This is a genomic window from Nocardia sp. NPDC057227, assembly GCF_042669725.1.
GTDB lineage: Bacteria > Actinomycetota > Actinomycetes > Mycobacteriales > Mycobacteriaceae > Nocardia > Nocardia asteroides_A.
This window is the reverse complement of the sequence record NZ_JBHUXA010000004.1, coordinates 112,413-165,962: the sequence shown is the minus strand read 5'-3', so window position 1 is coordinate 165,962 and position 53,550 is coordinate 112,413. Positions and strand designations below refer to the sequence as shown.

Genomic DNA, 53,550 nt, shown 5'->3' with positions numbered 1-53,550 from the left:
CTGCGCGGACCGGCCCCGGCGCACGCCGCGCAGCACCGCGACCAGGGCAATGACAACGATCGGCACATTCACGAACATCACCGACCGCCAGCCCAGCGTCTCGGTGAGCACGCCGCTGAGCACGACCCCGACCGCGCCGCCGCCCGCACCCGCCGCGCTCCACAGCCCGAGCGCCCGCCCGCGCAGCGCCTCGGGCACCTCGGTATTGATCAGCGCGAGCGAGGCGGGGGCGACGAAGGCCGCGCCGAGCCCCTGCACCGCGCGGGCCGCGACCAGCAGCGCGGGAGAGCAGGCCAGCCCGCCCGCGACGCTCGCGACGCCGAACACCAGCAACCCGCCCACCAGCACCGCGCGCCTGCCGTAGAGGTCGCCCGCGCGGCCGCCGAGCAGCAGGAATCCGGCGAAGGTGAGCAGGTAGGCGGCGACCACCCACTGCAGGTCGGCGGCGCCGAAGCCGAGCTCGGCGGCGATATCGGGCAGGGCGATATTGACCAGGGAGACGTCGAGCGCCACCAGGAACTGCACCAGGAAGACCGTGGTCAACAGGGCGGCGATCCCGTAGGGGCCGACCCGGCCCAGCGTGCTCTCCCGTTCTATTTCGTACATGTACGGGAAGGGTAGCCTAACCGGCCGGGCGTGACCAGGGCTTCGGTCATGATGGGGAGATGGCACCGCCGAGCACCCTCGACCGCGCGACGATCGTCGACGCCGCCATCCGCATGCTCGAGCGGGACGGCATCGACGGGCTCAGCATGCGCGGCCTCGCGGCCGAGCTCGGCTCCAAGCCGATGACGCTCTACCACCACGTGCCGAGCAAGTCGGCGCTGCTGCAACTGGCGCTGACCGAGCTGGCCGCCCGGATCCCGTGGGCGGAGCCGACCGGCGCGCCGCGGGAGCGGATGATCGCGGTCGTCGCCGATATGTACGACCGGCTCGGCGAGATCCGCTGGGTCGTCCCGATCCTCGGTCTCGGCACGCACGTCGGTGCCCCCGCTCTCGTGGTCGCCGACCTCTTCATCGCGGCGGCGATGGAGCTCGGGCTCTCCGGTGCCGAGGCGCTCGCGCTGTGGCGCGCGGTCTGGTGGCTGGTCGCGGCCGAGTTGCTGTGGCAGTCGAACGCCGCCCGCCGCCCGCCAGGCGAACAGCTCTGGTACGAGCGCGTGGATCCCGCCGAGCTGGCCCACCTCCCCGCCATTGCCCGGCTACTGCCCGAATGGTCCGAGCTCAGCGGCGGTTTCGACCTGCGTCACGCGATCGCCGATCAGATCGACGGTGCGCTCGCCCGGATACTCGGCTGAGCCGCCGCGGCGAGCGCCGCGCCGACGTGCAGCGGGCCGATTCCGGCCCTCGTCACCAGCCCGCGTCGAAGTGGCTGGTGGACAGGGTGTTCCAGGCCGCGGCCCAGCCGTCGGCCGGTCGCTCGCAGCGCCAGATCGTGACCCCGGCGGAGAGCCCGGGGAAGCCGAGCGGGCGATCGGCCGTTGTCACCGCGGTCGCGTCGGGGAAGAGCGCGCGCCAGCCGGGCTCCGGCGCTCCGGCGAGCACGTAGAGGACGGTCCGCGCGCTCTCCGGCGGCGCTCCGAACGGCGCGTAGCCGCGGTTCGGACTGTAGATCGACGGCAGCTCGGTGAGCGCCTCCAACCCCGCTGCCTGCCAGTAGTTCTCGGTGACGATCGGGGTGCCCGCCGGGACCCGCTCATACCCCTTCTCGACGGCGGCGGTGAACTCCGCCCAGCCGGTGGTGCCGGTGAACCGCAGCCGGTCCGACATCTCCCGCTGGGTCCGGGCAGGCTCCCGCACGGCGGGTACCGGCAGCGCGAAGAGCAGCACCAGGGTGAGCGCCAGCGAGATCGCGCCGAGCGCGGCGGCGCCGAGCCGGAACAGCGCCCGGCTGTGCACCACCGCCACCGCGCCGACCCCGAACAGCACCGGGAAGAGCCCGGCCAGGTAGTAGGGGCGCCCGCCGGCCAGGCCGACGAAGGCGGCGAGCAACGCGGCCGCCGCCGTCAGGAACCGGTAGTCGCGCAGCTCCGGCGTGCGCACCAGCGCCCACAGCCCGGCCAGCCCGAGCGCCGTCCCGAGCGGCCCGGTGAGCGAGATGATGTGCACCGGCAGCTGAATGATCCCGCCTGCCACCGCCAGCTGCTCGCCCCGGATCACCGAACCCATACCGAACTGTGGCCAGCCGTGCGCGGCCTGCCAGGCCAGGGCGGGCACGGTCGTGAGCGCGGCGACCCCGCCCGCCACCCACAGCGCCCGCCTGCCGAACAGCGCGCGCGGCCCGAAGGCAAGCACGCCCGCCGCGACCGCCGCGAGCAGCACGGGCACCAGCGGCTTCACCTGGAAGGCGAGCGCCGCGGTGAGCGCGACGCCGACGAGCAGCCCGTCCGCCCTGGTGCGCACCCAGCGCACGAGGAGCCAGAGCAGCAGCGCCACCAGCAGCGAGTCGACGGCGAAGGTGGAGAGCGAGGCGGACTGGAAGATCAGGAACGGGGCCCCGGCCGCGCCCACCGCGGCGAACACCTGCGCCCGGCGGTCGCCGCCGAACTCCCTCGCGCACACCGCCGTCAGGATCACCGAGCCGACGGCACAGAGGATGGCGGGCAGCCGGAACACCGTGCGCGAGCCGGGCGCGACGGCGTCCATGGCGTAGGCGAGCAGCGGCAGCACCGGCCCCTGGTCGACGTAGCTCACCGCGGGCCGGTGCCCGGCGGCGAGGAAGTACAGCTCGTCGCCGTACCAGTCGTAGCGCCCGGCCCGCAGCAGCAGGAGGGCGAGCGTGCCGAGCGCGATCACCGTCACCCAGCCGGTCGCGAAGGCGGGCAGCGGGTCGGTGGCCCGGTACCCGGTGATCGGGACCGGGAGCGCGCGGGCGAGCCTGGTGCGCACGGCGGTGCGGTCGGTCATGCGGTGCTCCGCTCCGGCGCGCAGTGATCGCCGCATCCGGCCTGGATCACGGGCGTCTTCCTCTCGTACGCACAGAACTGCGGCACGCGGTCGAGTGAACCGCACGAACCGGTGGGGATCGATCGTTCGGGGCGAATTTGTGATCGCTACCAGCGCATCGGAAATCGATTTGCAGCGCATCCCAAGAACCGGGGAAACGGCCCTTCCCGGCGGTGCGCGGGCTCTAGCGTCGCGGTGATCCGCATCCAGTGCGCCCCGGAGGTTCCCGTGCTCGATCATGGCCGTGCCCTGCTGCGCTCCTGCTGCCTCGTGCTCCCGCTGCTGGCCGCCGCGGCGCTCGCCGCCCCGGTCCAGGCGGACCCGCCGACCACCGAGGCGGCGGCCAGGTTGCTGAGCGTGACCCCGGGGGAGGGCAGGGCGCAGCGGGTCACGGTGCACTCCGCCGCCATGCGCGCGGACATGGGGCTCACCGTCTTCCCCGCCCGCGACCCCGACGCCCCCGCCCCGGTGCTCTACCTGCTCAACGGCTCCGCGGGCGGTATCGACGGCAGCAGCTGGACCGACCACGCCGACCTGGCAGGCTTCTTCGCGGGCGAACAGGTGACGGTCGTGGTCCCCGACGGCGGCGAGGGCAGCTACTTCACCGACTGGCGGGTGGACGACCCCGCGCTCGGCAGGCAGCGCTGGGCCACCTTCCTCACCGCCGAGCTGCCCGCACTGATCGACGCCGAGTTCGACGGCACCGGCGCCGACGCCGTCGCCGGGATCTCCATGGCCGCCGCCTCGGTCTTCCAGCTCGCCGTCGCCGCGCCCGGCCGGTACCGGGCCGTCGGCTCCTACAGCGGCTGCGTGCGCACCTCCGACCCGGTCGGCCAGGCCATGGTCGCCGCCGTCGTCGCGCGCTGGCAGGGTAACCCGGTCAACATGTGGGGCCCGTTCACCGACCCAGCCTGGGCTGCCAACGACGCCTACCTGCAGGCCGAGAAGCTGCGCGGGGCCACGCTCTACGTCAGCTCGGGCAGCGGCGCCCCCGGCCGCTTCGACACCGTCGAGGAGCTCGACGGCAACCCGGGCAAACTCGCCGACCAGATCACGCTCGGCGGCGCGCTGGAGGCCATCACCGCGCGCTGCACGCACCAGCTCCAAGCTCGCCTTCGGCAGCTGGACATCCCCGCGACCTTCGACTTCCGCCCCACCGGTACGCACTCCTGGAAGTACTGGGAGCAGGACCTGCACAACTCGTGGCCGCTGTTCCGCGCGGCGCTGAACCGGTGAGCCACCGTTGTGACGGCTACCAGTGGGCAGCCCGATGTTTGAGCGTCCGTCCCAAATTCGCGCGAACCGACTTGCCGGAAACGGAGAGCGCGGCTTAGCGTTCGCCCTCACAACTGTTCGGTGATGCACGGGAGGTGCCTCGTGGCCGTTCCCGGTGCGCGGAGAGCGCGGCGTTCGCTGCTGCGTTGCGGCGGGTTCGCCGTGCCGCTGCTCGCCGCCGCCGTGCTCGCCACGCCGGTGTCCGCCGCCCCCGCGCCGGCGCTCACGCCGGACGGGCCCGGCATCGTCCAGGGCGGATCGCGGCTGGTGGCGACGAACCGGACGGCGAGCCGGGCGCTCGAGGTCAGCGTGTACTCGGCGGCCATGCGCCAGGACATCGCGCTCACCGTGCTCCCGGCGAAGGACGCGGCCGCGCCCGCGCCGGTGCTCTACCTGCTGAACGGCTCCAGCGGCGGCGACCTCGGCAGCAGCTGGCTCGAGCAGACCGACGTGCTCGACTTCCTCGCGAGCGAGCAGGTCACCGTCGTCATCCCGAACGGCGGCGCGGGCAGCTACTACGCCGACTGGCGGATCGACGACCCGCTGCTCGGCAGGCAGCGCTGGACCACCTTCCTCACCCGCGAGCTGCCGCCGATCGTGAACGCCGCCTTCCACGGCACCGGCGCCAACGCGGTGGCCGGGATCTCCATGGCCGCCACCTCGGCGCTGCAGCTCGCGGTGGCGGAGCCGGGGCTGTACCGGGCGGTGGGCTCCTACAGCGGCTGCGTCCGGATCTCCGACCCGCGCGGGCAGGCGGCGGTGGCCGCGGTGGTCGGGCGCTGGGGCGGCGACCCGGCGAACATGTGGGGGCCCTTCACCGACCCGGCGTGGTCGGCCAACGACGCCTACCTGCACGCCGACCAGCTGCGCGGCACCCTGCTCTACATCACCACCGGCACCGGCCTGCCCGGCCCGCTGGACACCGTCGACCCGGCCCGCGACACCCCGGGCGAGCTGCTCGACCGGATCACCGTCGGCGGCGTGCTGGAGGCGATCACCGACGAGTGCACGCACCAGCTCCGGGATCGCCTGACGGAGCTGGAGATCCCCGCGACCTTCGACTTCCGCCCCGCGGGCACCCACTCCTGGGCCTACTGGGAGCAGGACCTGCACAACTCCTGGCCGCTCTTCCGGGACGCGCTCGCCGGGCGGTAGCGGGCGTGCCTGCCGGTTGTCCCCGCCGGGCGTGGCGGTTGTTCGACTTCCCGTGCCGCCCTGGCTTCGATCTCCGTTCATGGGACGCGAATTCGAGTGGCTGTGGGTGGCGTACACGATCAGCGCCTGCGGCACCTGGCTGGCCTTCGACGCCTTCGCGGTGCTCGCGGTCCGTGCACTGGACGCCGGGCCGGGCGCGGTGTCGCTGCTGGCCGCCGCGGGCCCCGCGGCCGGTGCGCTGCTCGCGCTTCCGCTCGGCCCGGTGGTGGAGTTCCGGCGCAAGCGTCCGGTGCTGGTGGCGATGGACCTGCTGCGCGGGGCGGTGCTGCTCAGCGTCCCGGCCGGCTATGCGCTCGGGGTGCTCGGCTTCGCGCAGCTGCTGGTCGTGGCGATCGTGGTCGGCACCGCCGATCTCACCTTCACCGCGGCGAGCGGGGCCTATCTGAAGAGCCTGGTGCGCCCGGAGCTGCTGCTCCGGGCCAACGGCCGCTTCGAGGCGACCACCTGGACCGCCGCCCTGTTCGGGCCGCCGCTCGGCGGCGTCGCCGTCGGGCTCTGCGGTCCGGCGGTGACGGTGCTCGCGAATGCGGTGAGCTTCCTGCTCTCGGCCGCCGCGCTGCGCGGCGCGGGCACGGCGGAGCGACCGCCGGTGCGGGCCGGGGGAGCGCGGCTGCGCGCGGCCGACCTGCTCGCGGGCTGGTGGCAGCTGCTCACCGACCCGCTGCTGCGGCCGCTGCTCGGCAATGTCGTGCTGGTGAACGGGCTGATCATGGCGACGGCGCCGCTACTGGCGGTGCTCATGCTCGGCCCGCTCGGCTTCACCCCGTGGCAGTACGGCCTCGCCTTCGCCCTGCCCTGCGCGGGCGGACTGCTCGGCGCCCGGCTGGCCCGGCCGCTCGCCGCGCGGTTCGGGCAGCGCCGGGTGCTGCTCGGCGCGGGGGTGGCGCGGGTGTGCTGGCCGATCGGGCTGGTGTTCGTCGGGCCGGGGACCGGCGGGTTGCTGCTGGTGACGGCGGTGCAGTCCGGGCTGGTGCTGAGCAGCGCGGTGTTCACTCCGATCGTGGCAACCGTGCGGCTGAACGCGCTCCCCGCGGCGGTGGTCACCCCTTCGCTCGCGGCGTGGTCGGTCGGCACGAAGGGCGGGACGGCGGCGTTGATCGCGCTCGCCGGGCTGGTCGCGGCGGTGACCGATGCCCGCACCGCGCTCGGGGTCGCCGGGGTGCTGCTGCTCGGGACGCCGCTGCTGCTGCTCCCGGTCAGCCGAGCCGGTCGAGCAGCGCCCGCGGCCCTTCCGTCCGCGCCCCCAGTGCCTCGACCCGGCGCCGCAGTTCCCGATCCGCCGTCACCACGGTGACATCGGTGCCTGCCGCGGCCACCGCCACGATGGTGTCGTCGCCGGAGCCGGGCGCGGCGACCACCCGCACCCCGGCGTACTCGGTGCCGTCGAGCGCGGCCTTCGCGGCGCCCTCGAGTACCACGACCACCTCGTCCGGCAGCGCGGCGGCGGCCAGTTCGGCGAGCAGCCTGCGCGCGGCGCCCGCCCGGTCCCGCCACCAGCCGTCGGCCCTGGCACCGACCACGTTCGCGGCATCGACGACGATCATCCGCCCACCCTACGAGCCGGGTTTCCCCGGCACCGGCCCGGGCATCCGGCGCACATGACTGCCGACGAGGTGACCCCGGACCAGCTCCGCGCCCTGCTGACCGCCGACGAAACCGCCGCGCTCGTCCTGACCGGCGGCCAGGTCACCCAGGTAACCGGCTGGACCGACGACTCCCTGGACGGCCTCCTCGTGGTCGACCGCGCCGACCTGCACGCCCGGCTCGGCGCCGACTCGGACCCCACCGCGCTGCGGGACGCCGCCGCCGCGCTGACCGAGGAAGTGCGGTTGCGCGGCGCCTAGCGCCGCCGCGGGCCGAATCCCCGGTGCCGGTGGTGAAACGCCCGCGGGGTGCGCGGGCCATATTCCTCCGACAGCCACCCAAGCCGGAGGAAGCCCATGCCGCACTACCTGCTCGCCAGCGTCCCCATCCACGGCCACGTGACGCCGCTGCTCGCGATCGCCGCCGACCTCGCCGGGCGCGGCGACCGGGTGAGCTTCCTGACCGGGCAGCGCTTCGCCGACGCGGTCACCGCGACCGGCGCCGAGTTCCTCCCGCTGCCCGCCGCAGCCGACTACGACGACCGGCTGCTCAGCGCGCGGGAACCCGGCCCCGGCGGGATCGCCGGGCTGCGCCGGGACATCACCGACACCTTCCTGAAGCCGGCCCGCGCCCAGTACGACGCACTGCACGCCCGCACCGTGGCGAGCTCCGCCCCGCCGGACGTGGTGATCGCCGACCCGACCTTCATGGGCGCGGCGCTGCTGGCCGGGCACGACCGGGAGCTCCGGCCGCCGATCGTCTCGGCCGGGGTGGTGCCGCTGCCCCTCTCCTCCACCGCGGTGCCGCCCTTCGGGCTGGCCATGGCGCCGCTGCGCGGACCGCTGAACGGGCCGCGCAACGCCGTGCTGCACACCCTGGTGCGGCGGGTGCTGTTCGCGCCGGTGCAGCGGGATCTGGACGCGATGTTCCGCGAGTTGCACGGCCGCCCGGTCGGCGCCTTCCTCTTCGACCTGCAGCGCACGCTCGACGCGGTGGTGCAGCTCTCGGTCCCCGGCTTCGAGTACCCGCGCCCGGACGCCGGGGTGCCGATCCGCTTCGCCGGCCCGATCATCCCGGCCACCAGGGGCGGCGAGCTGCCGCCGTGGTGGGACGAGCTCGACGCGGGGCGCCCGGTCGTGCTGGTCACCCAGGGCACCATCGCCAACACCGATCACACCGAGTTGATCCGGCCGACCATCGACGCGCTGGCGGACGAGGACGCGCTGGTGGTCGTCACCACCGGGGGACGGCCGGTCGCCGAGCTCGGCGCGCTGCCGGGCAATGTCCGCGCCGCACAGTTCCTTCCGTACGATCTGCTCTTCCCCCGGCTCGCCGTCTTCGTCACCAACGGCGGCTACGGCGGCGTGCACTACGCGCTCGCGCACGGCGTCCCGCTCGTGGTGGCGGGCGCGACCGAGGACAAGCCCGAGGTGGCCGCCCGGGTCGCCTGGTCCGGTACCGGTATCGACCTGCGTACCGGCCGACCGACGCCCGCGGCGCTGCGGCGTGCGGTGCGGGCGGTGCTCGGCACTCCGCGCTACCGGCAGGCCGCGGCGCGGCTGGCGGGCGAAATCGAGGCCGCGGGCGGCGTCGACGAACTCGTGGCGGTGGTCGCCGCCCTCGGCCGCGGCGAGCGGTTGCCGATCGGCTGATCCGTCAGCCGGAGAGGCGGAGCACGGCGGCGGCGGTGAGCGTGGGCAGCGCCGCGTGCGGGCCGATCTCGGTGTCGCGCACGAAGGTCCGGACCAGGTTCACGTAGAGCAGGGTGCGGTCGAGCGGGGTGGCGGCGGTGGCCGCGCAGAGGTCGGCGAGGTTGCGTTCGGTCTGCGCGAGCAGGGTCGCGGCCGAGCGGGAGCGCTCGTCGCAGGCGGCGGACTCCGGGTGCGGGGGCGCGTCGCTGAGCCGGGTCAGTGCGGCGGCGGCGAAGACCGCGAGCTCTTCGGTCTCCGGTGTGCTGGCGAACCGCTCGGTGAGCTGCATGAACCGGGTGACCCGGTCGGCGCGCGGCATGGCGGCCGCCACCGCCGCCAGGCAGGAGTCGAGGCTCGCCTCGGCCTGCGCGCACTCCTGATCGGCGCGGGCCAGCGCCGCGGTCTCGATCCCTCCTCGCATCCGAGGAGAATATCATTCTCCTCGGTCGCCGGGCAGGTCCCGAGCACCCCTTCACCGCCGCGCGGCCCACGACGGCTGCCCGGGTGGTTGTATGGGGTGATGCGAACCCGCTTCCACCAGGACCTCGAACAGCTCGCCGTGATGCTCGAGCAGATGTGCCTGGGGGACCGGAACGCCATCGCGATGGCCACCGACGCCCTGCTGAACGCCGATATCGAACAGGCGGAGCGGGCGATCGACCTGTGCGCGCTGGTGGCCGCGATGGGCGAGGAGTGCGAGGAGTCCGCGGTCATGCTGCTCGCGCTGCAGGCGCCGGTCGCCTCCGAGCTGCGCCGGGTGGTGACCGCGCTGCAACTCTCCGGCAACCTCGCCAGGATGGGCGGGCTCTGCGCGCACCTCGCCGAACTGGTGCGCCGCCGGCACCCGGAGCCGGTGGTGCCTGACTCGCTGCGCGGCACCGTCGCCGAGATGGGCGCGGCCGCGGTACACATGGCCGACAGCGCGGCCAGGGTGCTCGCCACCGGCGACGCCGAGGGCGCGGCCGGGCTGGATGCCGAGGACGACGTCATGGACGGGCTGCACCGCGACCTGCTCAACGCCGTGCTCGGCCCGGAGTTCTACGACGGCGCGCCGACCGCGGTGGATCTGGCGCTGCTCGGCCGCTACTACGAGCGCTTCGCCGACCACACCGTCGAGGTCGGGCGCCGCACCGTCTTCATGGCAACCGGCGCCGTGCTGCCGGAGTGACCGCGCGGGTCAGCGCAGGTCGGCCACGTCCAGCCCGAGCATGTCCAGCAGCGCGCTGCACTCGGCGGCATCACGGGAGTGATCGGCCACCGTCTTGGCGGCCAGCGCGGCCCGCTGCTCGTCGGCCACCTTCTCGGCAGCGCGCACGTGCGCGAAGGTCATGACTGCGTCGTGGTCGGACTCGGTGGTGCGGGGCGCGGGCAATGCTGCTCCTCGTTTCGTCCCGGCGGGAACCCGGGTGCCGTCACCCGAAGCCGGAAACGGCGGGCGCCGCCCCGGGGACCGGGAGCGGCTTCGCCGATCGACCTGACGCTACCCCGTCCGCGTCGCCTTCCGCCCATCTACCGGGGAAAGCCCACGTCGACGGCTACCCCGCGACGGCGTGGTGCGCGTGCGCGATGAGCGCCGAGCGCAGCGTCCAGGCGCCGTCGACGGTGGTCAGGTCGTAGCCGGTGAGCCGGGTGATCCGCTTGATCCGCATGTCCAGGGTGTTCGGGTGGATGCGCAGCTCGCGGGCGGTGCGGCGGCGGCGCAGCTCGTTGCGCATGTGCGTGCGCAGGGTGGTCAGCAGGTCCGGCTGCTCCTCGAGCGGGCGGAGCACGGCGGCGAGCCGGTCGCGGGCCGGGCCGGGGAGCGTCAGCTGATACTCCAGCGCCATGTCCTCGAAGAGGTAGAGCCCGCTCGGGTAGTGCAGCGCGGTCAGCGTGCCGAGCAGCCGCCGCACCCGCTGCGCGGCGGCCGGGATGCGCGGCACCGCGGCCGATTCGACCGTGGCGAGCAGGGTGACCTCGGCGGCGTCGGTCAGCTCGGCAACGAGGGCGCGCAGCTCACCGGAGCCCTGACGGTCCGCGGGGAGCAGCACGATGCCGCCGGTGTCGTCCAGCAGCGCGAGCACGTCCTCGCCGCAGCGCCCGGTCAGCACCGCACTGACCCGGCGCAGCCGCCGGAGCGGCTCGTCGTCGTCGGCGAGGTCGGCGGCGAGCGCGAGCACCAGGTAGCGCGGGGCGATCCGGATGCCGCACGCGGCGGCGGGACCCGCGTCCAGGTTGCCCGCGAGCAGCGCCGAGGTCATGGCGCGCACGGTGTGCCGTCGCTCGTCGATCAGGATCCGCAGTTCACGCAGGTAGCAGGTGGCGACGGTGGTGATCATCAGGTCGAGCACCTCGACCACCCGGCGCAGCCTGCCCGCCAGGTCCGGCTCGCCGCACGCGGCCGCGAGATCGAGGGCGGTGCCGACCGCGTCATGGATGGCGTGCTGGATGGTGTCGAGCGGCACTTCGTCGCGGGCGCCGTGCACCGCCAGCTGCTCCAGCCGGGCGACGGCGCCGGGCCCGTCGTGGCCGTCGAGCAGCGTCCGAGCACACTCGGCGCAGGTGCGCGTAAGCGTGTCGTTACCGGCGATTCGAAGTGCGGTCATGTCCGTGGCTGCCGATCGGTCCTATCCGAGAGCCGGTCCGGCCCCGCTCGATGCGTATTAAGTTACTGAAGATTCTGCCATCTGCCTAGGGGGAGGCGCCGCGCGGATGATCTTCGCGGTCGCCGTCGGCTAGGCTCGCCGCACTGCTTTCCCACCGGGTGGAAGGAGTCCGGCCCGCATGTCGCCGCCGATCGTCCCGCTCCGCTCGCTGCTGCTGGTCGGCGCGGGCGGCCTGGCGGGCGCGGCGCTGCGCTACCGGCTCGGGGTCTGGTTCCCGCACCGGGCGGGGGGCTGGCCCGGCGCCACCTTCGCGATCAACGTCACCGGGGCGTTCCTGCTCGGGCTGCTGCTGGAGGCGCTGGTGCGGCTTGGACCCGACACCGGGTGGCGGCAGCGGGTGCGGCTCACCCTCGGCACCGGCTTTCTCGGCGCCTTCACCACCTACAGCACGCTCGCCGTCGACACCGACCTGCTGCTCCGCGACGGTCACCCGTCGACCGCCCTCGCGTACGGCCTCGGCACCGTGCTCGCCGGCGGGATCGCCACCACCGCCGGGATCGCGCTGGGCGCGCTGCTGCACCGCCCCGGTGCCGCGCCGTGACCACGCTCTGGATCGCCCTGGCGGGCAGCGCCGGAGCCCTGGCCCGGTTCACCATCGACTCCACGATCAAACACCGCTGGACGCCGAACTTCCCGGTGGCGACGCTCGTCATCAACGCCACCGGCTCACTCCTGCTCGGCATCCTCACCGGCCTGGTGCTGCACCACGACGCCACCCCGCAGCTCCAGCTCGTGCTCGGCGTCGGCTTCTGCGGGGGCTACACCACCTTCAGCACGGCGAGCGTCGAGACCGTCCGGCTCATCCAGGACCGCCGCTACCGCGCAGCCATCGGCTACGCCTTCGGCGGCCTCGCGGTGACCCTGGCCGCCGCCTCCGCCGGGCTCGCACTCACCGCCCTGTAGTCCCGGCGTGATTGATCGGCAACGATCCGGGTAACGCAGAAATCGAACACACGTTCTGTCGAGTGGGAGGAGCAGTCATGGTGCAGCCGACGCCGGAGAAGGATCCCGAGGAGTGGACCACCGGGGACGAGCCGATGACCGGACCGCAGGAATCGTATGTCCACACCCTCGCCCAGGAGGCCGGGGAGGAGGTCCCGGACGACCTGACGAAGGCGCAGGCCTCGCAGCTCATCGACGAGTTGCAGCAGCGCACCGGCCGCGGCGCCTGAGCCGCCCGGGAGCGCGGCTAACCCGGCGCAACCCGGGGGGATGCCGCAGACTGCTCCCATGACGACGCCCGAACCGCGCACCGGCCCGATGTTCCGGTGGACCCAGGTCGACACCGGCGGCGTCATCGCCCCCGGAGAGCGGCTCACCTGGCCGCGCACCGTCGGGATCGGGCTGCAGCACGTGGTGGCGATGTTCGGCGCCACCTTCCTGGTGCCGGTGCTCACCGGCTTCCCGCCCTCCACCACGCTGCTGTTCTCCGGGATCGGCACGCTGCTGTTCCTGGTGCTCACCCGCAACCGGCTGCCCAGCTACCTCGGCTCCAGCTTCGCGATCATCGCGCCGGTGCTCGCGGCCACCGCCTCGGGCGGGATGGGGGCCGCGCTCGGCGGGATCGTGGTGGTGGGCGCGCTGCTCATCGTGGTCGGGATCGTGGTGCAGGTCGCCGGGACCGGCTGGATCGAGGCGCTGATGCCGCCGGTGGTCACCGGCACCATCGTGGCGCTGATCGGGCTGAACCTGGCGCCGACCGCCAAGGCCAACTACGAGCAGGACGCGATCACCGCGACGGTGGTGCTGGTCCTGCTGATCCTCTGCCTCGTACTGTTCCGCGGGCTGCTCGGCAGGCTGGCGATCGTGGTCAGCGTGCTGCTCGGCTACCTGTTCGCGCTGGTCCGGGGTGAGGTCGACACCGCCGCGGTCGCGGACGCCGCCTGGGTGGGGCTGCCGGAGTTCCACGCCCCGAGCTTCCAGCTCGCGGTGCTGCCGATGTTCCTGCCCGTCGTGCTGGTGCTGGTGGTGGAGAACATCGGCCACGTCAAGTCGATCACCACCATGACCGGCATCGACTACGACAAACGGATGGGCCGCGCGCTCGCCGCCGACGGCATCGCCACCGTGCTGGCGGGCAGCGGCGGCGGCTCCGCGACCACCACCTACGCCGAGAACATCGGCGTGATGGCGGCGACCAAGGTCTACTCGACCGCCGCCTACTGGGTCGCGGGCGCGGCCGCCGTCGTGCTCAGCCTCTCACCCAAGGTGGGCGCGGTGATCGCCGCGATTCCGGCCGGGGTGCTCGGCGGCGTGACGACCGCGCTGTACGGCCTGGTCGGCATCCTCGGCGTGCACATCTGGGTGAGTAACCGGGTCGACTTCGGCAAGCCGATCAACCAGTTCACCGCCGCCATCCCGCTGGTGGTCGGGATCGCCGACTTCACCTGGCGGATCGGCGATCTGGACTTCGGCGGCATCGCGCTCGGCGCGCTGGCCGCGCTGGCGATCTACCACGCCATGCGGGTGATCGGCGGCCTGCGCGGAACCGTCGCCCCCGATCACCCCGGCGGAACTCAGAGCTGAGCCCAGACCGACTTCGTCTTCAGGTAGCCCTCGATGCCCTCGCGGCCGAACTCGTGGCCCCAGCCGGACTGCTTGTACCCGCCGAAGGGCACGTTGTGGTCGAAGTTCAGCTGGCTGTTCAGCGTCACCGTGCCCGCCTGCAGCTTCTTGGCGATCCGGTGCGCCCGGCTGAGGTTCGTGGTCCAGGCGGTGGCGGCCAGGCCGTAGCTGGTGTCGTTGGCCAGCGCCGCGCCCTCCTCCTCGGTGTCGAAGGGGAGCACGGTGACGACCGGGCCGAAGATCTCCTCCTGGTAGAGCCTGCTGGTGGCCGGGTCGACGCCGGCCAGCACGGTCGGGTGCACGAAGTAGCCGGGGCGGTCGAGCCGGTACCCGCCCGCCACCACCTCGACGCCGTCCGACTTGCCCTCGTCGATGTAGCCCATGACCCGCTTCAGCTGCTTGGCGCTGATCAGCGGGCCGCTCATGCAGTTCTCCTCCTTGGGGCTGCCGAGCTTGAAGTTGTTCGCGACGGTCGCGAGCCCCTCGACCACCCGGTCGTAGACCCCGCGCTGCACGAAGATCCGGGAGCCGCAGACGCAGCCCTGGCCGGAGTGCACGAAGATGCCGACCGCGGCCATGAAGATCGCCGTGTCCAGGTCCGCGTCGTCGAAGATCAGCACCGGCGACTTACCGCCGAGCTCGAGCATGACCTTCTTCAGGTTGCCCGTCGATGCCTCGATGATCTTCTTGCCGACCTCGGTGGAGCCGGTGAAGGCGATCTTCTCGACATCCGGGTGCGTGGAGAGCGCGGCGCCCGCGGTGTGGCCGTAGCCGGTCACCAGGTTCACCACGCCGTCCGGCACGCCTGCCTCGCGGATCAGCCGGTCCAGCAGCAGCGCCGAGAGCGGCGTCTCCTCGGCCGGTTTGACCACGCTGCTGCACCCGGCGGCGAGCGCGGGCGCGATCTTCGCACAGGCGTTGAAGATCGGCCCGTTCCACGGGAAGATCAGCCCGACCACGCTGTGCGGCTCCTTGAGCGTGTACGCGTGCATGTTCGCGTAGGCGCCGGAGACGCCGCCGGTCATCTGCACCTCGTAGGCGTTGCCGTTCACCTTGGTGCACCAGCCGGCGTAGTAGCGGAAGAACTCGGCGCTCGTCGGCAGGATCATCTTGGCCTGGGCCAGCGGCATGCCGGTGTTCAGCGAGTCCAGCTCGGCGAACTCGTCGGCGTGCTCGTCCATCAGGTCGGCGATCTTCCACAGCACCTTGGCCCGCTCGCGGGCGGGCTGCTCGTGCCACACCCCGGACTCGAACGCGGCCTTGGCCCGCGCCACCGCCTCGTTCACCGCCTCGGCGCCGCCGTCGGTGAACTCGGTGATCTGCTCCTCGGTCGACGGATCGATGACCGGAATGACATCGCCCGTGCCGGGGCGCTCACGAATTTCGTCCAGTACCGACTGCAGTGTCATGGCGAGTCCCTTCCGGTGCCGAGCCCCGATGCCCTCGAGCGCTGTGCACATGCTTAGCACCGCCCCGAAGCGTGGGTCAATATCTTGCTCTCGAAAAATGAGAGTGGTATTCTCACTCGATGATTCCAGCCGGACGGAGTCAATGCCAGTCCCGGTCAGCGAGACAGAAGCGGACTGGGCGGCCCGAACTCAGTAGTTTGTGGCGATGTTCACAGTGCGACTCGGTGTCCGAACCAGGGTGTTGGCCATCGCCCTCGTCCCGAGTCTGTCCCTGCTCGCGGTGGGCGTCGGGACCACGGCCTACCTGGTGTCCGAGAGCGACCGGACGCACGCGTGGGCGGTGGAGACCGGCAGTGTGATCGACTCCAGCCGCCTGCTGGTGGAGTCCATGCAGGCGGAGCGGCTCGGTACGATGGCGCGGCTGTCCGGCGACGACGCGGCGGCAGGCGGGCTCGCCAAGGCGCGGACCGACTTCCAGGCCGCGGTGGATGCCCTGAACGCCGCCAAGGGCGAGCTGGGCGCGGTCGACACCTCGCTCACCGATGACGTCGGCGGCATCGACACCATGCTGCAATACCTCTCCGGCGTGCGCGCCGCGACCGACGCCGGGCAGCTGCCGCCCGCCGACGCCTACAACTTCTTCAACCAGGTGCTGGACAGCGTCGTGGTCGGCTCGCAGCTCTCCCAGCAGCTCGCCCCGGACGCCGAGATCGGCGTCGAGCTCACCGAGGCCATGCAGATCCTCAAGTCGGCGGAGTCGATGGCGCGCAGCTTCGCGCTCGCCATCGCGCTGGAGTCCGGGCAGGGCGCGCTGACCGTCCCCGTGGAGGAGTTCGCCCGCCAGGTCGGCTACTACCGCATCGAGATCGGCAACCTCAGCCGCGACGTCGACCCGGAGCAGAAGGCCGCGGCCGCCGCGCTGATCAACAGCGAATCCTGGCGCAAGCTGGACGTGGTCGAGAACGTCATCGGCTGGCGCGCGGTGACCAGGGCGGCCGCCGCCGCACAGCAGGGCGGTGCGGGCACCGGCCGCGAGGCGACGCTGCCGCCGCTGCCGATCCCGGCCGCCGAGTGGCGGGCGGCCGCCGCCGACGTCAACCGGCAGCTGATGAACATGTGGGTCGCGCAGAGCACGCGGACGCAGAAGCTGGCCGCGGACAAGGCCGCCGACGACTCGCGCAACGCCATGCTGGCAGGCGCGGGCGTCGGTGCGATCAGCCTGCTCGCCATCGGCATCTCGGTGGTGCTGGCGAACCGGATCATCCGCCGCCTCAAGCGGCTCCGGTCCGAGACGCTCACCCTGGCCGACGTCACGCTGCCGGAGATGATGCGCAAGCTGGAGAACAGCGAGCCGGTCGACCCGGCCACCGCGACCCCGAGGCTCGACTTCGGCTCCGACGAGATCGGCCAGGTGGCCGAGGCGTTCGGGCACGCGGCCGGCACCGCGGTGAACGCCGCCGTCGCCGAGGCGCGCACCAGGGACGGCGTGAAGTCGGTCTTCCTGAACATCGCGCACCGCAGCCAGGTCGTCGTGCACCGGCAGCTGGAGATCCTGGACGAAGCCGAGCGAGGGCAGGAGGATCCGGCGCTGCTGGAGACGCTCTTCCGCCTCGACCACCTGGCCACCCGCGAGCGCCGCAACGCCGAGAACCTGATCATCCTGGGCGGCGGCCAGGTCGGGCGGCAGTGGCGCAACCCGGTCGCCATGATCGACCTGGTGCGCTCGGCGGTCGGTGAGACGCTGGACTACTCGCGCGTCCGCGTCGCGCGGATGCCGCAGGTGCACGTGCACGGCGGCATGGTGGCCGACCTCGTGCACCTGCTCGCCGAGCTGGTGGACAACGCGACCAGCTTCTCCCCGCCGCAGTCGCGGGTGGAGGTGACCGGCGCCGTGGTCGGGCGCGGTGTCGTGGTCGAGATCGAAGACCAGGGCATGGGCATGCCGACCGGCGACATCGCGCGCGCCAACCAGATGCTCGTCGCGCCACCGGACTTCGGCGTCGCCGCGCTCTCCGGCGACTCCCGGCTCGGGCTCTTCGTCGTCGCCAGGCTGGCGGCGCGGCACGAGATCTCGGTCAAGCTCGCCGAGTCCGACTACGGCGGGATCAGGGCCATCGTGCTCATCCCGGCGACGCTGCTCGCCAGCGTGCTGCCGGGCGAGGCGGTCACCGACAGCGCGTCGGTGGGCCGCGCGCCGCAGCCCGCCGCGCTGGAATCGCCGGTCGCGCGGCCGTCCCGGCGGGCCGCGGTGCTGGTCTCCGACCCGCTGGCCGAGACCCAGACCTTCCGCCCGGTCTCCGCCCGGCAGGCCCGGCCGTACCCGGGCGCAGCGCCGGAGCAGCCGATCTCGCAGCCGCTGCGGCTGCCCGAGGAGGGCCGCCCCGAGCTGCCCAAGCGCAACCGGCAGGCCAACCTCAACCCGCACCTGCAGGGCGCCGCGGCGCTGCCGCCCCGGACCGCGGAGCGGCCGCGGCTCACCGCCGAGCAGGCCAGGGACATGATCACGACCATCGAGAACGGGACGCGGCAGGGGCGGCGCGCGAGCACCGCCGAGCAGGCCGACGGCAAGGAGAGCTGAGATGACCGCATCCGATCCCGGTGACTTGAACTGGATCCTGGACGACCTGGTCGAGCGGCTCGCCGGGGTGCGGCACGTGGTGGTGCTCTCCACCGACGGCCTGCTGCTCGGCCGCTCGAACCAGCTCACCCAGGAGGACGCCGAGCACTTCGCCGCCATGTCGTCCACGCTCTACGGTCTCGCGCGCAGCGCGGGCGCCCGCTTCGAGGGCGGCGGCGTGCGCCAGGCCATGATCGAACTGGATCGCGCGGTGCTCTTCGTGACCGCCGCGGGCCCGAACGCCTGCCTCGCGCTGCAGACCACCGACGCCGCGAACCTCGGCACCGTCGCCTACGAGATGAACCTGACCGTGCAGCGGGTCGGCAGCTACCTCTCCACCACCCCGCGGCGCGGGCTCGCCGGGCGGTAGCGCTCAGCGCCCGCCGAGCGGGGTGCAGCCGGTGGCGGCGGGCAGCGCGCCCCGCGCGAACGCGCTCGGCGAGACGCCCATGAGCCTCCGGAACTCGGCCGTCAGGTGCGAGTGGTCGTAGTAGCCGGTGTCGGCGGCGAGGTGCGCCCACGGCGCCTTCCCGGCGTGCGCCAGTACCAGGCGCAGCCGCGCGATGCGCGCGTAGTGCTTGGGCGACAACCCGATTCCGGCGGCGAACAGGGTGCGCAGCTGTCGTTCGGTCCAGTTCCGGGGCGAGCGCCGCCAGCGGGCCGGGCAGCTCGGAGAGCGGGACGGCCCGGTCGGTGAGCTCGTGGGCGCCGACCCCGAGCAGCGGCCCGGCCGCACCCGGCGCGAGCCGCAGCCGCAGGCAGCCCCGCGGTTTGTCCGGGGCCGGGTAGAGCGCGCGCGACGCGGGACCGAGCGCCGCGGCGGGCTGCCCGGTGCCGAACACCACCAGGGTGGTGCCGTGTGGCACCCGAACCAACGGCGCGGCGACCTCGTGCAGCGGCGGCACCGAGGTGACGCCGGTGAGCCAGGGCCGCAGCGCCTCCGGAACCTGCGCCCGAAGCTCGAGCAGGTCGGTTCGCAACGTGGTCACCGGCTCGACTGTAGGCGCGCGCGGGCTACGCGGGTGTGCCGGAATCTCCTAGCCGCGGCGGCGCCGGACCCGGCAGCGTGGCGTCCATGATCGTGATCACCGGTGCCACCGGCACCATCGGCAGTGAACTCGTCCGGGTGCTGGCCGGGCGCGGCGCCCCGGTCCGGGCCGTCTCCCGGCGCCCGGAGACCGTGCGGGCCCCGGCCGGCGTGCGGGTGGTCCCCGGCGACTACGCGGACCCGGCGGCGATGGCCGCGGCGATGGCGGGCGCGGCGGCGGTGTTCGTGCTCGGTGTGCTCGGGCCCGACGGCGCCGACGCCGACCGCGCCCTCGTCGCCACCGCCGTCGCGGCGGGCGCGCGGCGCATCGTGAAACTCTCCGCCATCGGCACCGGCGACCCCACCCTCGGCCGGGTCGGCACCTGGCACCTGCCCGGCGAGCGGGCGGTGCGGGAGAGCGGCGTCGACTGGGCGATCCTGCGGCCCAGTTCGTTCGCCTCCAACACCCTGAGCTGGGCCGCCGACCTGCGCGCCGGGCGCCCGATCGCCAACCTCACCGGCTCCGGCAGCCAGGGCGTCGTCGACCCGCGTGACGTCGCCGAGGTCGCGGCGGCGGCCCTGCTCTCGGCCGAGCTCGACGGTGTGCTCACCCTCACCGGCCCCGACCTGTTGACCACCGGCGACCAGGCCGCCGTACTCGCCGCCGCGCTCGGCCGCCCGGTCGAGGTCGCCGAGATCGACCCGCTCGAGGCCCGTGCGCACCTGCTCGCCGCGGGTGCGACCCCCGAATTCGCCGACGGTGCCCTCGCCGGCCAGGCCTTCGTCCGGGACGGCGGCAACGCGGTGCTCACCGGCGATGTCGCGCGGGTACTCGGCAGGCCGCCCCGCAGCTACGCGGATTGGGTCGCCGACCACCGGGCGGCTTTCACGGGGTGAGGCTCAGCCCTGCGTGGCGCGGGCCGCCGCGACGACGACCCCGGTCACCTCGGCGGGCCGGGAGACCAGCGAGGCGTGCGCGGCGTCCACCTCGGTGGTGGTGCCGGGCGCGGCCCGCGACGCCATGAAGCGCTGCAGTGCGGGCGGGATCACCCGATCCTGCCGCGACACCAGGTACCAGCTGGGGACGGTGCTCCAGGAGGGGGCGCCGGACGGCTCCAGGTTGGCGGTGAGCGCGGCCGACTTCTGGTGGTCGAACATGTCCGCCGCGGTGGCGGCGTCGACGTCCTGGGCGAAGATCTCGTGGAAGTACGGCTCGCCGATGTAGCCGTCCAGGTTGCTGCCGCCGGGCCCGGTGGCGTCGGCGACGACGCCGAGCTGCAGCGCGGGCGGGAGCAGCCTGCTGCCCGGGTAGGTGATCGGATTCAGCAGCCCCTGCACGAACTCGCCCTGCGCCGGGGCGAAGGCGGCGATGTAGACGTTCGCGACCACGTCCGGATCGTGCGTGTTGGTGATCACCGCGCCGCCGTAGGAGTGCCCGACCAGCACGATCGGCCCGGTGATCCCGGTCAGCGCGCGCTCCAGCGCGGCGGAGTCGTTGGCGGGGCCGCGCAGCGGGTTGTCGAAGGTCCGCACCGGGTAGCCCTGCGCGGCGAGCTGCGCGGCGACGTCGCGCCAGCCGGAGGAGTCGGCGAACGCGCCGTGCACGAGGACGACGGTCGGCTTCGCACCCGGCTGGGCGGCCGCGGGCGCCGCGGCGAGGCCGAGGACGGCCGCGGAGACGGCGACGGCGGCGGCGAGGCGCCGGAGGCGGATCGAGCTGGAATCGGACATGGCTTCGTCCCTTTCGTGCGGTTGGGTCGCGCTCAACGTAGGGCCGGGCCCGGCCGCCGAGCTGGCTGTGCGTGCACACCGCTGTTCCTCGGGCGCAATTGCTCCCTGGGGACAGAACCGTGCGCGCAGGCACAGCTCGCGGGCCCGGCCCCGCCCTACCTTCGGCCGGGTCAGAACCCGAACCACCACCCGACCGCGAGGGCGCACATGCCGATCCACACCGCCGCCGACGGCACCGAGATCTACTACAAGGACTGGGGGAGCGGCCGCCCGGTCGTGCTGAGCCACGGCTGGCCGCTGAACTCCGACAGCTGGGAGGGCCAGCAGCTCTTCCTCGCCGAGCACGGCTACCGCGTCATCGCGCACGACCGCCGCGGGCACGGCCGCTCGACGCAGAGCTGGGACGGCAACGAGATGGACACCTACGCCGACGACCTGGCCGGGCTGATCGAGCACCTCGACCTGACCGAGCTGACCCTGATCGGCTTCTCCACCGGCGGCGGCGAGGTGGTGCGCTACCTCGGCAGGCACGGCAGCGCGCGGGTCGCGCAGCTGGTGCTGGTCTCCGCGGTGCCGCCGTTCATGCTGCGTACCGCCGACAACCCGGGCGGGGTGCCGGTCGAGGTCTTCGACGGCATCCGCGCCGGCTCGCTCGCCGACCGCTCGCAGACCTACCGCGACCTCGCCGACGGTCCCTTCTTCGGCAACAACCGCGAGGGTCAGCACCCCTCGCAGGGCATGCGCGACGCCTTCTGGCGGCAGGGGCTGCAGGCGGGCGCGCGCAACGCCTACGAGTCGATCGCCGCCTTCTCCGCCACCGACTTCCGCCCCGACCTCGACGCCGTCGACGTCCCGACGCTGGTGATCCACGGCGACGACGACCAGGTGGTGCCCTTCGAGGTCGGCGGAGCGGCATCGGCCGCCCGCATCCGCGGCGCCGCGCTGACCGTGTACCCCGGTGCGCCGCACGGCATCACCGACACCCACCGGGACGAGCTGAACAAAGACCTGCTCGCCTTCCTCCGCACCGCCTGAAACAGGAGAACCACCATGGCACCCGATACCGTCGTCCTGGTCCACGGCCTGTGGGTCACCCCCCGCAGCTGGGAGAACTGGATCGCCTACTACGAGGCCAAGGGGTATCGCGTCATCGCCCCCGGCTACCCCGGCTTCGAGATCGAGGTCGAGGCGCTGCGGCAGCAGCCCGAGGTGATCGCCCGGCTCACCGTGCCGGAGACCGTCGACCACCTGGCCGGGATCATCGAGGCGCTGCCGGAGCCGCCGATCATCATGGGCCACTCCTTCGGCGGCACCCTGACCCAGCTGCTCGTCGCGCGCGGGCTCGGCGCTGCGGCGGTGGTGATCGACTCCGCGCCCACCGAGGGCGTGCGGGTCAACCCGATCTCGCAGGCCAGATCGCTGCTGCCGATCCTGAAGCGCTGGTCCAACCGGCACGCGGCCGCCGGTTTCACCGAGCAGGAATTCCACTACGCCTTCACCAACACGCTGCCCGCGGCCGAGGCGCGGGCGGCCTACGACCGCTACGCCATCGCGGCGCCGGGGTCGTGGGTGTTCAAGTACGGCCTCTTCGCCAACTTCACCCCCGGCCACCAGGAGACCTGGGTCGACTACCGGCGCGCCGACCGCGCCCCGCTGCTCTTCGTCGCAGGCGGCGCAGACCACATCATGCCGCCCTCGGTGAACAGGGGAAATCAGCGCAAGTACCGGAAATCCGCGGCGGTGACCGACTACCACGAGTTCCCCGGCCGCTCGCATTGGACCTGCGCCGAGCCCGGCTGGGAGGAGGTCGCCGACTACGCCCTGAACTGGGCAGTCGAGCACGCCCGCACCCCCGCGGATCGATGAGGCGGCGGCCGGACCGCCGATGTCCCCCGGCGACCGGGTCACGCTGCCCCGGCTGCGCGGCTATATCCGCGCGCACCTGGGCGACCCGGCGCTGTCGGCCGAGCGGATCGCCGACGCCAACGGCCTGCCGGTGGCCGCGCTGCGCCGCTGGGCCGCCGCCGGCGGGGTGGACCTGGAGCGCTGGATCGCGGCCGAACGGCTGCGGGCCGCGCGCGAGGCGATCCGCTCGGCCGCGGCCCCGCCGGACGAGGCGAGCGCGCTGCGCGCCGGGTTCACCGGGTACGACGCGCTGAATCGTGCTTTCCTCGACAGCTACGGCATCGGTGTGCGGCAATGGTGGGAGATCCGGCATGAACAATGAGAACGGCCGGTAGGCGCGCATGGCCGTCGTCTTCCACTCCGCCGAGCTACCCCGCGGCGACCGCGCGGACGCCACGCACTCGGCGTTCCTCGACCAGAGCTGGCCGACCACGGTCCGGCTCGCCGATGCCGCGGCGGGCGATTCCGTGCTGGAGGCGTGGGATTTCGGCCGCACCAGCATCTTCCAGTCCCACCTCACCGGGCTGCACCTGCGCCGGAGCGGCAGGCAGGTACGCGACGGCCCGGCCGAGGTGCTCACCATCGCGCGCCAGCACCGCGCGACCGGCCGCCACGAGCAGTTCGGCGTCCGGCGGACGGTGGCGCCGGGCGAGCTCATGGTGGTCGACATGAACGAGCCGTACGAGTTCCACTGGTCCGGTCGCGGCAGTTCACAGGCGCTCTACCTGCCCATCGCCGAGGTCGGGTTGCCGCGCGAGGTGCTGGTCGCCGCGGCGTCCCGGCTGCCTGCCAGCCCGCTCTACGCGCTGATGAGCGCGCACATCCGGGATCTGGTCGCCGCCGGTGACCGGATCTCCGGCACCGCCGCCGCCGACGCGCTCAGCGCGGCCGCCATCGACCTGACCCGCGCGCTGCTCGCCTCGGCCTACGGCCCGGAGTACGGCAGGGCCGCCCTGCACGATGCCCTGCTGCCGCGGATCCGCGGGTACGTGCGCAGGCACCTCGCCGACCCGGAGCTGAGCCCCGCGCGCATCGCCCGCGCGCACGACATCTCGGTGCGGACGCTGTTCCGGCTCTGCGCCGCCGCCGAGTTCGGCCTGGAGCAGTGGATCACGACGACCCGCCTGGACGGCGCGCGGGCCGAGCTGGCCCGGCCGGAGCTGCGCGGGCTGCCGGTGGCGGTGATCGCGCGGCGCTGGGGCTTCGTGAACCCCTCGCACTTCGGCCGCCGCTTCCGCGAGCTCTACGGGATGACGCCGGGCACCTGGCGCGCACTGGCCGCCGCGGAGCCCTGACGGGCACCTGCGTGCACGGTTCTGTGCCCAGGGTGCCGACGGCGGGTGCGGGCGCACACCGGGACATACGGTAGGCGAAATCCCGTCTACCAGGAGAAACCCCATGGCCGTCAGTGTCGGCAGCACCCGCTGCGACCGCTCGGCCGAGCCCGCGACCGCCCGCGGCGTCTACCGCCGCAACGGCCCCGTCTCGGCGGTCGACTTCGACACCTCCGGCGCCACTCCGGTCTGTGTCGAAACGTGGAGCTTCGGCAGCGTCAGCATGATCCGCACCGCGGTGTCCGAGATCCGGCTCACCCGCTCGCCGCGCGACATCGCGCACGGCCCGACCGGCGTACTCGGCCTCGCCGTGCAGGAGCGCGGGATCGGCCGCTTCGAACAGTTCGGGCTGGCGCACGTGGTGCACCCCGGCGAGCTGCTGCTCGCCGACCTGGACGCCCCCTACACGTTCCGCTGGGCGGGCGGCGGCAGCTCGCGGTGCGTCCGGATCCCGCTCGCCCGGCTGGCGATCCCGCGCGCCGAGCTGCCGAGGGCGGCGGGCGGGCTGCACACCAGCCCGCTCTACGACCTCGCACGCGGGCACATCGGGCGGCTGAACATCGGCAGGGCCGGTGAGGTCTCGCGGGCCGCGGGGGAGGCGCTGAGCACCGCGACCATCGCGCTCGCGGACGCACTGCTCGCCACCACCCGCCGCCGGGGACGGGGGTGAGCGGGCGTGGCGACCATCCACCACTCCGTCTCGCGCAACGCGAAGCAGATCCGCACCGGCCTCGCCGAGACGCTCGGGATCCGCGTCCACGAGCGCGGCATGACCCCGCGCACCTGGCGCGAGCCGGCCCGGATGGAAGCGGCCGATCGTGGCTGAGCCCGGCCGCGGCTGCCCGGGGCTTGCCCCGCACGTCACCGTCTCCGGCACGCACCGCGGCCGCGGCGAGAGCAGCGCCGAGCACCACCCGCTCGGCGACGGCGCCTGGCTGACCCGGCTGCGCTACACCGGCCTGGCCGCCGGCTCGGCCCGCGAGCACCGCAGTAACCCCGCGGCCAGGATCATCTCGGTCGCGGTGCTCACGCCGGGGGAGTGGGCGCTGACCAGCCGCGGCGCCGCGATCCCCGCCGACCCCGAGCAGCCGACCCTGATCGCGCTCGACCAGTCCGCGCCGTTCGACTTCCGCGGCCACGGCAGCGGCTCGGTGGTCGCCGCGCACATCGGCCACGCCCGGCTCACCCTCTCCATCGAGACGGTGCACCGCGGCCTCGACCACCTGCACCCCGGCCTCGCGCTCTACCCGCTCCTGCGCAACCACCTGCAGCAGCTGGGCGCGGTCGCGGCGGACGCGCCGGGGCTGCTGCCCACGCTCGCCACCTCCACCATCGCCCTGTTCCGCGCACTGCTGATCAGCGCCGCCGACGAAGCGCGCGGCGAGCTGCCCGGCCGCACCCCGATCGCGACGATCGAGCGCTACATCGCCGAGCACCTCGATGAGCCGGGGCTCACCGCGGAGCGGATCGCCGCCGCGCACAGCATCTCCGCGCGCCGGCTCTACAAGATCTGGCCCGCCGCCAACGGCCCGCTGGCCGGCTACATCACCGCCCGCAGGCTGGAGCGCGCCCGGATCACCCTGCTCACCCAGCCGCACCTGACCATCGCCGAGATCGCCCGCAGACACGGTTTCGCCCACCCCACCCACTTCACCCACCGCTTCCGCGCCGCCTTCGGCTGCTCGCCGTCGGCGTGGCGCCGGGGCAACCGGCACCCGGCCGACGCCTAGGTCCACGCTCGGACCGGAACAGCGGCCGGGCCGCTTCGGCGCTCTCAGCAGCCACGTTTCCGCAGCGGAGCATTACTCTGTCGCCATGGGCGTGCGGGAGCGGGTGTTGGCGGCGGCGCTGGAGTGTTTCGCCGAGGAGGGTTACGAGCGCGCCACGATCGCGCGTATCCGCGAGCTCAGCGGGGTGTCGAACGGAGCGTTGTTCCATCATTTTCCGACGAAGGAGGCGATCGCAGGCGCTCTCTACGTGGACTCGATCGCCTCGATCCTGCAGCGGTATCGGGAGATTCTCGCCGCCGAACCCCTGACTCTCGACGAGGCAGTCTCCGGGGTGATCCGGGCGCAGCTGAGCTGGGTCGAGACGAATCCGACGCGGGCGCGCTTTCTCTACGCGCAGGGCAGGCTGAACCCGGCCTCCGATGCCGGCACGCGGTTGCGGGAGATGAACGCCGAGGTCGGCGCGGCCTACAGGGAGTGGCTGGCACCGTTCATCGGTAGCGGGGCGGCCCGCGAGCTGTCGATGCCGGTCCTGGTGGCGGTCGTCACCGGCCCCGCCCACGCCATCGCCCAGCAGTGGCTGGCCGGACAACTCGCCGGCTCTGCGCTGTCGTTCGCCGAGGAACTCGCGGCCGCGGCGATCGCGAGCCTTTCGACCGAGCCCGCCCCGCCGAAGCAGGCACTGCGGCCGGTCACCGCTCGGATCCGGATAGAGCTGCGGGACGCCGATGGTTCGGTGACCGGCACGGCGACCACGACCACCGTGCTCGACGGCACCACCACCTGAGGCATGCCGAGCAGCACTCCAGAGTGTTACTCTGTCGTCGGGATCCGCCGTCCGAACGACCTCTCAGGAGTGCTCATGTCCCTCACCTCGACCGCGCCCTCGTGCTTGGATCTTCCGGCGGCGCACCGCGCGATCCGCGAGGAGGCACGCTCCCGTGCCGCCGAGTTCGCTCCGCGTGCCCGCGAGATCCGCGACCATCTCCTCGAGCACCGCGCGATGCACCCGCAGCTGTGGCAGGTGTTTCGCGAGCAGGGCTGGTGCGCCCGGACTCCCGGTCCGGCCGAGCGGGGTGGGCTGCTCGCCACAGCCATCGTGCTCGAAGCCTTCGCCGAGCAGGGCATCGTGCTGTGGATGCCGGTGCTGACGGCGGCCATCGCCCACGCCATCGCCCTCGTCGGTCCTGATTCCGCACGCGAGACCTGGCTGCCGCTGGTCGCCGACGGACGGGTCCATCTCGCGATGGCGGCCACCGAACCCGAAACCGGGCACAACGTCTTCGCCTCGCGTACCGAGATCCGGCGCACCGACGAGGGTTTCGTGGTGCGCGGCAGCAAACGGGTCACGTCCGGGCTCGACGTCGCCGAGCGGGTCCTCGTCCTCGGCCGGGCCTACGACGGCGAGCAGGCCACCGGCTACACCACCCTGCTCATCGACCCGCGCAGCCGGGGCGCGACGATCACCGAGGTGCCCATGCGTTTCCGGGAAGGCGTGCGCCAATTCGAGCTCGAACTCGACGATGTCACCGTCCCGGCGGACGCACTGGTCGGCAGGCACGGCGCCGGGCTGTTCACGCTGTGGCCGTTCACCAGTGTCGAGCGCGTCCTCACCGCCGCCCTGTGTGTCGGATCGGCCGCCTACGCGGTCGACCGGTCCGTCGCCCGCGCCAAGGAGCGGGTCATCGCCGGTGGCACACCGATCGGCGCGCACCAGGCCGTTTCCCATCCGCTCGCCCGGCTGAGTGCCCGGCTCACCGCCACCCGGCTGCTCGTGCACCGCACCGCCGCCCGCTCCGACGCGGGTGCCGACATCGCAGGCGATGCCAACGCCGCCAAGGTCCTCGCCGCCGACCTGGCCTTCGACGCCGCCGACCACGCCGTGCAGGTCTTCGGCGCCGACGCCTGGGACGAACGCAACGGCTGGCTCGACCACTACCTCGACGCCCGGCTGGCCCGCTCCGGCCCGGTCAGCAATGAATTCGCTCTCAACCACCTTGCCGAGCACACCCTCGGCCTGCCCGCACACCGGTGACCCCTCGGCTCGTCCGAGCTGCAGGTCGTCGAGCCGCCGGACGCCGCTTCCGCGTCGGAATCGCGACCCGTCGCCGCCACCTCCACGCCGTCTCCGAGCAAGCTATCGAGCCGGAACGACCTCGTCGGCGGTCGCCGCCGGGACGTCGGGTTCGGCGGGCTTGCGCCGCGGGATGAACAGCACCACCGCGGCACCAATGGCCGCCGCCACCGCGCCGACCACGAAGCACAGCCGGAAGGCATCGACGGTGGGGATCTCCGGCGCGCCGGGCGCGAGCGCGGTGGTCTGACTGGTCAGGACGACCGCCATGACCGCGCCCGCGACGGTGGTGCCGATCGAGCGCATGAGCGCGTTGAAGGCGACACCCGCGGCGGCCTCGCTCGGGGGCACGTTCTCCAGCACCAGGGTCGGCATGGCGGCGTACCCGATGCCGACGCCCGCCGAGGCGATGCAGGTGGCGAGGAGGAGTTGCCAGGGGGCGTCCATCAGCACCGCGCCGCTCAGGTAGCCGAGCGCGAGCACCGCGGCGCCGAGGCTCAGCGCGGTGCGCCCGCCGAAGCGGGTGATCAGGAAGCTGGAGACCGGTGCGAAGAGCAGCATCATCAGCCCCGACGGCGCCATCCAGAGCCCGGCCGCGAGCAGGCTCTGCCCCAGCCCGTACCCGGTGGCGGCGGGCATCTGCAGCAGCTGCGGCACCACGATGGCCTGCGCCATCAGCCCGAACCCGATCAGCGCGGCGGCGATATTGGTGAGCAGCACCGGGCGCCGCGCGGTGGTGCGCAGGTCGACCAGCGGCGCGTCGTGGCGCAGCTCGAACAGCCCCCACGCCAGCAGGACCACGATGCCGCCGCCGATCAGCCCGAGCGTGCTGCCCGCGGTCCAGCCCCAGTCGTTGCCCTTGGTGACGCCGACCAGGATGCCGACCAGCCCGATCGCGAGCCCGATCGCGCCGAGCACGTCGAGCTTCGCCTCGTGCGCGTCGTGCACGTGCGGCAGGACGAGCACGGTGAGCAGCGCGACCGCGACGGCCAGCGCGGTCGCCACCCAGAAGAGCCAGTGCCAGTCGTTGTCCTGGGCGATCCAGGCCGCCAGCGGCAGGCCGAGCGCGCCGCCGACGCCGAGCGTCGCGCTGATCGCGGCGGTCGCGGTGTTGACCAGGTGCTTCGGGACGGCTTCGCGCACGAAGCTGATCGCCACCGGGATGTACCCCATCGCCAGCCCCTGCAGCACCCGCCCCGCCAGCACCGGGAGCAGCGAGCCGGAGAGCGCGCAGATCAGCGAGCCGGCCAGCAGGATCAGCGCGCTGACGGCGAGCACCGGTTTCTTGCCGACGATGTCGGCGAGCCGCCCCGCCACCGGCATCGCGACCGCGCCGCCGAGCAGCGTCGCGGTGACCACCCAGGAGGCATTGCTCGCGGTGGTGCCGAGCAGCCGCGGCAGCTCGCTCTGGATCGGGATGACCAGCGACTGCATGAGCGAGACGCTCAGGCTGGAGAAGCCGAGCGCCACCAGGATCACCACGGGATTCTTCGCCGGCGCACCGGAACCGACTTGCATGCCTACTCCTCGCAGCGCCGATGTGTAACGTACACATGATTCGTGTGTATGTTACACAGCCGCCGCGCGATCCGGCTAACCGGCGAGCGCCGCCGCCAGGTCGTCGTAGACGTCGAGCACCCGGTCCAGGCCGGTGACGCCGAGCGGGCGGCGCACCGCCGCCGAGGCGACGACCCGCAGCCGGGCGCGGTGGTGCACGTCGACCAGCACCTCCAGGCCGGAGGAGTCGAAGAAGTCGACGCGCGAGAGGTCGAGCACCGTCGGGATTCCCGGTGTGCGCTGCGCCGCGTCCAGGGCCTCCCGGAGCCGCGCCGCCGTCACCATGTCCACCTCGCCCGCGGCCGTGACCACAACGGCGGTGTCGCGCGCCTCGGTCGCTATCTCGAATCCGGACCACTGCTGCCCCATGTCGTCCATGCCTTCCGCCGTGGTCCCCCGCACCGATTTGTCGCAGGGTTACCCAGTACCCGGCGGCTCTATCGGCGCTGGTAGCGGCGTCACACCGGCGGCTCCGGCGGGTAGGTGTGAGCCCGGCGCGGACGGGTACGCCCTGGAACGACGAGGAGGAAGCATGATCGGAACCGAGGGAGACCAGGCCGCGCTGCGGATCGAGTTCCCGGCCGCCGCCGACGAGCTGCCGGCGGTGCGCGGCAGGCTGCGCGGCTGGCTGGCCGGCGCGGTGGCCGACCAGGGCCGTGCCTACGACCTGCTCCTCGCCGCGGGGGAGGCGTGCACCAACTCCGTCGAGCACGGCCACCGCGGCGACCGCGGCCCGGTCCGCCTGGTCGCGGAGCTGCGTCGGGGCGAGGTCCGGATCACCGTCACCGACAGCGGGCGCTGGATTCCGCGCGCGAAAATTCGTGAATCGAAGGCGACCCAGCTTCGCGGTCGCGGCCTGGCGCTCATGCGCGAGCTGACCACGTACACCCGCCTCACCATCCTGGACTCCGGCACCACCGTCGAGCTCTGCGCTCCGGCCGCCTGAAATATTCTTTCCGACACCGTAAATCGACCTTTCGATTGCGCTCCATCACATCTCCGTAGTAACTTCTGGACAAGTGTCTGGTCTGTAGTTCAGATCAGTGTCCCGGTGCGACGGAGGGTCGATGGCGTCCAATGCGACGGTGCTGCGCCGCAACTTCTCCGGAACCGTGCTGTCCAGCCTGGCCACGCTCGGGCGGGGGTTGCGGATCGGCACCTCGGCGGTGCGGATCGGCACCGCCGACGCCGCCCGGCTGCGCTTCCAGGTGCGCGAGAGCCTGGCCCAGGCCTGGTTCCTGATCAGCGTCACCGCGGTGCCCGCCGTGCTGATGGCCATCCCGTTCGGGGTGATCCTCTCCGCGCAGGTCGGCAATATCGTCTCCCAGCTCGGCGCGGACACCATGATCGGCGCGGCGGGCGGGCTCGGGGTGATCAAGCAGGGCGCGCCGATGGCGGCGGCCATGCTGCTCGGCGGCGCAGGCGCGGCGGCCATCGCCGCGGATCTCGGCGCGCGTACCGTCCGCGAGGAGGTCGACGCGCTGCGCGTGATGGGCGTCGATCCGGTGCAGCGGCTGGTGGTTCCGCGGATCGCGGCCATGCTGGTGGTGGCGCCGCTGCTGAACATCCTGATCATCGTGGTCGGCATCGCCGCCGGTTTCGTGGTCGCGGTCGCCGCGCTGGACGTCACCCCGGGCAGCTACTGGGAGTCCTTCGGCTCCTTCACCACGACCGCCGACATCTGGGTGTCGCTGATGAAGTCCATGATCTTCGGGTTCCTGGTGGTGGTGATCGCGTGTCAGCGCGGGCTGGAGGCCAAGGGCGGGCCGCGCGGGGTCGCCGACGGGGTGAACGCGGCGGTGGTGATGTCGGTGGCGGCGGTGGCGGTGCTCAACATGGTGATCACCCAGGTGGTCACCATGTTCATGCCGGTCAGGATGGCGTGATGACGGCCGCCCCGTACGCCCCGGCCGGGCTGAAGCGGCTGAGCCGGATGGCGCACGGGGTGCGCCCGCTGCGGCCGATCGACGAGCTCGGCTTCGCGCTCGGCTTCGTCTGGCAGGTGCTCGCCTCGGTGCCGTACACGCTGGTGCACTACCGGCGCCAGACCGTCGCGGTGATCACCGACATGACCTGGGGGCGCGGCTCGGTCATCATCGGCGGCGGCGTGGTCCCGCTCATGCTGCTGCTCGGCGCCTCGATGGGCGCCTCCATCGGCATCGAGGCCTACAGCGCGCTGAACCTGCTCTCGCTGGGCCAGCTCTCCGGCCTCATCTCGGCCTTCGGCATCACCCGCGAGCTGGCGCCGATCGCCGCCGGGGTGGGGTTCGCCGCGCAGGCGGGCTGCCGGATGACCGCCGAGATCGGCTCCATGCGAATTTCCGAGGAGATCGACGCACTCGAATCGCTCGGCATCCGCTCGGTGCCGTTCGTGGTGACCACCCGGGTGATCGCCGGAATCGTCGCGGTGGCACCGGCGTTCGTCGTGGCGCTGATCCTGAGCTACCTCTCCTGCGAGCTCGTCGTCACCGTCGTGCACGGCACCCCATCGGGCACCTACGACCACTACTTCGACCAGTTCGTGCTGAGCTGGGACATCGTCGCGGCGACGATCAAGGTGACGATCTTCGCCGTCGCCGTCGTACTGATCCACAGCTACCAGGGCTACTTCGCCACCGGCGGGCCGGAGGGCGTCGGGATCGGCTCCGGCCGGGCCATCCGGGCCAGCCTGGTCTCGATCATCGCCCTGGACATGGTCGCCACCATTCTGCTCTGGGGCTTCCAGTCCCCGATCTCGTTCACCGGATGATGTGATGCCTGCTTATACGTTGTCCGGCACCGAGGTCGGACCCCGTCGTGCCCGCGCCATCGGGCTCGGCGCCGTCGCGCTCGCCGTCGTGCTGCTGCTCGCCTGGCAGCTGGTCCCGGAGAGCCGCGCCGCCGACGAGATCCGGGTCGGGCTGGTGACCGGCGCGGTCGGCGCGGGCGTCGAGCCGGGCACCGACGTCCGGCTGGACGGCGTGCGGATCGGCTCGGTGCTGGCCATCGACACCGCCGGACCCGGCCGCAAGACCGTCGAGCTGGCGCTCTCCGGGTCCCAGCTCTTCGGCCTCACCGATGCGCTGAGCCTGGAGTACGCGCCGGACAACCTGTTCGGGATCACCGCACTGCAACTGCGGTCGAACCCGGGCGGCTCCGCGCTCACCGACGGCGCCACCGTCGACCTGACCGGGCCGGAGTCGAGCCGGGTGCGCGACGCCACGCTCGCCGCGCTGCTGAAGTCGACCGGCATGCTGACCGACTCGGTGCTCACCCCGGAGCTGGCGCAGCTCATCGGCACGCTCTCCCGCGACGTCGGCGCCTTCACCCCGCTGCTGCAGGCCATCGGCGCCACCGTCCGCGCCTACGTGGAGACCCGCGAGCTGCCGCCGTCGGTCCTGCTCGCGCGGTACGGCTCCGCGTTGGCCGGGCTGCCGCCGATGCTCACCGGCGGGCTCGACGTGCTGGACGCCGCCTACAGCAACCAGTACTTCCGCACCCCGGAGAACCTCGCGCGGTTCAAGGAGATGTTCGGCGGCATCGACCACCAGCTGCTCCCGGTGGTCACCCAGACCTTCACCACCGCCCGCCCGCACTTCGAGGGGCTGCTCCCGATCGCCACCACCGTGCTGAACCAGATCCCGCGCACCGTCGGCGACCCGGACGCCACCGGCGCACGGCTCACCGAACTGCTGGACCGGCTGGCCCGCGCCTTCCGGGCGGGCCCGGACGGGCCGGTGCTGACCGCCGAGGTCGAGCTGGACGTGGTCCCCGGGCTGGCCGGGCCGCTGGCGGCGCTCGTGGCGGGCCGCTGATGAGCACGCGGGCGCTGCTGCTGCGTGTCGCCGCCGCCGTCGCGGTGATGGTGCTCGCCCTGGTCGGGGTGTTCCAGCTGGTGGAGCGGCCGGTCGAGGGCGAGACGGCCACCTTCACCGCGCTCTTCACCGATGCCAACGGCCTGCGCGTCGGCGACGACGTGCGGATCTACGGTGTGCAGGTCGGCAAGGTCGAGCGGCTCGAGCTGGACGGCACGCTGGCGCGGGCCGGGTTCACCGTGCAGCGCGCGCACCCGGTCTTCACCGACTCCACCGTCGCCATCCGCTACCAGAACCTGACCGGCTTCCGGTATCTGGAGATCGTGCAGCCGGAGCGCCCCACCGCCGAACGGGATCCGGGCACCGAGTTCAGCACCGCGCAGACTGTGCCCGCCTTCGACATCACCACGCTGTTCAACGGATTGCAGCCGGTCCTGGCCCAGCTCTCCCCGGGCGAGCTGAACCGGTTCACCGAGAGCCTGCTCGCGGTGCTGCAGGGCAACGGCTCCGGCCTCGGCCCCGCGCTGGACGCCGTCGACCGGCTCAGCCGCTACGCCACCGACCGCCAGGCGGTGCTCGCCATCCTGGTCGGCAACCTCTCCCGGATGGCCGAGACGCTCGGCGGCCGCTCCGGCAACGCCGTCCAGCTGCTCACCAACCTGACCAACCTGTTCACCGCCATCGGCCAGAAACTGCCGGGGCTGGTCGACTTCTCGCTGGCCATCCCGCCGGTCATCCAGCCCATCCGCGACATCCTCACGATCCTCGGCATCACCGGCGAACCCGGCCGCGACCTGGATGCCGCACTGCGCCAGGCCTTCCCGGACCCGGCGACCGCCACCGAGGTCTTCGACCGGCTGCCGGGGCTGATCCAGGCCATGGCCTCGGCCGTGCCCGCCGCGGGCCCGGAGTCCTGCTCCCGGGGCGCGGCCACCGCGCCCGCGCCGCTGCAGGTGCTGATCGCCGGGCAGGGGGTGCTGCTGTGCCAATCCTGAAACGCAGGCGCGATCCGGAGCGGCAACCCGACGAACAGGGCACCGACCTGCGCTGGGGCATCACCGGGCTCTGTCTCTCGGCGCTGCTGGTCACCGGGGTCGGCGCGGTGTACGTCCGCGGCACCGACGCCACCCGCACCTACAGCGCCGACATCGCGCAGGCCGGCTCGATCCGGGAGGGCGACGACGTGCGGCTGGCCGGCATCCCGGTGGGCGAGGTGCGCTCGCTGACCCTGCTGCCGGACCGGGTGCGGATGACCTTCACCGTGGACGACGAGGTCTTCGTCGGCGACGGCACCGCGCTCGGGGTCCGGATGCTCACCGTGGTCGGCGGCTACTACCTGGCGCTGGAGCCCGCGGGCAGCGAGCCGCTCGGCGACCGGGTGATCCCGCGCGAGCGAGTCCTGCTGCCCTACAACCTCACCGCGGTCTTCGAGGCCGCCATCGCCCCGGTCCGGGAGGTCGACGGCGGGCTGCTGCGGCAGAACCTGGCGACGCTGGCCGGGTCGATCAACGGCAGCCCCGACGCGGTGCGCTCCGCCGTCCGCGCCGTCGGCGACCTGGTCGGGATCATGGATCAGCAGAACGCCGACATCTCCCGCGCCCTCACCGTCGCCGACGAATACCTGACCGCCCTGAACGGGAGCTCCGATGTGCTGGTGCAGCTGGTGAACAACCTCGGCACGCTGGAATCCATCGTCACCACCTACAAGACCGAGATCGCGCAGGCGCTGAACGACCTCACCGCGGTGCTGCACGGCCTGTCCCCGCTGGGGCGGATGTGGGACGAGACCTGGGCCGCGCAGGCCCGCGCGCTCACCGAGGCGATGCCGAAGCTGGACCAGCTCGGCGGCCGGATGGGCGAGCTGCTCGACGCGCTGCACGCGCTGAGCGACCGGCTGCGCCCGCTGCTGCCACCCGGCGGCGGGGTCACGCTCGACCACTCGGGCGTCTGCGTGCCGGTGCGGGGAGCGGGATGCTGACCCGCGTCCTCGGCTCCCGCGGCTTCATGTCGGTCGCGGTGCTGCTCACCCTGGTCCTGGTCGCCGTCGCCGGGTTCGCGCTGCTGCGCCCGGAGCCGGAGACCCGCGGCTACTGCGCCGACATGCCGGACAGCATCGGGCTCTACGAGGGCAGCGCCGTCACCGTCTACGGCGTCCGGGTCGGCGAGGTCACCGGGATCGAACCGCTCGGCAACGCCGCCCGGGTGCGCTTCACCGTGCGTGCCGATCGCAAGCTGCCGCTGAACGTCGGCGCGGTGACCGTCAACGACACCGTGCTCGCCGACCGCAAGCTCGAGCTCGTCGGCCCCGAACCCGAAGGGCCCGGCCGCGACCCGGCCGCCTGCATCAGCAGGGCGCTCACCCCGCAGAGCCTCTCGCGCACCTTCGACGCGCTCGCCGGCCTCGCCGACCAGCTGAACGGCGCCGACGACCCCGCACAGCGCGGCGCGCTCGGTGCCGGGCTGGACGGCCTCGACGCCGCCACCGCCGGCACCGGCGCCGAGCTCAACACCCTGCTCGGCGAGCTGGCCCGCGCGCTGAACTCCCCGCAGGCCGCCATCGACCACATCGGCGCGCTCATCGACGCGCTCACCGCCCTGGTGCACCGGGCCCGCAACGGCTGGGCCACGGTCGAGAACGTTGTCACCGAGCTGCCGCCGACCTTCACCGACATCGTGACCATCGCCTTCCCGCCCATCATCCAGCTCGTCGACGACCTGGCCTCGGTGCTGCCGCAGCTCAACGACGTCGTCCGGCTCTTCGTCACGCCGGCGGTGCGCAATCTGAACGAGATCCCGGACCTGCCTGCGCTGCTCGCCGCCGGGGTCGGCTCACTGGCCGGGCTGATCGAGCGGACACCCGCCATCGCCACCGGCTTCGCGAGCGCGGCCGACCCGGCCACCGGCCGCACCGAGATCGGCTACGCGCCACCCGCGCTCGCCCTCCCCGCGGCGGAGACCGCGCAGATCTGCGCGGGGCTGCGGGCGCTCGGCCAGCCCTGCCCGGCCGCGGCCTCGGGGGCGATCCGGGTGCCGATCCCGGCGCTGCTGCTCGGGGCGGTGAGCGCCCGATGAAGCGGCTGCTGCTCGCGGCAGGCACCGTGCTGATGCTGGCCGGCTGCTCCTTCCGCCCCGCCGAGCTGCCGGTGCCCGGCGCCGGCGTGGACGGCCCCACCTACCCGCTGCGCATCGAGTTCGGCAATGTGCTCAACCTGCCGACCGGCGCCAAGGTGATCGCCGACGGCGTCCGGGTCGGTGAGCTCACCGGCGTCACCGTCGTCGACGCCGGAACCGGAAGCGCGCGGCCGGGTTTCGTGATCGCCGACATCGCGGTCCGCGACGCCGTGCGGTTGCCGCTCGGCACCAGGGCGGAGCTGCGCCAGGAGACCCCGCTCGGCGACGTGCACATCGCGCTCACCGAACCCGCCGCACCCGCCGCGGGCAGGCTGGAACCCGGCGGCACCATCCCGCTGGCCGACACCACCCAGCCCCCGCTCATCGAGGACATCCTGGCCGCGCTCTCGGTCTTCATCGGCAGCGGCGCCGTGACCGACATCCAGGATCTGGTGCGCACCATGAACGGGGTGCTCCCCGCCGACCCGCGCGACACCGCCCGGCTCGCCGAGACCGTCGGCGCCGACCTCACCGACCTCGCGGTGAACGCGGGCGCGCTCGACGACGTGCTGCACGGACTAGAGGCCGTCGTCCAGCAGGGCGTGCTCGACAACGCCCCCGTCATCTCCGAGCTGCTCACCCCCTACGGCGTGCAGCAGACCACCGACGCCATGAACGCCCAGATCGGGGTGATCTTCGTGCTCACCTCGCTCGGCCCGGTCGGCCCGAGCACCGCCTGGCTCGGCCCGCTGCTCGCCGCGCTGGAGGACACCGTGCGCGCGGTGGTCCCCGTGCTGTTCGGCGCCGCACCGCTCGACACCACCGCGCCATCGAACCTGAAGAAGCTCACCGACCTGTTGCGGACCAAGGTGATCCCCTACACCGAACACGGCCCGAAGCTGGACCTGACCACGGTGACGGTGGGCTCCTCCGGCCTGTCCCCGGAGGAGCAGACCGGCCGCATCGTCGACACCCTGCGCATGATCGGAGCGGTCCGGTGAACGTCCGCGGCATCACCTCGCTCGGCGCCATCGCCGCGGTGCTGGTCTTCGGCGTCGCCTACATGGGCATCGGCGTGCTGCACCTGGACCCGCGGCGCGACCACATCCGGGTCACGCTGCACCTGGAGAACTCCGGCGGGCTCGGTCCCGGCGCACCGGTGCTGCTGCACGGCATCCAGGTCGGGCGCACCGAGGAGGTGCGCACGGAGCCCTCCGGGGTGCTGGTCCGGCTCGCCATCGACGACCGCTACCGCATCCCGGTGGCGGGCGAGGTGCACATCGAGCAGCTCTCCGCGCTCGGCGAGCCCTACGTCGGCTTCGCCCCCGACTCCGACGCCGGGCCGTATCTCGCCGACGGGCAACAGGTTCCGGCCGACCGGGTGCACCTGCCGACCACCATCACCGCGCTCTCCACCCGCATGGTCGAGCTGCTGGACCAGATCCGGCCGGAGACCATGGCGAGCCTGGTCGGCACCTTCGACCAGGCCCTCGACGGCACCGACGCCGCCGTACAGACCCTGCAGCGCTCCACCTCGCTGCTGGCCGCCACCCTGCTCGGCCGCTCCGCGCAGCTGCGGCAGCTCTTCGCCGACCTGCAGGCGCTCGGCGGCGACATCGACTGGATGGGGCCCTCGCTCGCCGCGGCCGGGCCGCTCTTCGGCGAGTTCGGCGTGACCCTGAGCGCCATCGTGGAGAACGGCTCGAAGCTCGTGCAGGCCCGCCCGCCCGCCGAGTACTTCACCGGCGACGGCGTCCTGCCGTTCCTGGTCGAGGTCGAGGCGCTGCTCGCCCGGATCGGCCCGAGCCTGGCCCCGCTCGGCCCCATGCTGCAACCCGTCGTCACCGACGCGGTGCGCGGCGCCCCCGCGCTCGACATCGGCGCCCTGCTCGACCAGGCGCTCAACGGCGTCGACCCCGACGGCACCCTGCACTTCCGCATCGGCCTCCGATAGCCCCGGAAAGGACGGACCCATGAGCACGGAAACCGAGGAGAAGGCACGCACGGTGTCGATCCGGCTCTCCACCGCGGTCACCGCGCTCGCGCTGACCGCCCTGCTGGTGGCGACGGTGACGCTGGCGATCCTCTACGCGGGGGCGCGCGGCACCATCGCCGACAGCGAGGCCCGCGCCGCCGACGAACAGCACGCCGAGCAGGTCGCCGCCGACTACGCGCTCGGGGCATCCACCATCGACTACCGCGACGTCGACGCGTGGTTCACCCGGTTGAAGATCGGCACCGCCCCCGCGCTCTCGGCCAAGTTCGACGCCACCGCACCGCAGCTGAAGCAGATCCTGCTCCCGCTGCAGTGGAACTCGACCGCCACCCCGCTCTCGGCGGACGTCATCTCCGAATCCGGCGGCATCTACAAGGTCAACGCCTACCTGACCGTGAACTCCACCAGCGTGCAGAACCCGGACGGCGCGGCCACCACCGTCACCTACTCGCTCACCATGGACCGGAACTCCGGCTGGCAGATCACCGAGGTCGGTGGCCTGCAGAACGCCATCCCGGCGGAAGGAACCCGATGAAGATCGTGCTCGATCCCGATCAGTGCGAGGCCAACGGCATCTGCGTCGGACTCGCTCCCGAGGTCTTCGACCTCGACGACGACGATGTCCTGCACATCCGCGAGGCCGAGGTCAGCGCCGACGATCGCGCCGCGATCGAGGAGGCGGTGGCACAGTGCCCCAAGGCCGCCCTCCGACTGGAATGAATACTGTAAGGTCAACAATATGAGAACGGGCGACGAAGTCCGACGGTATTCGAGCCAGTGGAGGTAGACGTGTCCGACGAACTGCTGACCGAGCGGCGTGGCCGCGCGCTGCTGATCACCATCAACCGCCCCGACGCGCGCAATGCCATCAACCTCGCGGTGGCCAAGGGGCTGGCCGAGGCGATGGACGAGCTGGACGACAGCCCCGAGCTCTCGGTCGCCGTCCTCACCGGCAGCGGCGGCAACTTCAGCGCGGGCATGGACCTCAAGGCGTTCGCGGCGGGGGAGTTCCCCTACATCCCGGGTCGTGGCCTCGGCTTCACCGAGAAGCCGCCGGTCAAGCCGCTGATCGCCGCGGTCGAGGGGTTCGCGCTGGCCGGCGGCACCGAACTGGTCCTCGCCACCGACCTGATCGTCGCGTCGCGCACAGCGACCTTCGGAATTCCCGAGGTCAAGCGCGGGCTCGTCGCCGGTGGCGGCGGGCTGCTGCGGCTGCAGCACCGCATCCCGTACCAGAAGGCGCTCGAACTCGCGCTCACCGGCGACTCGTTCACCGCCGAGGAGGGCGCGGGCTTCGGCTTCGTCAACGCGCTCACCGAGCCCGGCGCGGCGCTGGCAGGCGCGCTCGCGCTGGCCGAGCGGATCACGGCGAACGGCCCGATCGCGGTGGCGGTGACCAAGCGGGTCATGGTCGAATCCGCCGAATGGACCGCGGCCGATCGGTGGCAGAAGCAGATGGAGCTCATCGGCCCGGTCTTCGGCACCAAGGACGCCGCCGAGGGCGCGAAGGCGTTCGCCGAGAAGCGGGCACCGGAGTGGACCGGGACCTAGCTCCGCGGATCAGGAGGCCGCGGTCCGGCCGGGCCAGATGCCGATGCCGCCGAGCTGATCGGTGCCGCGCTCGGTGATGGTCAGGGCGCGGTCGCGGGGGCGGCGGCTGAGCCAGCCGTCCTCCAGCATGGCCACCATCAGCGCGGAGCCGAGCCGACCGGCGAGGTGCGGAGTGCGCTCGGTCCAGTCCTGGCAGCCGCGGGCCGCCGGGGCCGAGCCGCGCGGCAGCGCGGTGATGTGCAGCGCGCGCAGCAGCGGATGGTCGAGCGACCCGATCGCGCTCTGCTCTCCGCACGCGACCGCCCGCACCACCCCCGCGCCGACGAGTTCCGTCGTGATCGCGACGGCCAGTTGCCCGCCCAGGTGGCTGTAGCACGCCCGCGCGATCTGCAGGCGGCTGCCGGTTCCGGCTTGGCGCAGGCTCTCGACCGGCAGCAGCGGCGACACCAGCGCCAGCGCTTCGATCGCGCTCGCCACCTCGGCCGAGGACAGGGTGTGCAGCCGCCGCCGCCCGGCCACCGTGACCGTCACCAGCCGGGAGTCCACGAGCCGGCGCAGGTGGGCGCTCGCGGCGGACGCCGACACCCCGGCGCACCGGGCCAGATCGGACGCGGTGTGCGCCTGTCCGTCCATCATCCGCAGCAGCATCGCGGCCCGCGCCGGGTCCGAGATCACCCGCCCGGTCGTCGCCAGATCATAGTCGGCATACACCCTCGCAAGGATATGCGGTGAATTGTTCACCGGGGGCTGAAGTATCCCGGTGGGACGATGTGGATCATGACCGACACCGAGTCCGCTGTCCGTTCCCTGCTCGATACCGACTTCGCCGTACCGATTACCGACCGGTGGTTCGAGGACTACGTTCCGGGGGCCACCTTCGAGTACGGCTATCGGACGGTTACCGAAAGGGAAATTCTGGATTTCGCGGCGGAGTTCGATCCGCAGCCCTTTCATGTCGACGTCGGATCCGCCGCCGCCGGCCCCTTCGGCGGACTGATCGCCAGCGGATGGCATTCCGGCAGCATATTGATGCGAATCTACGCGGATCACTACCTGTCGCGGGTGGCGAGCCTCGCCTCTCCCGGAATAGATGAAATGCGCTGGGCGAATCCGCTGCGACCGGGTGACTCGGTACGGCTGCGCGCCACGGTGCGCGAATCCCGGCGATCGCGCAGTAAACCCGACCGGGGGCTCGTGAGTACTCGCGCGGAGCTGCTGAAACAGGATGGAAGCAGCGTGGTCGACCTCGTCTTCCTGAATATTCTCCGCTGCCGTCCGCGCTACCCGAACGAGTAGCTACCGGAATGTGTGGCTTCTCGGTCGTCGCGGTCTCGACCATGAATCACTTCATGATGACGCCGGAGATCGTTGCGAGGAACCTAGTGCCTGGAAGCGACGAAACTGCTCCAGCGCAGCACCAACGGGCTCCGGGCTCCCCCTGTCCGCGTGGACCGGGACCTAGCCCGGTACCTCCATCCGCTGCGTCCCGATCACCCCGAGCAGCGCCAGCGCCTGCTCCGAGGGCGACCCGGGCTCGGCGGTGTAGATGATCACGCGCTGATCCCGGTCGGTGATGTCGAGGACGTCGCACACCACCGTGATCCGCCCGACCCGCGGGTGGTCGATCGTCTTGCACGGTGCGGGTGCGCCCCGCACCCGGTGCGCCGCCCACAGCCGGGCGAACTCCGCACTGCCGGTGAGCAACTCGTCGACGAGCCCGGTGATCTCCGGATCGCCGGGGTAGCGGGCGGCGGTGGCGCGCAGGTGCTCGGCGGCCGAGCGGGCGAAGGCGTCGGCATCGGAGAGGCTGTAGAGCAGCCGCTGCTTCGAGTCGGGGGCGAGGAAGGCGCGGCGCAGCAGGTTGCGGTCGCGACGGGGGAGTGCGGAGAAATCCTCCAGCAGCGCGGCGGCCAGCGCGTTCCAGGCCAGCACCTCGAACCCGGCCGAGAGCACGATCGCCGCCGCCCCCGGCAGCCTGTCGAGCAGCGCCAGGATGCTCGGCCGCACCTCCCGCGACGGCCCCGGTGGCGGGCCGGGCGGCACCCCCGCCAGGTGGTGCAGGTGCTCGCGCTCGGCGTCGTCCAGCCGTAGCGCGCGGGCCAGCCCGGCCAGCACCTCGCGCGAGGGCCGCGGCCCGCGCGCCTGCTCCAGCCGGGTGTAGTACTCCGTCGAGACGTACGCCAGCTGCGCCACCTCCTCGCGGCGCAGCCCCGGCGTACGCCTGCGCGTCCCCGCGGGCAGCCCGATATCGGCCGGGGTGATGCGCTCCCGCCTGCCGCGCAGGAATCCTGCCAGCTCCGCTCTGTCCACGCCGTCCAGTGTGCTCGGCGGCGCGGGCGCCCAGCCAGGTACCGCCGGTACCTGGCTGACGCGCGGCGCCGCGCGCAGGCTCGCTGCCATGGACAACGAACACGGATTGCTGGCGGGCAAGGTCGCCTTCATCAGCGGCGCCGGCCGCGGAATCGGCGCCGCGGCGGCCCGGCTCTTCGCCCGCGAGGGGGCGCGGGTGCTGCTCGCCGCCCGCACCGAAAGCCAGCTGCGCGCCGTCACCGAGGAGATCCGCGGCGCGGGCGGCACCGCTGACTACGTGCGCTGCGACCTGGGCTCGGAGCCGAGCGTGCGCGCCGCCGTCGACCGCGCCGTCGAGCTGCACGGCCGCCTGGACATCGCCTTCAACAACGGCGCCGCCGTGCAGCGCCCCGGCCCGCTGCACGAACTCACCGAACCCGAGCTCGACGACATCTACCGGGTCGACTTCCGCGGCGTCTGGCAGGCCATCGCCGCTCAGGCCGCCGCGATCAGGACCACTGCGGGCAGCGGTGCCATCGTCAACACCTCCTCGGTCGGCAGCCTCGGCGGCAACCCCGAGCTGCCCGCCTACGGCGCCATGAAGCGCGCGGTCAACAGCCTCACCGAATCCGCCGCGCTCACCTACGGCCCGGACGGCATCCGGGTCAACGCCATCGCCCCCGGCACCACGCGCACCGAGATGCTGCTGGCGTGGGAGGCCGAATCACCCGGCGTGATCGCGGGGCTCAACGTCCGCACCCCGCTCGGCCGCGCCGCCGACCCGGCCGAGATCGCCGAAGCCGCCGCCTGGCTACTCAGCGACCGCGCGTCCTACATCACCGGCACCGTGCTCCCGGTGGACGGCGGGCTGCGCGCGGGGTTGTGAACCGTCGGCCGCCCGCGCGACGCTGTCCAGGGCGCGGCGTGCCACAGGCGAGTCGTCGGTGCCGGGCATGGCGATCCTGTCGGGGGTCACCGGGTCGCTTCGGTCGGGCGAGTCGCGCAGTGCTCGTGCGGGAGTGCCGCTCGGGAGGTGCGCGGCCACGAGGTCGACGACGGCGGCGGCGACGCAGGCAGGATGATCGGTGCCGCCCTCGAGCGGCGAGCCGGCGACACCGGACATGAGTGCCGACACCGCGACGCCGCTGCCGCGCAGCTGCTCGCGCACCCCGCCCAGGTAACCGAGAACGCCGTGCTTGGTCGCCGCGCAGAGGGACTCGCCGACGGCAGTGGCCGTAGCGACGGTGACGATGTGGCCGCCGCCCCTGGCGCGCATGCCGGGCGCGACGAGTTGCACCCCGACGATCACCCCGTGCAGGTTCACCGCGATCGTCCGCCCGCCCGCCCGCTCGTTCCCGAACGCCAGCCCGGCGTCGGTGACCAGCACGTCGAGCGGACCCCACAGCTCCTCGACCGCGCCGAGGAACCGCCGGAACGACCCGGTGTCGGTGACCTCGAGGGCGAAGCCGCGCACCTGCCCCGGCAGCGCTCGCGCGGCCGCCGCGGCGGCGTCGGCGTCGCTGTCCCCGATCGCCACCCTGGCACCGGCCGCGGCGAACCGGCTCGCGATCTCCCGACCGATACCACCGGCGCCGCCGGTGACGGCCACGATCCGTCCGGCCAGTGCTGTCTCCGTCATGGCGTGCTGCTTCCCCCGGCTCGATTCGACCACGGCGACCAGTTGGACAATCGCGATTGTCAGAATTTGCCCGGCTAGTATTGCACCCCATCGGCAGGGAGGAAAGGCCCCATGAACCGCTCGGGACCGACCACTCCGAAGCCGTCCGGCCGCAGGTACTCCGGCGTCGCGCCGGAGGAGCGCGTGCGTCAGCGCCGCGCGGCCATCCTCGATTCCGCTCTGGAACAGTTCGGCACCACCGGCTACGCCGCCGCGTCGATCAAGCAGATCTGCCGCGGGGCCGGCATCACCGAGCGCTACTTCTACGAGTCGTTCACCGGCCGGGAGGCGTGCCTCGCCGCCCTCTACGACACCCTGGCCGATGGGATGCGCGGGGCGACGGTCGCGGCGCTGGAACAGGTGAGCCCCGATCTCGACGCCCGCGCGGCGGCCGGGCTGGCCGCCTTCATCCGGTACCTGACCGGGGATCCGCGCCGCGCGAAGGTGGTGCTCATCGAGGTGGTCGGGGTCTCCCCGGAGATGGAGCGGCGGCGGCACCTGGTGCTCCGCGATTTCGTCGACACCGTCCTCGCCACCTGGGGCGGCGACGGTGCGCGCGAACGGCGGTTGACCGCGACGGCGCTGGTCGGCGGGGTCAACCACCTGCTGGTCGACTGGCTGCTCGACGGGTGCCGGGACGACCCGGCCGACCTCGTCGAGGTCTGTGTCGAGCTGTTCGTCGCCGCCCGCCGGGCGGGCGAGCCCTAGCTTGCCGACGAGCCGATCGGACACGTGCGCGGAGCAAGCGCCACCCCCGCGCCCAGCGCGAGGACCGCCGCCACATCCAGCGCAGCGACCCGCGTCAGCTCGGCGTTCACCGGGCCGCCCGCCACGGCCAGCAGCGGAAAGCTGAGCAGCGCGACCGCGCAGGCGGGCACCGCCGCCGGACGCCACCGCGGCCGCACCGCCGCCACCATCAGCCCCGCCCCCAGCACCCCGAACAGCACCGCGCGATGCCGCAGCAGCAGCGCGAGATCATCGTCCAGCGGCTGCAAACCGTAAGCCGCGCCGATCCATTCGGCCGACCGACGCCCACCGCGGGCGCGGCGGTCACCACCCCGGCCGCGACGAACAACCCCGTGGCCGACCGTTCCCTCGTCCTTCGCATGGTCCCATCGTCGGCGGCGGCACCGGCCGCCCGCTTCCACGAACGTGCTGTCCACCATCGGCAATCGGACGGCTACGGTGAGCGAACGCCAACCGCACCCGAGGAGCCCCCGTGGAACCGCGCCACCCGTTCGACGCCGCCACCGCACTCGACCGGGTGGCCGAGGGCGAGTTCCGCGGCCACACCGCGCCCGAGTACAGCAATATGGTCGGCCCGTTCGGCGGCATCACCGCGGCGACGCTGGTGCGCGCGGTGCTCGACGATCCGCGTCGCTTGGGCGAGCCGGTCTCGATCACCGTCAACTTCGCCGGCCCGATCGCGGACGGCCCGTTCACCGTGCGCACCCACCCGGCGCGGACCAACCGCAGCACCCAGCACTGGATGCTCGAGCTCGTCCAGGGCGACGCCGTCACCACCACCGCCACGGCGGTGACCGCGGTCCGCCGCCCGACCTGGACCGACTCCGAGATCGCGCCCCCGCGGGTCCCGTCGTTCGACGAGGCGGCGCCGTTCCTGCCGCCCGAGTTCCCGGTCTGGATGGGCAACTACGAGCAGCACTTCGTCGACGGCGCGGGCCCGCTCGCCGCCGAGGCGGGGCCGCGACCGGACTCGGTCACCACCGTCTGGGTGCGCGACACCCCGCCCCGCCCGCTGGACCGCACGGCTCTGACCGCGCTCTGCGACGTGTTCATCCCGCGCGCGATGGTCCGCACCGGCCGGCTCGTGCCCGCGGGCACCGTCTCGCTGACCGTGTACTTCCACGCAGACGCCGAACTACTCGCCGCGGTGGCCGATCGCCCGGTGCTCGGCACCGCCCGCGCCCAGCACTTCGGCGCCGGGTTCTTCGACCAGACCGCGACGGTCTGGAGCCCGGACGGGGTCGTGCTGGCCACCAGCCACCAGCTCGTCTACTTCAAGGACTGACCCGTCCGGGCGCCGCGTGCCAGACTGGCCGGGTCGAACGGAGAATCTGATATGTCGCTTTCGGAAACCGACCTCTCGATCGGTCGGCTGCTCGCCCGCGCCGCCGCGGCGCACGGCGAGCACACCTACCTGGCCTCGCCGACCGCCCGGCTGACCTACGCCGAGGCCGAGCGCCGCTCCGCGCTCGCCGCGCGGCGGCTGCTGCGCGACGGCGTCGGCAAGGGCACCAGGGTCGGGCTGCTGTTCCCGAACGACGTCGACTGGATCGTCTGGTGGCTGGCCGTCTCCCGGATCGGCGCCCTTGCGGTCCCGCTGAGCACGCTCTACCCGCCTGCCGAACTCGGCAGGGTGATCCGGCTCGCCGACATCGGCGTCCTCGTCGCCCCGCCGGACATCCTCGGCACCCCCACCGCCGAACGCCTCGAGGCCGCCCTGCCCGGACTCGCCGCGACGCCGACGCCGCTGCTGTCCCTGCCCACCGCACCGTACCTGCGCCGCATCGCGCTGCCCGGCGCCACGGCCGAGCCCTCGCCTGCCACCACCGCGCTGCCCGCCGACGCAACCGAGCCCTCGCCCGCCACCACCGCGCTGCCCGGCGACGCCCCGAGGCTCTGGGCGGACACCACCGCTCTCGACGAGAACGCCGCACTGCCCCCGGAACTCCTCGCCGCCGTCGAGAACGAGGTCACCGCCGCCGATCTCGCCATCATGATCCACACCTCCGGCTCCACCGCCGACCCCAAGGGCGTCCTGCACACGCACGGCACCCTGGTCCGCCAGACGGCGGGCTGGCCCGCGGCGATCAGCGCGCTCTGCGGCGGCTCGGCGGCGCCCCGCATCTTCTCCTCGATGCCGTTCTTCTGGATCGGCGGCGTCCTCGCCGCGACCGGCGCGCTGCACGAGCGGGTCACCCTGCTGGTCATGCCGCGCCCGGAGCCCGGCGCCGCGCTCGACCTCATCGAGCGCGAGCGCGGCGAGGGCATCGTCGGCTGGCCCGCCTTCACCCGGCGCCTCCGCGAGCACCCGACCTTCGCCGAGCGCGACCTGAGCGCCGCGCCCCTGCTGCTCGACGGCCCGCTCGACGTCGCCCTGTACAACGTGCCCGACGAGTTCCCGGTGCACCGCAGCCTCTCCGAGACCGCGGGCAGCTTCCTGCACACCGACATCCGCATCGTGGACGACCTGGGGCACCCCGTCCCCGACGGGACCACCGGCGAACTGCACATTCGCGGTATCGGCGTCATGTCCGGCTACAACAAGCGCGAACGGCACGACGTCTTCGACCCGGACGGCTGGTACCACACCGGCGACCGCGTCTACCGGCTCGCCGACGACCCGCGGCTGTTCTACGTCGGCCGCACCAGCGAACTCATCAAGGTGGCCGGGGCCAATGTCTCGCCGCGCGAGGTCGAGGCCGTGGTCGAGGGGTTCGACGGCGTCCAGCAGTGCCTCGTGGTCGGCGTCGACGACCCCGACCGGGGCGAGCAGGTCTGCGCGGTCGTCGTCCCCGACACCGTCGATGTCGACGCCGTCGCCGCGCACACCCGGCGCGAACTCTCCGCCTACAAGGTCCCGACCCGCTGGATCCGCACCACCGGCGAGCGGGTCCCCACCCTGCCCAGCGGCAAACTCGACCGCCGCGGGCTGCGCGCGCTGATCGCGGACGGAACGCTCGGCTGAGCGCTCACCGGTGGGCCCGGATGTCGACGGCCCGCCCGTCCGGGTCGTAGGCCGTCATCGTCCACTGCGTCGGCAGCGTCTCGATCCGCCCCACCGGCCGCCCGGCGTCCAGGATGCGCGCACGCACCGTGCACAGCTGCTCGTGCGACCCCACCCGCAACCCCCACCCCGCGTTCCCGAGCGGATCGAGGCCGTCCGGCGCGGCGTCCTCGGTCTCGACGATCATCAGATGATCGGCCCCGCCGACATCGAGAACGGCGATGCGCGGGGCTTCGGCGGTCGCCGCCCGCGCGAAGGCTTCGCGGGCGCCGAGCACCTCGGTGTAGAAGGCGACGAGGCGGTCGAGTTCGGTGGTGGCGAGGGTGCGGTGGTTGATACCGAGCAGCGTGATCATGACGCACCGAGCATAGCCCCGCGCCCCCTCGCCGAGTTGTCGCAGCGCCTCGAACCCGTTGCCGGAGGCAGGATCTGACCGCAGCGCTGAGCTGGATGTTTGCCTCTTGCACTTGCGGTGAGGGTGGCAATCGGGACATCGTTGTTACGAACGACAATCGTTTGCACCTGAACCGCGGCGTGACGGTGGAGCTCGAAGGGGGTGCCGTGGACGCGGATCTGGTCCTGAGACCACGGGTGGATGGTTTGCTGACCGAGGTGCTCGCCGACCCGGGGCGGCTCGGCGAGCTGGTCCAGGCGCTCGGCTCGCCGCTGAACCTGGTCCTCCCGCAGCGGCTGGCCGAGAACGCCGCGGCGTTCGGCGCGGTCTACGAGCGACATCGGCTGAGCGGCACGATCTACTTCGCGCACAAGGCGAACCGGTCGAGCGCGCTGGTCCGGGAACTCGCGGCGACCGGCTGCGGCATCGACGTCGCCTCGCTGGGGGAGCTGCGGCACGCGCTCGCGGCCGGGTTCACCGGCGATCGGATCATGGCGACCGGCCCCAAGGACGCCGAGTTCCTGTGGCTCGCGGCCCGGGTCGGCGCGGTGCTGAGCGCGGACTCCGCGCAGGAGCTGTCCGCGCTGGCCGGGATCGTCGCCCGATTCGGCCTCGACCCGGTGCGGGTGATGATCCGGTTCGGCGGTTTCGATTCGCCCGGCGTGCCGATCCTGAGCAGGCCGAGCCGCTTCGGGGTGCACGCCGGCGAACTGCCCGTCGTGCTCGACCTCCTCGAGCACCACCGGAAGGAGCTGCGGCTGCTCGGCACCGCCTTCCACCTCGACACCACGGGCATCGAGGAGAAGGCGCTCGCGCTGGAGGGCTGCCTGGTGGCGATGAGCGCCGCCCTCGCCCGCGGCTTCGCCCCGACCGCCATCGATATCGGCGGCGGCTTCGGCGTGAACTACCTGGCCGCCCGCCCGGACTGGGAGCGCTACACCACCGAGCTCGGCCGCGCGGTTCTCGGTCAGCGCCCGCCCCTGACCTGGCAGAACCACGGCTACGGGCTGCGCGCGGAGGGCGGAACGCTGCGCGGCGCACTCGGCCTCTACCCGGCGCACCGCAGGCTGGCGGGCGCCGACTACCTGGCGGAGCTGCTCGCACACGAATCCGTCGCGCTGGGCAGGCCGCTGGCGACGCTGCTGCTGGAGAACCTCTACGACCTGCACATCGAACCCGGGCGCGCGCTCACCGACCAGTGCGGCCTGACCCTCGCCCGCGTCGCCGAGGTCCGCACCCTGCACACCGGCGACACCCTGGTCCGGCTCGCCGCCAACTCGCGCGACATCAGCATCGAAGACCATGCCGTGCTGATGGATCCGCTGCTGCTGCCGGTGCGCCGCGGGCCAGGCGCACCGGCCGCGGTGTACCTCGGCGGCAACCTCTGCCTGGAGGACGACTTCCTGACCCGCCGCGCGGTGGTGCTGCCGCAGCTGCCCGCGCCGGGCGACCTGCTCGCCTTCGTGAACACGGCGGGCTACTTCATGGATTTCGCCGCGGGCCCCGCGCTGATGCAGGCCGAGGCCCGCACGGTGGCGGTCTACCCCGCGGCGGGTGGCTGGGGCTGGTGTCTCGACGAGCAGTATTGGCCGGGGAAAGGTGACCGATCGTGAGGTTCGAGAGCATTCTCGATGTCGTCGGCGATACGCCGCTGGTGCGGATCGCGCCCGAGGTGCACGGGCTGACCACCATCGACCTCTACGCCAAGCTGGAGATGCTCAACCCGTTCGGCTCGGTGAAGGACCGGCCCGCCTGGAACATGGTCCGCGACGAGCTGCCCGGCGCCGTCGAGCGCGGCGACGCGGTGGTCGAGCTCTCCAGCGGCAATACCGCCAAGGCGCTGGCGGTGATCGCGGCCATGCACGGGCTGCCGTTCAAGAGCGTGACCAATCGGATGCGGGTGCCCGAGGTCAAGGAGCTGTTGCTGCTGCTCGGCGCGCAGATCGAGGAGCTGCCCGGCCGCACCGAGTGCCTCGACCCCACCGACACCGAGGACCCGCTGACCCGCATGTACCGCTCGCTCGCCGCGGACGGCACCGGCTACCTGCACACCGACCAGTACTTCAACCCGCGCAACCGGGACGCGCACCGCGTCGGCACCGGGCCGGAGATCATCGAGGATCTGGGCGGCAACGGCCCCGATGTCTTCATCGCCTGCGTCGGCACCGCGGGCTCGTCGACCGGGGTGGCCGGGTTGCTGCGGGAGCGCAACCCGGCGGTCTCCGTGCTCGGGTTGGTCGCGGCCAAGAGCGATTTCATCCCTGGCATCCGCACCATCGACGAGGTCAACGAGGTCGGGCTCTTCGACCCCGCCAACTACGACAGCATCGACGCGGTCACCGCCGAGGAGGCGATCGAGGGCATGCTCGTGCTGAACCGCCGCTGCGGCATCCTCGGCGGCCCCACCTCCGGCGCCGCCTACGCGGGCGCGCTGCGGCACCTGACCGCGCTGGACGCCACGCTCACCGAGCGCCGCACCGCCGTCTTCATCGTGTGCGACCGGGTCGAGAGCTACCTGAGCTACATCCGGAAACGCCGCCCCGACCTGTTCAACCAGCCGGAGCGCGCCGACTCGGTCGGCACCGTCACCGCTGCCGAGCTCGCCGCCGTTCCCCAGCCCGACGTCGCCACCGCCCGGGAGTGGATCGCCGCGGAGCACCCGCTCGTGGTCGACCTGCGCGGCTCCTTCGCCTATACCGCGCGGCACATCCCGGACTCGATCAATATCGTCGACGAGCTCTTCGGCGAGCTCACCCGCGGCGGGTTGCCGTTCGGCACATCCCGGCCGGTGCTCCTGGTCTGCCCCATCGGCGAGCAATCCGCCCGCTACGCCGCCCTGCTCGCCCGGATGGGGCATCGTGACGCGCGCAGCCTGCGCGGCGGCGTCGTCGCCTGGCGGGACGCGGGCGCACCGCTGGTGAGGGACTGATCGCCGTGTCCGATTCGACCCTGACCCGGCTGGCGAACTGGCAGCGCGGCCTGCGCGCGCAGTTCCCGATCATCGCCGGAAACCCCGATCTCGCCTACCTCGACAATGCCGCGACCACCCAGAAGCCCACCGCGGTGCTCGACGCCGTCACCGAGTACCTGACCACCGGCAATGCCAATGCCGCGCGCGGCGCCTACCCGTGGGGGACCGCGACCACCGCCCGGATCGAAACCGCTCGGGACCGGGTACGGACGGCGCTGGGCGACACCGGAACCGAGTCGACCGTCGAGTTCGTCGACGGCACCAGCGGCGGGCTGCGCGCGGTGGCGGGGGACTGGCTCGCCGGGCAGCTGCGCGACGGCGACGAGATCATCGTCCCCTTCGGCGACCACGAGGCGAACCTGCGGCCCTGGCTCGATCTGCGGGACCGGCTGGAGCGCGGCGGAATCCGGATCCGGGTGCAGGCGCTGCCGGTCGACCCGGCCTCCGGCGACTACGACCACCGCGCGCTGCCCGCGCTGGTCGGCCCGCGCACCCGGTTCGTCGCGGCCACCCAGGTGCACCACGTGTTCGGCGCGGACATGAACCTGCACCGGGTGCGGGCCGCGGTCGGGCCGGAGGTGCCGATCTGCGTGGACGCCGCGCAGGCCGTCGGGCACCGGCCGGTGTCGGTGGCCGAGCTCGACGCCGATTTCGTGGTGTTCTCCGGGCACAAGATGCTCGCGCTGCCCGGGGTCGGCGCGGTCTGGGCGCGCAACCGGCTCGGCCCGCGGTTCGAGCTCGGCGGCTGGCGCGGCACCCCGAACACCGCCGGGATCGTGAGCCTCGCGGCGGCGCTGGACTGGCTCGACGCCGCCGGGCTGCCCGAGATCCTCGCCTGGACGACGGCGCTCACCGCCCGGCTCACCGACGGGCTGCGCCGGTTCCCCGACGTCGAGGTGCTCGGCTGCCAGGACAGCCTCGCCGTGGGCTCGCCCGTGCAGCGCCGGGAGGGCATCGTGACCTTCCGGCACGCCCGGGTCCGCTCCGACGACCTCGGCTTCGTGCTCGCCGACGAGGGGATCATGGTCCGCGCCGACAGCCACTGCCAGGCCGGGCGGGACTCCCGCGACCACGCGGTGCGGGTGAGCGTGCACGTCTACAACACCCCGGACGAGATCGACCGGGTGCTCGCGGTGGTCCGGCGCTGCGCGGAGATGCCGAGCTGATCAGCGCTCCGGCTTGCGGCCGCGGAACCCGGTGCGCGCGGTGAGCAGGGTGAGGTCGGCGCGGTGGCCGAGCCAGGCCGGTGCGCCCGGATCGAGCAGCTCGGCCCAGGCGGCGGCGTCGTCGGGGGTGAGGAACGGCCCGGCCCGGCGCACCCGGGCCGCCAGCTCGGCCAGCACCACCGCGCGGACCTCGGCGCTCAGCGGGGCCGGGATGTCGACCAGCGCGGTGAACGCGGTGACTTCGGAAAGTCCGGCGTCGGTGAGGATCCCGGCCCAGCCGCGCGCGGGCCGCCGCGCGCCCGGCCTGCCGAAGAACCACTGGGTGAAGTGCCGGTCGTGCGCCTCGTCCAGCCGGACCTCGAGCCCGGGGCGCCCGATGCCGATGTCCCAGGGCAGGCAGCGGGTCGGCAGCCCGCCCTCGGCCAGGCACAGCACCCCGCCGGGGCGCAGCAGGCCGAGCAGCGCGCGAGCGGCGGCATCCCAGTCGCGGGCGTGGTGCACGCACCACGACGACCAGACCGCGTCGGCGGGCTCGGGGAGCGGCGGCGCCCCGTCCTCGATGTCGTGGCAGATCGGGCGGATCCGGTCGGCCAGGCCGGCCTGCTCCGCGGCCGCCCGCGTCGCCTCGAGCATCGAGTGGTCGAGATCGACCGCGTAGACGCGCCCGCGCTCGCCGACAGCCCGCGCCAGCGCGACCGTCGCCGAGCCCGCACCGGGGCCGACATCGACAACGACATCGCCGTCGCGCACCCCGAGCGGCTCCAGCAGCTGCCTGGTCGCGTCGAGGTAGACCGCCTCGGCTGCCGCCGGATCGTCGGTCGAGGTGCCGGTGCCCGGCTTGCCGGTCCGCTGCTGCTGGCTGGTTGTCACGGCGGCGATATTACTGAATATGATTTTCAGTGTGTCGGCGGCTCGCGGGTCGCCGGTCGGATAGTGTTCGGCGAGTCGATCTTCCGGAGGGGGTGCGCCGTGGTCGCGCGGAATGGCGCGCGCCGGGTGTCGTCGACCTGGCTGCTCGCCGGGCTGGTCGTCGCCGGAGTGCTCGCGCAGGGGCTGCTGGCGGACGCGGTCGCCGCGTCGGTGCGGACGCGGGCCGCGTGCACCGTCTTCGCCGGGATCTTCGTGCAGGCGGTCCCGTTCCTGGTGCTCGGGGTGGTGCTGAGCGGGCTGGTCGCCGCGTTCGTCTCACCGCGCGTGCTCGGGAAGGTACTGCCGCGCAACGAGACCGCCGCGATCGGCGTCGCCGGGCTGGCCGGGGCGGCGGTGCCAGGCTGCGAGTGCGGCGTGGTGCCGGTGGCGCGGCGCCTCACCGACCAGGGCGCGCCGGGCGCGGTGGCGCTGGCCTTCATGCTGTCGGCGCCCGCGATCAACCCCATGGTGCTGATCGCGACGGCGGTCGCGTTCCCGGGCGAGCCGGGGATGGTGGCGGCGCGGTTCGCCGGCTCGCTGGCGACGGCGGTGGTGATGGGGCTGCTGTGGTCGCGGCTCGGGCAGCCCGGGTGGATGCGGCCCGCACCCGCGCACCCGCACCACGCCGCGGGGCGCAC

At 73.0% G+C, this 53,550-nt stretch carries 61 protein-coding genes (2 of these 61 running past the window's edge); 44 read left to right on the top strand and 17 right to left on the bottom strand.

Annotated elements, in window-relative coordinates; genetic code table 11:
* Positions 1-606, bottom strand: partial view of an MFS transporter gene (locus ACFUJ1_RS08685; protein WP_378644045.1) — the start only. It extends 921 nt beyond the left edge of the window; the window shows 606 of its 1,527 coding nt (coding positions 1-606); it begins with the start codon at positions 604-606; its stop codon lies off the left edge, out of view.
* A gap of 59 nt (positions 607-665) precedes the next feature.
* Here ACFUJ1_RS08685 and ACFUJ1_RS08680 point away from each other — a divergent pair, with 59 nt between their 5' ends.
* Positions 666-1,298 (top strand): TetR/AcrR family transcriptional regulator, encoded by a 633-nt coding sequence (locus ACFUJ1_RS08680; RefSeq protein ID WP_378644043.1) that lies wholly within the window; start codon positions 666-668, stop codon positions 1,296-1,298.
* Between the two features lie 52 nt (positions 1,299-1,350).
* On the opposite strand, the gene ACFUJ1_RS08675 is transcribed toward ACFUJ1_RS08680, so the two are convergent.
* Positions 1,351-2,907: a glycosyltransferase family 39 protein gene (locus ACFUJ1_RS08675; RefSeq protein WP_378644041.1), complete on the bottom strand. Its 1,557-nt coding sequence runs from the start codon at positions 2,905-2,907 to the stop codon at positions 1,351-1,353.
* Between the two features lie 267 nt (positions 2,908-3,174).
* On the opposite strand from ACFUJ1_RS08675, the gene ACFUJ1_RS08670 reads away from it, so the two are divergent.
* The 3 genes from ACFUJ1_RS08670 (at position 3,175) to ACFUJ1_RS08660 (ending at position 6,730) form a co-directional block, all read left to right on the top strand.
* Positions 3,175-4,182: an alpha/beta hydrolase gene (locus ACFUJ1_RS08670; RefSeq protein WP_378644039.1), complete on the top strand. Its 1,008-nt coding sequence runs from the start codon at positions 3,175-3,177 to the stop codon at positions 4,180-4,182.
* A 141-nt stretch (positions 4,183-4,323) separates the two neighbouring features.
* Positions 4,324-5,376: an alpha/beta hydrolase gene (locus ACFUJ1_RS08665; protein ID WP_378644037.1), complete on the top strand. Its 1,053-nt coding sequence runs from the start codon at positions 4,324-4,326 to the stop codon at positions 5,374-5,376.
* Between the two features lie 79 nt (positions 5,377-5,455).
* The gene (locus tag ACFUJ1_RS08660; protein WP_378644035.1) at positions 5,456-6,730 is read left to right on the top strand and encodes an MFS transporter; all 1,275 of its coding nucleotides are present in this window, start codon (positions 5,456-5,458) and stop codon (positions 6,728-6,730) included.
* Here ACFUJ1_RS08660 and ACFUJ1_RS08655 read toward each other — a convergent pair.
* Positions 6,633-6,980, bottom strand: coding sequence for a hypothetical protein (locus tag ACFUJ1_RS08655; RefSeq protein ID WP_378644033.1), 348 nt, complete (start codon positions 6,978-6,980; stop codon positions 6,633-6,635). The two genes, ACFUJ1_RS08660 and ACFUJ1_RS08655, sit on opposite strands and share 98 nt — an antisense overlap.
* A gap of 54 nt (positions 6,981-7,034) precedes the next feature.
* On the opposite strand from ACFUJ1_RS08655, the gene ACFUJ1_RS08650 reads away from it, so the two are divergent.
* Both ACFUJ1_RS08650 and ACFUJ1_RS08645 read left to right on the top strand, forming a co-directional pair.
* Positions 7,035-7,280 (top strand): hypothetical protein, encoded by a 246-nt coding sequence (locus tag ACFUJ1_RS08650; RefSeq protein ID WP_378644032.1) that lies wholly within the window; start codon positions 7,035-7,037, stop codon positions 7,278-7,280.
* 96 nt (positions 7,281-7,376) lie between these two features.
* Positions 7,377-8,672, top strand: coding sequence for a glycosyltransferase (locus tag ACFUJ1_RS08645; RefSeq protein WP_378644031.1), 1,296 nt, complete (start codon positions 7,377-7,379; stop codon positions 8,670-8,672).
* Between the two features lie 4 nt (positions 8,673-8,676).
* On the opposite strand, the gene ACFUJ1_RS08640 is transcribed toward ACFUJ1_RS08645, so the two are convergent.
* A complete protein-coding gene (locus ACFUJ1_RS08640; protein WP_378644030.1) occupies positions 8,677-9,132 on the bottom strand; it encodes a hypothetical protein in 456 nt (151 codons plus the stop codon).
* A 99-nt stretch (positions 9,133-9,231) separates the two neighbouring features.
* Between ACFUJ1_RS08640 and ACFUJ1_RS08635 the strand changes: the two genes are divergently transcribed.
* Positions 9,232-9,879, top strand: coding sequence for a phosphate uptake regulator PhoU (locus ACFUJ1_RS08635; protein WP_378644029.1), 648 nt, complete (start codon positions 9,232-9,234; stop codon positions 9,877-9,879).
* A 9-nt stretch (positions 9,880-9,888) separates the two neighbouring features.
* Here ACFUJ1_RS08635 and ACFUJ1_RS08630 read toward each other — a convergent pair whose 3' ends face one another.
* Together ACFUJ1_RS08630 and ACFUJ1_RS08625 are read right to left on the bottom strand one after the other, a co-directional pair.
* The gene (locus ACFUJ1_RS08630; RefSeq protein WP_378644028.1) at positions 9,889-10,083 is read right to left on the bottom strand and encodes a hypothetical protein; all 195 of its coding nucleotides are present in this window, start codon (positions 10,081-10,083) and stop codon (positions 9,889-9,891) included.
* Between the two features lie 163 nt (positions 10,084-10,246).
* Positions 10,247-11,296 (bottom strand): PucR family transcriptional regulator, encoded by a 1,050-nt coding sequence (locus ACFUJ1_RS08625; RefSeq protein ID WP_378644027.1) that lies wholly within the window; start codon positions 11,294-11,296, stop codon positions 10,247-10,249.
* Positions 11,297-11,474: 178 nt separating this feature from the next.
* Here ACFUJ1_RS08625 and ACFUJ1_RS08620 point away from each other — a divergent pair, with 178 nt between their 5' ends.
* The 4 genes from ACFUJ1_RS08620 (at position 11,475) to ACFUJ1_RS08605 (ending at position 13,882) form a co-directional block, all read left to right on the top strand.
* Positions 11,475-11,897 carry a fluoride efflux transporter FluC gene (locus ACFUJ1_RS08620; RefSeq protein ID WP_378644026.1) on the top strand — a complete coding sequence of 141 codons (423 nt, stop codon included), beginning with the start codon at positions 11,475-11,477 and terminating at the stop codon, positions 11,895-11,897.
* Positions 11,894-12,259, top strand: coding sequence for a fluoride efflux transporter CrcB (gene crcB, locus ACFUJ1_RS08615; RefSeq protein WP_378644024.1), 366 nt, complete (start codon positions 11,894-11,896; stop codon positions 12,257-12,259). The genes ACFUJ1_RS08620 and crcB overlap by 4 nt, the downstream gene beginning before the upstream one ends.
* 77 nt (positions 12,260-12,336) lie before the next feature.
* Positions 12,337-12,528 carry a DUF3072 domain-containing protein gene (locus tag ACFUJ1_RS08610; RefSeq protein ID WP_378615712.1) on the top strand — a complete coding sequence of 64 codons (192 nt, stop codon included), beginning with the start codon at positions 12,337-12,339 and terminating at the stop codon, positions 12,526-12,528.
* A gap of 88 nt (positions 12,529-12,616) precedes the next feature.
* The gene (locus ACFUJ1_RS08605) at positions 12,617-13,882 is read left to right on the top strand and encodes a uracil-xanthine permease family protein (protein WP_378644316.1); all 1,266 of its coding nucleotides are present in this window, start codon (positions 12,617-12,619) and stop codon (positions 13,880-13,882) included.
* Here ACFUJ1_RS08605 and ACFUJ1_RS08600 read toward each other — a convergent pair.
* Entirely contained in the window at positions 13,873-15,330 is a 1,458-nt protein-coding gene (locus tag ACFUJ1_RS08600) for an aldehyde dehydrogenase (protein WP_233018707.1), read from the bottom strand. The genes ACFUJ1_RS08605 and ACFUJ1_RS08600 overlap by 10 nt on opposite strands.
* A gap of 205 nt (positions 15,331-15,535) precedes the next feature.
* Between ACFUJ1_RS08600 and ACFUJ1_RS08595 the strand changes: the two genes are divergently transcribed.
* Positions 15,536-17,908 carry a nitrate- and nitrite sensing domain-containing protein gene (locus ACFUJ1_RS08595; RefSeq protein ID WP_378644022.1) on the top strand — a complete coding sequence of 791 codons (2,373 nt, stop codon included), beginning with the start codon at positions 15,536-15,538 and terminating at the stop codon, positions 17,906-17,908.
* A gap of 1 nt (position 17,909) precedes the next feature.
* Complete coding sequence (locus ACFUJ1_RS08590) at positions 17,910-18,317, top strand: roadblock/LC7 domain-containing protein (RefSeq protein ID WP_233018705.1); 408 nt, start codon at positions 17,910-17,912, stop codon at positions 18,315-18,317.
* 3 nt (positions 18,318-18,320) lie between these two features.
* On the opposite strand, the gene ACFUJ1_RS08585 is transcribed toward ACFUJ1_RS08590, so the two are convergent.
* Positions 18,321-18,683, bottom strand: coding sequence for a helix-turn-helix domain-containing protein (locus tag ACFUJ1_RS08585; protein ID WP_378644019.1), 363 nt, complete (start codon positions 18,681-18,683; stop codon positions 18,321-18,323).
* Positions 18,684-19,022: 339 nt separating this feature from the next.
* Here ACFUJ1_RS08585 and ACFUJ1_RS08580 point away from each other — a divergent pair, with 339 nt between their 5' ends.
* Positions 19,023-19,871 (top strand): NAD(P)H-binding protein, encoded by an 849-nt coding sequence (locus ACFUJ1_RS08580; protein ID WP_378644017.1) that lies wholly within the window; start codon positions 19,023-19,025, stop codon positions 19,869-19,871.
* Positions 19,872-19,874: 3 nt separating this feature from the next.
* On the opposite strand, the gene ACFUJ1_RS08575 is transcribed toward ACFUJ1_RS08580, so the two are convergent.
* Positions 19,875-20,705, bottom strand: a complete 831-nt coding sequence (locus tag ACFUJ1_RS08575) for an alpha/beta fold hydrolase (RefSeq protein WP_378644015.1) — start codon at positions 20,703-20,705, stop codon at positions 19,875-19,877.
* Positions 20,706-20,912: 207 nt separating this feature from the next.
* On the opposite strand from ACFUJ1_RS08575, the gene ACFUJ1_RS08570 reads away from it, so the two are divergent.
* The 9 genes from ACFUJ1_RS08570 to ACFUJ1_RS08530 all read left to right on the top strand — a co-directional run bounded on the left by ACFUJ1_RS08570 (position 20,913) and on the right by ACFUJ1_RS08530 (position 27,706).
* Positions 20,913-21,740 carry an alpha/beta fold hydrolase gene (locus tag ACFUJ1_RS08570; protein WP_378644013.1) on the top strand — a complete coding sequence of 276 codons (828 nt, stop codon included), beginning with the start codon at positions 20,913-20,915 and terminating at the stop codon, positions 21,738-21,740.
* A gap of 15 nt (positions 21,741-21,755) precedes the next feature.
* Complete coding sequence (locus ACFUJ1_RS08565) at positions 21,756-22,571, top strand: alpha/beta hydrolase (protein WP_378644011.1); 816 nt, start codon at positions 21,756-21,758, stop codon at positions 22,569-22,571.
* A 19-nt stretch (positions 22,572-22,590) separates the two neighbouring features.
* On the top strand, positions 22,591-22,932 hold the full coding sequence (locus tag ACFUJ1_RS08560; RefSeq protein ID WP_378644009.1) for a hypothetical protein: 342 nt from the start codon (positions 22,591-22,593) through the stop codon (positions 22,930-22,932).
* A 19-nt stretch (positions 22,933-22,951) separates the two neighbouring features.
* Entirely contained in the window at positions 22,952-23,905 is a 954-nt protein-coding gene (locus ACFUJ1_RS08555; RefSeq protein WP_378644007.1) for a helix-turn-helix domain-containing protein, read from the top strand.
* A 103-nt stretch (positions 23,906-24,008) separates the two neighbouring features.
* Complete coding sequence (locus tag ACFUJ1_RS08550; RefSeq protein WP_378644005.1) at positions 24,009-24,614, top strand: hypothetical protein; 606 nt, start codon at positions 24,009-24,011, stop codon at positions 24,612-24,614.
* A gap of 6 nt (positions 24,615-24,620) precedes the next feature.
* Positions 24,621-24,770: a hypothetical protein gene (locus tag ACFUJ1_RS08545; RefSeq protein WP_378644003.1), complete on the top strand. Its 150-nt coding sequence runs from the start codon at positions 24,621-24,623 to the stop codon at positions 24,768-24,770.
* Entirely contained in the window at positions 24,763-25,674 is a 912-nt protein-coding gene (locus tag ACFUJ1_RS08540) for a helix-turn-helix transcriptional regulator (RefSeq protein WP_378644002.1), read from the top strand. The genes ACFUJ1_RS08545 and ACFUJ1_RS08540 overlap by 8 nt, the downstream gene beginning before the upstream one ends.
* An 85-nt stretch (positions 25,675-25,759) precedes the next feature.
* Positions 25,760-26,458 carry a TetR/AcrR family transcriptional regulator gene (locus ACFUJ1_RS08535; RefSeq protein WP_378644000.1) on the top strand — a complete coding sequence of 233 codons (699 nt, stop codon included), beginning with the start codon at positions 25,760-25,762 and terminating at the stop codon, positions 26,456-26,458.
* Between the two features lie 75 nt (positions 26,459-26,533).
* Positions 26,534-27,706, top strand: a complete 1,173-nt coding sequence (locus ACFUJ1_RS08530) for an acyl-CoA dehydrogenase family protein (protein WP_378643999.1) — start codon at positions 26,534-26,536, stop codon at positions 27,704-27,706.
* 102 nt (positions 27,707-27,808) lie between these two features.
* Here the strand turns inward: ACFUJ1_RS08530 and ACFUJ1_RS08525 are convergent, their stop codons facing one another.
* Positions 27,809-29,263 carry an MFS transporter gene (locus ACFUJ1_RS08525; protein ID WP_378643997.1) on the bottom strand — a complete coding sequence of 485 codons (1,455 nt, stop codon included), beginning with the start codon at positions 29,261-29,263 and terminating at the stop codon, positions 27,809-27,811.
* A 75-nt stretch (positions 29,264-29,338) separates the two neighbouring features.
* Positions 29,339-29,680 carry an STAS domain-containing protein gene (locus ACFUJ1_RS08520; protein ID WP_378643996.1) on the bottom strand — a complete coding sequence of 114 codons (342 nt, stop codon included), beginning with the start codon at positions 29,678-29,680 and terminating at the stop codon, positions 29,339-29,341.
* A 154-nt stretch (positions 29,681-29,834) separates the two neighbouring features.
* Between ACFUJ1_RS08520 and ACFUJ1_RS08515 the strand changes: the two genes are divergently transcribed.
* The 12 genes from ACFUJ1_RS08515 (at position 29,835) to ACFUJ1_RS08460 (ending at position 39,754) form a co-directional block, all read left to right on the top strand.
* Positions 29,835-30,248 (top strand): ATP-binding protein, encoded by a 414-nt coding sequence (locus tag ACFUJ1_RS08515; RefSeq protein ID WP_378643994.1) that lies wholly within the window; start codon positions 29,835-29,837, stop codon positions 30,246-30,248.
* A gap of 121 nt (positions 30,249-30,369) precedes the next feature.
* Positions 30,370-31,188, top strand: coding sequence for an ABC transporter permease (locus tag ACFUJ1_RS08510; protein ID WP_378643993.1), 819 nt, complete (start codon positions 30,370-30,372; stop codon positions 31,186-31,188).
* Positions 31,188-32,051: an ABC transporter permease gene (locus ACFUJ1_RS08505; protein ID WP_378643991.1), complete on the top strand. Its 864-nt coding sequence runs from the start codon at positions 31,188-31,190 to the stop codon at positions 32,049-32,051. The genes ACFUJ1_RS08510 and ACFUJ1_RS08505 overlap by 1 nt, the downstream gene beginning before the upstream one ends.
* A 4-nt stretch (positions 32,052-32,055) precedes the next feature.
* The gene (locus tag ACFUJ1_RS08500; RefSeq protein WP_378643989.1) at positions 32,056-33,096 is read left to right on the top strand and encodes a hypothetical protein; all 1,041 of its coding nucleotides are present in this window, start codon (positions 32,056-32,058) and stop codon (positions 33,094-33,096) included.
* Positions 33,096-34,091: an MlaD family protein gene (locus ACFUJ1_RS08495; protein WP_378643988.1), complete on the top strand. Its 996-nt coding sequence runs from the start codon at positions 33,096-33,098 to the stop codon at positions 34,089-34,091. Before ACFUJ1_RS08500 ends, ACFUJ1_RS08495 begins: the two co-directional genes overlap by 1 nt.
* Complete coding sequence (locus ACFUJ1_RS08490; RefSeq protein WP_378643986.1) at positions 34,079-35,074, top strand: MlaD family protein; 996 nt, start codon at positions 34,079-34,081, stop codon at positions 35,072-35,074. The genes ACFUJ1_RS08495 and ACFUJ1_RS08490 overlap by 13 nt, the downstream gene beginning before the upstream one ends.
* On the top strand, positions 35,068-36,168 hold the full coding sequence (locus tag ACFUJ1_RS08485) for an MlaD family protein (RefSeq protein ID WP_378643985.1): 1,101 nt from the start codon (positions 35,068-35,070) through the stop codon (positions 36,166-36,168). The genes ACFUJ1_RS08490 and ACFUJ1_RS08485 overlap by 7 nt, the downstream gene beginning before the upstream one ends.
* A complete protein-coding gene (locus ACFUJ1_RS08480; protein ID WP_378643984.1) occupies positions 36,165-37,208 on the top strand; it encodes an MlaD family protein in 1,044 nt (347 codons plus the stop codon). The genes ACFUJ1_RS08485 and ACFUJ1_RS08480 overlap by 4 nt, the downstream gene beginning before the upstream one ends.
* Positions 37,205-38,161 carry an MlaD family protein gene (locus tag ACFUJ1_RS08475; RefSeq protein WP_378643982.1) on the top strand — a complete coding sequence of 319 codons (957 nt, stop codon included), beginning with the start codon at positions 37,205-37,207 and terminating at the stop codon, positions 38,159-38,161. Before ACFUJ1_RS08480 ends, ACFUJ1_RS08475 begins: the two co-directional genes overlap by 4 nt.
* A gap of 19 nt (positions 38,162-38,180) precedes the next feature.
* Positions 38,181-38,738, top strand: coding sequence for a hypothetical protein (locus ACFUJ1_RS08470; protein WP_378643981.1), 558 nt, complete (start codon positions 38,181-38,183; stop codon positions 38,736-38,738).
* The gene (locus ACFUJ1_RS08465; protein WP_378643979.1) at positions 38,735-38,923 is read left to right on the top strand and encodes a ferredoxin; all 189 of its coding nucleotides are present in this window, start codon (positions 38,735-38,737) and stop codon (positions 38,921-38,923) included. The genes ACFUJ1_RS08470 and ACFUJ1_RS08465 overlap by 4 nt, the downstream gene beginning before the upstream one ends.
* Positions 38,924-38,992: 69 nt before the next feature.
* Positions 38,993-39,754 (top strand): crotonase/enoyl-CoA hydratase family protein, encoded by a 762-nt coding sequence (locus ACFUJ1_RS08460; RefSeq protein WP_378643977.1) that lies wholly within the window; start codon positions 38,993-38,995, stop codon positions 39,752-39,754.
* 9 nt (positions 39,755-39,763) lie between these two features.
* On the opposite strand, the gene ACFUJ1_RS08455 is transcribed toward ACFUJ1_RS08460, so the two are convergent.
* A complete protein-coding gene (locus ACFUJ1_RS08455) occupies positions 39,764-40,465 on the bottom strand; it encodes an ArsR/SmtB family transcription factor (protein ID WP_378643976.1) in 702 nt (233 codons plus the stop codon).
* A 66-nt stretch (positions 40,466-40,531) separates the two neighbouring features.
* On the opposite strand from ACFUJ1_RS08455, the gene ACFUJ1_RS08450 reads away from it, so the two are divergent.
* Positions 40,532-41,050 (top strand): MaoC family dehydratase, encoded by a 519-nt coding sequence (locus tag ACFUJ1_RS08450; protein ID WP_378643974.1) that lies wholly within the window; start codon positions 40,532-40,534, stop codon positions 41,048-41,050.
* A 162-nt stretch (positions 41,051-41,212) separates the two neighbouring features.
* Here ACFUJ1_RS08450 and ACFUJ1_RS08445 read toward each other — a convergent pair whose 3' ends face one another.
* Entirely contained in the window at positions 41,213-42,064 is an 852-nt protein-coding gene (locus ACFUJ1_RS08445) for a helix-turn-helix transcriptional regulator (RefSeq protein ID WP_378643973.1), read from the bottom strand.
* An 88-nt stretch (positions 42,065-42,152) separates the two neighbouring features.
* Between ACFUJ1_RS08445 and ACFUJ1_RS08440 the strand changes: the two genes are divergently transcribed.
* Positions 42,153-42,929 (top strand): SDR family NAD(P)-dependent oxidoreductase, encoded by a 777-nt coding sequence (locus tag ACFUJ1_RS08440; protein WP_378643971.1) that lies wholly within the window; start codon positions 42,153-42,155, stop codon positions 42,927-42,929.
* On the opposite strand, the gene ACFUJ1_RS08435 is transcribed toward ACFUJ1_RS08440, so the two are convergent.
* Positions 42,855-43,682 carry an SDR family NAD(P)-dependent oxidoreductase gene (locus ACFUJ1_RS08435; RefSeq protein ID WP_378643970.1) on the bottom strand — a complete coding sequence of 276 codons (828 nt, stop codon included), beginning with the start codon at positions 43,680-43,682 and terminating at the stop codon, positions 42,855-42,857. The genes ACFUJ1_RS08440 and ACFUJ1_RS08435 overlap by 75 nt on opposite strands.
* 111 nt (positions 43,683-43,793) lie before the next feature.
* Between ACFUJ1_RS08435 and ACFUJ1_RS08430 the strand changes: the two genes are divergently transcribed.
* Positions 43,794-44,429: a TetR/AcrR family transcriptional regulator gene (locus ACFUJ1_RS08430; RefSeq protein ID WP_378643968.1), complete on the top strand. Its 636-nt coding sequence runs from the start codon at positions 43,794-43,796 to the stop codon at positions 44,427-44,429.
* Here the strand turns inward: ACFUJ1_RS08430 and ACFUJ1_RS08425 are convergent.
* Positions 44,426-44,887, bottom strand: a complete 462-nt coding sequence (locus tag ACFUJ1_RS08425; RefSeq protein WP_378643967.1) for a hypothetical protein — start codon at positions 44,885-44,887, stop codon at positions 44,426-44,428. The genes ACFUJ1_RS08430 and ACFUJ1_RS08425 overlap by 4 nt on opposite strands.
* A gap of 53 nt (positions 44,888-44,940) precedes the next feature.
* Between ACFUJ1_RS08425 and ACFUJ1_RS08420 the strand changes: the two genes are divergently transcribed.
* Together ACFUJ1_RS08420 and ACFUJ1_RS08415 are read left to right on the top strand one after the other, a co-directional pair.
* Entirely contained in the window at positions 44,941-45,753 is an 813-nt protein-coding gene (locus tag ACFUJ1_RS08420; protein ID WP_378643965.1) for an acyl-CoA thioesterase, read from the top strand.
* 51 nt (positions 45,754-45,804) lie between these two features.
* Positions 45,805-47,433 (top strand): AMP-binding protein, encoded by a 1,629-nt coding sequence (locus ACFUJ1_RS08415; protein ID WP_378643964.1) that lies wholly within the window; start codon positions 45,805-45,807, stop codon positions 47,431-47,433.
* Positions 47,434-47,437: 4 nt separating this feature from the next.
* Here the strand turns inward: ACFUJ1_RS08415 and ACFUJ1_RS08410 are convergent, their stop codons facing one another.
* Entirely contained in the window at positions 47,438-47,827 is a 390-nt protein-coding gene (locus ACFUJ1_RS08410; RefSeq protein WP_378643962.1) for a VOC family protein, read from the bottom strand.
* Between the two features lie 206 nt (positions 47,828-48,033).
* On the opposite strand from ACFUJ1_RS08410, the gene ACFUJ1_RS08405 reads away from it, so the two are divergent.
* The 3 genes from ACFUJ1_RS08405 to ACFUJ1_RS08395 are packed head-to-tail and all read left to right on the top strand — an operon-like array spanning position 48,034 to position 52,003.
* The gene (locus ACFUJ1_RS08405; protein WP_378643960.1) at positions 48,034-49,479 is read left to right on the top strand and encodes a Y4yA family PLP-dependent enzyme; all 1,446 of its coding nucleotides are present in this window, start codon (positions 48,034-48,036) and stop codon (positions 49,477-49,479) included.
* Positions 49,476-50,795, top strand: coding sequence for a pyridoxal-phosphate dependent enzyme (locus ACFUJ1_RS08400; RefSeq protein ID WP_378643959.1), 1,320 nt, complete (start codon positions 49,476-49,478; stop codon positions 50,793-50,795). The genes ACFUJ1_RS08405 and ACFUJ1_RS08400 overlap by 4 nt, the downstream gene beginning before the upstream one ends.
* A 5-nt stretch (positions 50,796-50,800) precedes the next feature.
* Positions 50,801-52,003 carry an aminotransferase class V-fold PLP-dependent enzyme gene (locus tag ACFUJ1_RS08395; RefSeq protein WP_378643957.1) on the top strand — a complete coding sequence of 401 codons (1,203 nt, stop codon included), beginning with the start codon at positions 50,801-50,803 and terminating at the stop codon, positions 52,001-52,003.
* On the opposite strand, the gene ACFUJ1_RS08390 is transcribed toward ACFUJ1_RS08395, so the two are convergent.
* A complete protein-coding gene (locus tag ACFUJ1_RS08390; RefSeq protein WP_378643955.1) occupies positions 52,004-52,873 on the bottom strand; it encodes a class I SAM-dependent methyltransferase in 870 nt (289 codons plus the stop codon).
* 99 nt (positions 52,874-52,972) lie between these two features.
* Here ACFUJ1_RS08390 and ACFUJ1_RS08385 point away from each other — a divergent pair, with 99 nt between their 5' ends.
* Positions 52,973-53,550 carry the 5' portion of a permease gene (locus tag ACFUJ1_RS08385; protein ID WP_378643954.1) on the top strand. It continues 400 nt past the right edge of the window, so only the first 578 of its 978 coding nucleotides appear in the window; the start codon lies at positions 52,973-52,975; the stop codon falls past the right edge of the window.

Excerpts from the sequence above, each read along its gene's own strand:
- ACFUJ1_RS08635 (WP_378644029.1), top strand. The coding sequence starts at position 9,232 with ATGCGAACCCGCTTCCACCAGGACCTCGAACAGCTCGCCGTGATGCTC.
- ACFUJ1_RS08440 (WP_378643971.1), top strand. The coding sequence starts at position 42,153 with ATGGACAACGAACACGGATTGCTGGCGGGCAAGGTCGCCTTCATCAGC.
- ACFUJ1_RS08510 (WP_378643993.1), top strand. The coding sequence starts at position 30,370 with ATGGCGTCCAATGCGACGGTGCTGCGCCGCAACTTCTCCGGAACCGTG.
- ACFUJ1_RS08600 (WP_233018707.1), bottom strand. The coding sequence starts at position 15,330 with ATGACACTGCAGTCGGTACTGGACGAAATTCGTGAGCGCCCCGGCACG.
- ACFUJ1_RS08565 (WP_378644011.1), top strand. The coding sequence starts at position 21,756 with ATGGCACCCGATACCGTCGTCCTGGTCCACGGCCTGTGGGTCACCCCC.
- ACFUJ1_RS08650 (WP_378644032.1), top strand. The coding sequence starts at position 7,035 with ATGACTGCCGACGAGGTGACCCCGGACCAGCTCCGCGCCCTGCTGACC.
- ACFUJ1_RS08640 (WP_378644030.1), bottom strand. The coding sequence starts at position 9,132 with ATGCGAGGAGGGATCGAGACCGCGGCGCTGGCCCGCGCCGATCAGGAG.
- ACFUJ1_RS08660 (WP_378644035.1), top strand. The coding sequence starts at position 5,456 with ATGGGACGCGAATTCGAGTGGCTGTGGGTGGCGTACACGATCAGCGCC.
- ACFUJ1_RS08515 (WP_378643994.1), top strand. The coding sequence starts at position 29,835 with ATGATCGGAACCGAGGGAGACCAGGCCGCGCTGCGGATCGAGTTCCCG.
- ACFUJ1_RS08645 (WP_378644031.1), top strand. The coding sequence starts at position 7,377 with ATGCCGCACTACCTGCTCGCCAGCGTCCCCATCCACGGCCACGTGACG.
- ACFUJ1_RS08560 (WP_378644009.1), top strand. The coding sequence starts at position 22,591 with ATGTCCCCCGGCGACCGGGTCACGCTGCCCCGGCTGCGCGGCTATATC.
- ACFUJ1_RS08595 (WP_378644022.1), top strand. The coding sequence starts at position 15,536 with ATGTTCACAGTGCGACTCGGTGTCCGAACCAGGGTGTTGGCCATCGCC.
- ACFUJ1_RS08435 (WP_378643970.1), bottom strand. The coding sequence starts at position 43,682 with ATGACGGAGACAGCACTGGCCGGACGGATCGTGGCCGTCACCGGCGGC.
- ACFUJ1_RS08525 (WP_378643997.1), bottom strand. The coding sequence starts at position 29,263 with ATGCAAGTCGGTTCCGGTGCGCCGGCGAAGAATCCCGTGGTGATCCTG.
- ACFUJ1_RS08580 (WP_378644017.1), top strand. The coding sequence starts at position 19,023 with ATGATCGTGATCACCGGTGCCACCGGCACCATCGGCAGTGAACTCGTC.
- ACFUJ1_RS08465 (WP_378643979.1), top strand. The coding sequence starts at position 38,735 with ATGAAGATCGTGCTCGATCCCGATCAGTGCGAGGCCAACGGCATCTGC.
- ACFUJ1_RS08610 (WP_378615712.1), top strand. The coding sequence starts at position 12,337 with ATGGTGCAGCCGACGCCGGAGAAGGATCCCGAGGAGTGGACCACCGGG.
- ACFUJ1_RS08550 (WP_378644005.1), top strand. The coding sequence starts at position 24,009 with ATGGCCGTCAGTGTCGGCAGCACCCGCTGCGACCGCTCGGCCGAGCCC.
- ACFUJ1_RS08450 (WP_378643974.1), top strand. The coding sequence starts at position 40,532 with ATGACCGACACCGAGTCCGCTGTCCGTTCCCTGCTCGATACCGACTTC.
- ACFUJ1_RS08590 (WP_233018705.1), top strand. The coding sequence starts at position 17,910 with ATGACCGCATCCGATCCCGGTGACTTGAACTGGATCCTGGACGACCTG.
- ACFUJ1_RS08620 (WP_378644026.1), top strand. The coding sequence starts at position 11,475 with ATGTCGCCGCCGATCGTCCCGCTCCGCTCGCTGCTGCTGGTCGGCGCG.
- ACFUJ1_RS08655 (WP_378644033.1), bottom strand. The coding sequence starts at position 6,980 with ATGATCGTCGTCGATGCCGCGAACGTGGTCGGTGCCAGGGCCGACGGC.
- ACFUJ1_RS08625 (WP_378644027.1), bottom strand. The coding sequence starts at position 11,296 with ATGACCGCACTTCGAATCGCCGGTAACGACACGCTTACGCGCACCTGC.
- ACFUJ1_RS08470 (WP_378643981.1), top strand. The coding sequence starts at position 38,181 with ATGAGCACGGAAACCGAGGAGAAGGCACGCACGGTGTCGATCCGGCTC.
- ACFUJ1_RS08505 (WP_378643991.1), top strand. The coding sequence starts at position 31,188 with ATGACGGCCGCCCCGTACGCCCCGGCCGGGCTGAAGCGGCTGAGCCGG.
- ACFUJ1_RS08555 (WP_378644007.1), top strand. The coding sequence starts at position 22,952 with ATGGCCGTCGTCTTCCACTCCGCCGAGCTACCCCGCGGCGACCGCGCG.
- ACFUJ1_RS08415 (WP_378643964.1), top strand. The coding sequence starts at position 45,805 with ATGTCGCTTTCGGAAACCGACCTCTCGATCGGTCGGCTGCTCGCCCGC.
- ACFUJ1_RS08410 (WP_378643962.1), bottom strand. The coding sequence starts at position 47,827 with ATGATCACGCTGCTCGGTATCAACCACCGCACCCTCGCCACCACCGAA.
- ACFUJ1_RS08575 (WP_378644015.1), bottom strand. The coding sequence starts at position 20,705 with ATGTCCGATTCCAGCTCGATCCGCCTCCGGCGCCTCGCCGCCGCCGTC.
- ACFUJ1_RS08605 (WP_378644316.1), top strand. The coding sequence starts at position 12,617 with ATGTTCCGGTGGACCCAGGTCGACACCGGCGGCGTCATCGCCCCCGGA.
- ACFUJ1_RS08485 (WP_378643985.1), top strand. The coding sequence starts at position 35,068 with ATGCTGACCCGCGTCCTCGGCTCCCGCGGCTTCATGTCGGTCGCGGTG.
- ACFUJ1_RS08530 (WP_378643999.1), top strand. The coding sequence starts at position 26,534 with ATGTCCCTCACCTCGACCGCGCCCTCGTGCTTGGATCTTCCGGCGGCG.
- ACFUJ1_RS08430 (WP_378643968.1), top strand. The coding sequence starts at position 43,794 with ATGAACCGCTCGGGACCGACCACTCCGAAGCCGTCCGGCCGCAGGTAC.
- ACFUJ1_RS08425 (WP_378643967.1), bottom strand. The coding sequence starts at position 44,887 with ATGGTGGACAGCACGTTCGTGGAAGCGGGCGGCCGGTGCCGCCGCCGA.
- ACFUJ1_RS08680 (WP_378644043.1), top strand. The coding sequence starts at position 666 with ATGGCACCGCCGAGCACCCTCGACCGCGCGACGATCGTCGACGCCGCC.
- ACFUJ1_RS08480 (WP_378643984.1), top strand. The coding sequence starts at position 36,165 with ATGAAGCGGCTGCTGCTCGCGGCAGGCACCGTGCTGATGCTGGCCGGC.
- ACFUJ1_RS08495 (WP_378643988.1), top strand. The coding sequence starts at position 33,096 with ATGAGCACGCGGGCGCTGCTGCTGCGTGTCGCCGCCGCCGTCGCGGTG.
- ACFUJ1_RS08520 (WP_378643996.1), bottom strand. The coding sequence starts at position 29,680 with ATGGACGACATGGGGCAGCAGTGGTCCGGATTCGAGATAGCGACCGAG.
- ACFUJ1_RS08500 (WP_378643989.1), top strand. The coding sequence starts at position 32,056 with ATGCCTGCTTATACGTTGTCCGGCACCGAGGTCGGACCCCGTCGTGCC.
- ACFUJ1_RS08675 (WP_378644041.1), bottom strand. The coding sequence starts at position 2,907 with ATGACCGACCGCACCGCCGTGCGCACCAGGCTCGCCCGCGCGCTCCCG.
- ACFUJ1_RS08535 (WP_378644000.1), top strand. The coding sequence starts at position 25,760 with ATGGGCGTGCGGGAGCGGGTGTTGGCGGCGGCGCTGGAGTGTTTCGCC.
- ACFUJ1_RS08570 (WP_378644013.1), top strand. The coding sequence starts at position 20,913 with ATGCCGATCCACACCGCCGCCGACGGCACCGAGATCTACTACAAGGAC.